The 57,671-nt window shown below is 64.5% G+C and carries 54 protein-coding genes and 1 tRNA gene (1 of these 55 running past the window's edge); 31 read left to right on the top strand and 24 right to left on the bottom strand.

All coding sequences use genetic code 11. The features are described 5' to 3' along the window. Nucleotides 1-500 carry the end of a glycerol kinase GlpK gene (gene glpK / locus R3P93_RS19670; RefSeq protein ID WP_317533822.1) on the top strand. Its footprint begins 1,018 nt before the window's first position, so 500 of the gene's 1,518 nt are visible here — the last part of the coding sequence; its start codon lies beyond the left edge, outside the window; its stop codon occupies nt 498-500. Then, nucleotides 497-2,203 (top strand): glycerol-3-phosphate dehydrogenase/oxidase, encoded by a 1,707-nt coding sequence (locus tag R3P93_RS19665; protein WP_317533821.1) that lies wholly within the window; start codon nt 497-499, stop codon nt 2,201-2,203. Before glpK ends, R3P93_RS19665 begins: the two co-directional genes overlap by 4 nt. A gap of 45 nt (nt 2,204-2,248) precedes the next feature. Here the strand turns inward: R3P93_RS19665 and glgX are convergent, their stop codons facing one another. Continuing rightward, complete coding sequence (glgX, locus tag R3P93_RS19660; RefSeq protein WP_317533820.1) at nt 2,249-4,291, bottom strand: glycogen debranching protein GlgX; 2,043 nt, start codon at nt 4,289-4,291, stop codon at nt 2,249-2,251. 123 nt (nt 4,292-4,414) lie between these two features. Here glgX and R3P93_RS19655 point away from each other — a divergent pair, with 123 nt between their 5' ends. After that, nucleotides 4,415-6,796 carry an ATP-binding protein gene (locus R3P93_RS19655; protein ID WP_121871924.1) on the top strand — a complete coding sequence of 794 codons (2,382 nt, stop codon included), beginning with the start codon at nt 4,415-4,417 and terminating at the stop codon, nt 6,794-6,796. On the opposite strand, the gene R3P93_RS19650 is transcribed toward R3P93_RS19655, so the two are convergent. Together R3P93_RS19650 and R3P93_RS19645 are read right to left on the bottom strand one after the other, a co-directional pair. Next, the gene (locus tag R3P93_RS19650) at nt 6,790-7,170 is read right to left on the bottom strand and encodes a DUF5313 family protein (RefSeq protein WP_057477013.1); all 381 of its coding nucleotides are present in this window, start codon (nt 7,168-7,170) and stop codon (nt 6,790-6,792) included. The genes R3P93_RS19655 and R3P93_RS19650 overlap by 7 nt on opposite strands. After that, nucleotides 7,167-7,619, bottom strand: a complete 453-nt coding sequence (locus tag R3P93_RS19645; protein WP_121871925.1) for a MarR family winged helix-turn-helix transcriptional regulator — start codon at nt 7,617-7,619, stop codon at nt 7,167-7,169. Before R3P93_RS19645 ends, R3P93_RS19650 begins: the two co-directional genes overlap by 4 nt. A gap of 245 nt (nt 7,620-7,864) precedes the next feature. Here R3P93_RS19645 and R3P93_RS19640 point away from each other — a divergent pair, with 245 nt between their 5' ends. Further along, nucleotides 7,865-8,842 (top strand): alpha/beta hydrolase, encoded by a 978-nt coding sequence (locus tag R3P93_RS19640; RefSeq protein ID WP_121872891.1) that lies wholly within the window; start codon nt 7,865-7,867, stop codon nt 8,840-8,842. Between the two features lie 40 nt (nt 8,843-8,882). Here the strand turns inward: R3P93_RS19640 and R3P93_RS19635 are convergent, their stop codons facing one another. Continuing rightward, the gene (locus R3P93_RS19635) at nt 8,883-9,671 is read right to left on the bottom strand and encodes a hypothetical protein (RefSeq protein WP_259468116.1); all 789 of its coding nucleotides are present in this window, start codon (nt 9,669-9,671) and stop codon (nt 8,883-8,885) included. A gap of 150 nt (nt 9,672-9,821) precedes the next feature. Here R3P93_RS19635 and R3P93_RS19630 point away from each other — a divergent pair, with 150 nt between their 5' ends. Next, nucleotides 9,822-10,031, top strand: a complete 210-nt coding sequence (locus R3P93_RS19630) for a hypothetical protein (RefSeq protein WP_121871926.1) — start codon at nt 9,822-9,824, stop codon at nt 10,029-10,031. Here R3P93_RS19630 and R3P93_RS19625 read toward each other — a convergent pair. After that, a complete protein-coding gene (locus R3P93_RS19625) occupies nt 10,003-10,404 on the bottom strand; it encodes a GAF domain-containing protein (protein ID WP_121872893.1) in 402 nt (133 codons plus the stop codon). The genes R3P93_RS19630 and R3P93_RS19625 overlap by 29 nt on opposite strands. Nucleotides 10,405-10,793: 389 nt before the next feature. Here R3P93_RS19625 and R3P93_RS19620 point away from each other — a divergent pair, with 389 nt between their 5' ends. From R3P93_RS19620 to R3P93_RS19605, 4 genes are all read left to right on the top strand, one after another. Next, nucleotides 10,794-11,675: a dioxygenase family protein gene (locus R3P93_RS19620; protein ID WP_317533819.1), complete on the top strand. Its 882-nt coding sequence runs from the start codon at nt 10,794-10,796 to the stop codon at nt 11,673-11,675. Between the two features lie 247 nt (nt 11,676-11,922). Further along, nucleotides 11,923-13,290: a lipase family protein gene (locus tag R3P93_RS19615; protein ID WP_121871928.1), complete on the top strand. Its 1,368-nt coding sequence runs from the start codon at nt 11,923-11,925 to the stop codon at nt 13,288-13,290. A gap of 54 nt (nt 13,291-13,344) precedes the next feature. Continuing rightward, entirely contained in the window at nt 13,345-13,986 is a 642-nt protein-coding gene (locus R3P93_RS19610; protein WP_057477075.1) for a TetR/AcrR family transcriptional regulator, read from the top strand. Between the two features lie 31 nt (nt 13,987-14,017). Beyond that, a complete protein-coding gene (locus R3P93_RS19605; protein WP_317533818.1) occupies nt 14,018-15,127 on the top strand; it encodes a CaiB/BaiF CoA transferase family protein in 1,110 nt (369 codons plus the stop codon). A 100-nt stretch (nt 15,128-15,227) separates the two neighbouring features. Here the strand turns inward: R3P93_RS19605 and R3P93_RS19600 are convergent, their stop codons facing one another. Both R3P93_RS19600 and R3P93_RS19595 read right to left on the bottom strand, forming a co-directional pair. Beyond that, complete coding sequence (locus R3P93_RS19600) at nt 15,228-15,956, bottom strand: SIMPL domain-containing protein (protein WP_317533817.1); 729 nt, start codon at nt 15,954-15,956, stop codon at nt 15,228-15,230. A gap of 38 nt (nt 15,957-15,994) precedes the next feature. Further along, nucleotides 15,995-16,546, bottom strand: coding sequence for a YceI family protein (locus tag R3P93_RS19595; RefSeq protein ID WP_317533816.1), 552 nt, complete (start codon nt 16,544-16,546; stop codon nt 15,995-15,997). Between the two features lie 65 nt (nt 16,547-16,611). On the opposite strand from R3P93_RS19595, the gene R3P93_RS19590 reads away from it, so the two are divergent. Next, nucleotides 16,612-18,258: a dihydroxyacetone kinase family protein gene (locus R3P93_RS19590; RefSeq protein ID WP_317533815.1), complete on the top strand. Its 1,647-nt coding sequence runs from the start codon at nt 16,612-16,614 to the stop codon at nt 18,256-18,258. Here the strand turns inward: R3P93_RS19590 and R3P93_RS19585 are convergent. The 5 genes from R3P93_RS19585 to R3P93_RS19565 form a co-directional block, all read right to left on the bottom strand. Further along, nucleotides 18,251-18,736 carry a GAF domain-containing protein gene (locus R3P93_RS19585; protein WP_121871932.1) on the bottom strand — a complete coding sequence of 162 codons (486 nt, stop codon included), beginning with the start codon at nt 18,734-18,736 and terminating at the stop codon, nt 18,251-18,253. The two genes, R3P93_RS19590 and R3P93_RS19585, sit on opposite strands and share 8 nt — an antisense overlap. Beyond that, entirely contained in the window at nt 18,697-19,401 is a 705-nt protein-coding gene (locus R3P93_RS19580) for a DUF998 domain-containing protein (protein WP_317533814.1), read from the bottom strand. Before R3P93_RS19580 ends, R3P93_RS19585 begins: the two co-directional genes overlap by 40 nt. A gap of 9 nt (nt 19,402-19,410) precedes the next feature. Continuing rightward, nucleotides 19,411-20,451 (bottom strand): hypothetical protein, encoded by a 1,041-nt coding sequence (locus tag R3P93_RS19575; protein ID WP_317533813.1) that lies wholly within the window; start codon nt 20,449-20,451, stop codon nt 19,411-19,413. A 62-nt stretch (nt 20,452-20,513) separates the two neighbouring features. Next, the gene (locus R3P93_RS19570; protein ID WP_317533812.1) at nt 20,514-20,930 is read right to left on the bottom strand and encodes a very short patch repair endonuclease; all 417 of its coding nucleotides are present in this window, start codon (nt 20,928-20,930) and stop codon (nt 20,514-20,516) included. Then, nucleotides 20,927-22,075, bottom strand: a complete 1,149-nt coding sequence (locus R3P93_RS19565; protein WP_317533882.1) for a DNA cytosine methyltransferase — start codon at nt 22,073-22,075, stop codon at nt 20,927-20,929. Before R3P93_RS19565 ends, R3P93_RS19570 begins: the two co-directional genes overlap by 4 nt. 188 nt (nt 22,076-22,263) lie before the next feature. Here R3P93_RS19565 and R3P93_RS19560 point away from each other — a divergent pair, with 188 nt between their 5' ends. Both R3P93_RS19560 and R3P93_RS19555 read left to right on the top strand, forming a co-directional pair. Continuing rightward, the gene (locus tag R3P93_RS19560; RefSeq protein ID WP_317533811.1) at nt 22,264-24,057 is read left to right on the top strand and encodes an ABC transporter ATP-binding protein; all 1,794 of its coding nucleotides are present in this window, start codon (nt 22,264-22,266) and stop codon (nt 24,055-24,057) included. Next, nucleotides 24,050-25,873 carry an ABC transporter ATP-binding protein gene (locus R3P93_RS19555; RefSeq protein WP_317533810.1) on the top strand — a complete coding sequence of 608 codons (1,824 nt, stop codon included), beginning with the start codon at nt 24,050-24,052 and terminating at the stop codon, nt 25,871-25,873. The genes R3P93_RS19560 and R3P93_RS19555 overlap by 8 nt, the downstream gene beginning before the upstream one ends. On the opposite strand, the gene R3P93_RS19550 is transcribed toward R3P93_RS19555, so the two are convergent. After that, nucleotides 25,870-26,211, bottom strand: coding sequence for a hypothetical protein (locus tag R3P93_RS19550; RefSeq protein ID WP_037188837.1), 342 nt, complete (start codon nt 26,209-26,211; stop codon nt 25,870-25,872). The two genes, R3P93_RS19555 and R3P93_RS19550, sit on opposite strands and share 4 nt — an antisense overlap. Nucleotides 26,212-26,399: 188 nt before the next feature. Here R3P93_RS19550 and R3P93_RS19545 point away from each other — a divergent pair, with 188 nt between their 5' ends. Then, entirely contained in the window at nt 26,400-26,915 is a 516-nt protein-coding gene (locus R3P93_RS19545) for a putative glycolipid-binding domain-containing protein (protein WP_068054710.1), read from the top strand. Here R3P93_RS19545 and R3P93_RS19540 read toward each other — a convergent pair. Beyond that, entirely contained in the window at nt 26,888-27,859 is a 972-nt protein-coding gene (locus R3P93_RS19540; protein WP_394855336.1) for a prephenate dehydrogenase, read from the bottom strand. The two genes, R3P93_RS19545 and R3P93_RS19540, sit on opposite strands and share 28 nt — an antisense overlap. Before the next feature lie 63 nt (nt 27,860-27,922). Between R3P93_RS19540 and R3P93_RS19535 the strand changes: the two genes are divergently transcribed. The 4 genes from R3P93_RS19535 (at nt 27,923) to R3P93_RS19520 (ending at nt 29,361) form a co-directional block, all read left to right on the top strand. Beyond that, complete coding sequence (locus tag R3P93_RS19535) at nt 27,923-28,462, top strand: tRNA adenosine deaminase-associated protein (RefSeq protein ID WP_068054716.1); 540 nt, start codon at nt 27,923-27,925, stop codon at nt 28,460-28,462. A gap of 3 nt (nt 28,463-28,465) precedes the next feature. Next, on the top strand, nt 28,466-28,921 hold the full coding sequence (locus tag R3P93_RS19530; RefSeq protein WP_317533808.1) for a nucleoside deaminase: 456 nt from the start codon (nt 28,466-28,468) through the stop codon (nt 28,919-28,921). 93 nt (nt 28,922-29,014) lie between these two features. Continuing rightward, nucleotides 29,015-29,212: a CsbD family protein gene (locus R3P93_RS19525; protein ID WP_032380656.1), complete on the top strand. Its 198-nt coding sequence runs from the start codon at nt 29,015-29,017 to the stop codon at nt 29,210-29,212. Between the two features lie 58 nt (nt 29,213-29,270). Further along, nucleotides 29,271-29,361: transfer RNA gene (locus R3P93_RS19520), tRNA-Ser, on the top strand. 244 nt (nt 29,362-29,605) lie between these two features. On the opposite strand, the gene R3P93_RS19515 is transcribed toward R3P93_RS19520, so the two are convergent. The 3 genes from R3P93_RS19515 to R3P93_RS19505 are packed head-to-tail and all read right to left on the bottom strand — an operon-like array spanning nt 29,606 to nt 32,012. Then, entirely contained in the window at nt 29,606-30,067 is a 462-nt protein-coding gene (locus R3P93_RS19515) for a hypothetical protein (protein ID WP_317533807.1), read from the bottom strand. A 23-nt stretch (nt 30,068-30,090) separates the two neighbouring features. After that, entirely contained in the window at nt 30,091-31,005 is a 915-nt protein-coding gene (locus R3P93_RS19510; RefSeq protein WP_317533806.1) for an alpha/beta hydrolase family protein, read from the bottom strand. Then, complete coding sequence (locus tag R3P93_RS19505) at nt 31,002-32,012, bottom strand: PHP domain-containing protein (RefSeq protein ID WP_317533805.1); 1,011 nt, start codon at nt 32,010-32,012, stop codon at nt 31,002-31,004. The genes R3P93_RS19510 and R3P93_RS19505 overlap by 4 nt, the downstream gene beginning before the upstream one ends. Before the next feature lie 120 nt (nt 32,013-32,132). Between R3P93_RS19505 and R3P93_RS19500 the strand changes: the two genes are divergently transcribed. Next, nucleotides 32,133-32,822, top strand: coding sequence for a YceI family protein (locus R3P93_RS19500; protein ID WP_317533804.1), 690 nt, complete (start codon nt 32,133-32,135; stop codon nt 32,820-32,822). Here the strand turns inward: R3P93_RS19500 and R3P93_RS19495 are convergent. Then, on the bottom strand, nt 32,803-33,708 hold the full coding sequence (locus tag R3P93_RS19495) for a sterol desaturase family protein (RefSeq protein ID WP_317533803.1): 906 nt from the start codon (nt 33,706-33,708) through the stop codon (nt 32,803-32,805). The two genes, R3P93_RS19500 and R3P93_RS19495, sit on opposite strands and share 20 nt — an antisense overlap. A gap of 111 nt (nt 33,709-33,819) precedes the next feature. On the opposite strand from R3P93_RS19495, the gene R3P93_RS19490 reads away from it, so the two are divergent. From R3P93_RS19490 to tgt, 7 genes are all read left to right on the top strand, one after another. Next, complete coding sequence (locus R3P93_RS19490) at nt 33,820-34,455, top strand: SOUL family heme-binding protein (protein ID WP_317533802.1); 636 nt, start codon at nt 33,820-33,822, stop codon at nt 34,453-34,455. A 60-nt stretch (nt 34,456-34,515) separates the two neighbouring features. Then, a complete protein-coding gene (locus tag R3P93_RS19485; protein ID WP_149407222.1) occupies nt 34,516-34,974 on the top strand; it encodes an RrF2 family transcriptional regulator in 459 nt (152 codons plus the stop codon). An 86-nt stretch (nt 34,975-35,060) separates the two neighbouring features. After that, a complete protein-coding gene (locus R3P93_RS19480) occupies nt 35,061-35,738 on the top strand; it encodes a TetR/AcrR family transcriptional regulator (protein ID WP_317533801.1) in 678 nt (225 codons plus the stop codon). A 2-nt stretch (nt 35,739-35,740) separates the two neighbouring features. After that, the gene (locus R3P93_RS19475) at nt 35,741-38,029 is read left to right on the top strand and encodes an MMPL family transporter (protein ID WP_317533800.1); all 2,289 of its coding nucleotides are present in this window, start codon (nt 35,741-35,743) and stop codon (nt 38,027-38,029) included. Between the two features lie 90 nt (nt 38,030-38,119). Beyond that, the gene (locus R3P93_RS19470) at nt 38,120-39,850 is read left to right on the top strand and encodes an ABC transporter ATP-binding protein (protein WP_317533799.1); all 1,731 of its coding nucleotides are present in this window, start codon (nt 38,120-38,122) and stop codon (nt 39,848-39,850) included. 8 nt (nt 39,851-39,858) lie between these two features. Continuing rightward, entirely contained in the window at nt 39,859-41,793 is a 1,935-nt protein-coding gene (locus R3P93_RS19465; protein ID WP_306438702.1) for an ABC transporter ATP-binding protein, read from the top strand. Between the two features lie 87 nt (nt 41,794-41,880). Further along, nucleotides 41,881-43,119, top strand: a complete 1,239-nt coding sequence (gene tgt / locus R3P93_RS19460) for a tRNA guanosine(34) transglycosylase Tgt (RefSeq protein WP_317533798.1) — start codon at nt 41,881-41,883, stop codon at nt 43,117-43,119. Here tgt and R3P93_RS19455 read toward each other — a convergent pair. After that, on the bottom strand, nt 43,073-43,759 hold the full coding sequence (locus tag R3P93_RS19455) for a pyridoxamine 5'-phosphate oxidase family protein (RefSeq protein WP_317533797.1): 687 nt from the start codon (nt 43,757-43,759) through the stop codon (nt 43,073-43,075). The genes tgt and R3P93_RS19455 overlap by 47 nt on opposite strands. A gap of 157 nt (nt 43,760-43,916) precedes the next feature. On the opposite strand from R3P93_RS19455, the gene R3P93_RS19450 reads away from it, so the two are divergent. The 3 genes from R3P93_RS19450 to R3P93_RS19440 are packed head-to-tail and all read left to right on the top strand — an operon-like array spanning nt 43,917 to nt 49,527. Further along, the gene (locus R3P93_RS19450) at nt 43,917-48,287 is read left to right on the top strand and encodes a non-ribosomal peptide synthetase (protein ID WP_317533796.1); all 4,371 of its coding nucleotides are present in this window, start codon (nt 43,917-43,919) and stop codon (nt 48,285-48,287) included. Between the two features lie 51 nt (nt 48,288-48,338). Then, nucleotides 48,339-48,815, top strand: a complete 477-nt coding sequence (locus tag R3P93_RS19445) for a DUF2231 domain-containing protein (RefSeq protein WP_317533795.1) — start codon at nt 48,339-48,341, stop codon at nt 48,813-48,815. Then, a complete protein-coding gene (locus R3P93_RS19440) occupies nt 48,808-49,527 on the top strand; it encodes a VIT1/CCC1 transporter family protein (protein ID WP_094669002.1) in 720 nt (239 codons plus the stop codon). The genes R3P93_RS19445 and R3P93_RS19440 overlap by 8 nt, the downstream gene beginning before the upstream one ends. Nucleotides 49,528-49,529: 2 nt before the next feature. Here R3P93_RS19440 and R3P93_RS19435 read toward each other — a convergent pair whose 3' ends face one another. Both R3P93_RS19435 and R3P93_RS19430 read right to left on the bottom strand, forming a co-directional pair. After that, the gene (locus tag R3P93_RS19435; protein ID WP_317533794.1) at nt 49,530-50,411 is read right to left on the bottom strand and encodes a M56 family metallopeptidase; all 882 of its coding nucleotides are present in this window, start codon (nt 50,409-50,411) and stop codon (nt 49,530-49,532) included. After that, the gene (locus R3P93_RS19430) at nt 50,408-50,785 is read right to left on the bottom strand and encodes a BlaI/MecI/CopY family transcriptional regulator (RefSeq protein WP_037187682.1); all 378 of its coding nucleotides are present in this window, start codon (nt 50,783-50,785) and stop codon (nt 50,408-50,410) included. Before R3P93_RS19430 ends, R3P93_RS19435 begins: the two co-directional genes overlap by 4 nt. A gap of 140 nt (nt 50,786-50,925) precedes the next feature. On the opposite strand from R3P93_RS19430, the gene R3P93_RS19425 reads away from it, so the two are divergent. The 3 genes from R3P93_RS19425 to R3P93_RS19415 are packed head-to-tail and all read left to right on the top strand — an operon-like array spanning nt 50,926 to nt 53,805. Next, nucleotides 50,926-51,780, top strand: a complete 855-nt coding sequence (locus tag R3P93_RS19425) for a tryptophan 2,3-dioxygenase (RefSeq protein WP_317533793.1) — start codon at nt 50,926-50,928, stop codon at nt 51,778-51,780. Further along, a complete protein-coding gene (gene kynU, locus R3P93_RS19420) occupies nt 51,780-52,988 on the top strand; it encodes a kynureninase (protein WP_317533881.1) in 1,209 nt (402 codons plus the stop codon). The genes R3P93_RS19425 and kynU overlap by 1 nt, the downstream gene beginning before the upstream one ends. Next, nucleotides 52,969-53,805, top strand: coding sequence for a PaaX family transcriptional regulator (locus tag R3P93_RS19415; protein ID WP_317533792.1), 837 nt, complete (start codon nt 52,969-52,971; stop codon nt 53,803-53,805). Before kynU ends, R3P93_RS19415 begins: the two co-directional genes overlap by 20 nt. Here R3P93_RS19415 and R3P93_RS19410 read toward each other — a convergent pair. From R3P93_RS19410 to gluQRS, 3 genes are all read right to left on the bottom strand, one after another. Further along, nucleotides 53,802-54,545: a queuosine precursor transporter gene (locus R3P93_RS19410; protein ID WP_068054742.1), complete on the bottom strand. Its 744-nt coding sequence runs from the start codon at nt 54,543-54,545 to the stop codon at nt 53,802-53,804. The genes R3P93_RS19415 and R3P93_RS19410 overlap by 4 nt on opposite strands. 78 nt (nt 54,546-54,623) lie before the next feature. Then, nucleotides 54,624-55,475 carry a hypothetical protein gene (locus R3P93_RS19405; protein ID WP_317533791.1) on the bottom strand — a complete coding sequence of 284 codons (852 nt, stop codon included), beginning with the start codon at nt 55,473-55,475 and terminating at the stop codon, nt 54,624-54,626. 103 nt (nt 55,476-55,578) lie between these two features. Beyond that, nucleotides 55,579-56,439, bottom strand: coding sequence for a tRNA glutamyl-Q(34) synthetase GluQRS (gene gluQRS, locus R3P93_RS19400; protein ID WP_317533790.1), 861 nt, complete (start codon nt 56,437-56,439; stop codon nt 55,579-55,581). Between the last annotated feature and the right edge of the window lie 1,232 nt (nt 56,440-57,671).

Below are 57,671 nucleotides of genomic sequence, written 5' to 3'. Positions count from 1 at the left end.
CGGTCGACGACAACGGCGGTGCCTACTTCGTGCCCGCGTTCTCGGGTCTGTTCGCTCCGCACTGGCGTGCCGATGCCCGTGGTGCCATCGTGGGATTGACACGATTCGTCAACAAGGGCCACCTGGCCCGCGCCGTACTCGAAGCCACTGCGTACCAGACGCGTGAGGTCATCGAGGCCATGAACGCCGACTCCGGGGTCGATCTCGAGGTGCTCAAGGTCGACGGCGGAATGGTGGTCAACGAACTGCTGATGCAGTTCCAGTCCGACATTCTCAATGTCGACGTCGTCCGGCCCGTCGTCGCCGAAACCACCGCTCTCGGAGCGGCATACGCGGCCGGCCTGGCCGTCGGGTACTGGGAGAGCGAGGACGACATCCGTCAGAACTGGGCCGAGGACAAGACATGGACACCGTCCATGGACGAAGACCAGCGGGCGAAGCTCTACGCCGGCTGGAAGAAGGCAGTAACACGTACTCTCGATTGGGTTGATGAAGAATGAGTTCCACCACAACGGCTTTGAGCCCGGAGTCCCGCGCAGACGGATTGGCGCGGATGGAAGCCGAAGAGCTCGACATCCTGGTGATCGGCGGCGGCGTCGTCGGAGCGGGCACCGCACTCGACGCCGTCACCCGCGGCCTGAAGGTCGGTCTGCTCGAAGCGCGTGACTACGCGGCCGGCACTTCCAGCCGCTCGAGCAAACTGTTCCACGGCGGTCTGCGCTACCTCGAGCAGTTCAACTTCGCGTTGGTGTTCGAGGCGCTCAAGGAGCGTTCGCTGGTACTGAACAAGCTGTGCCCGCACCTCGCGCGCCCGGTGCCGTTCATCTACCCGCTCGAGAAGGTGATCGACCGTCCGTACGTCGGTCTCGGCATCGGCGTGTACGACGTCATGGGTGCCGGACGCGGCGTCCCGAGCCATCACAAGCACCTCGGCAAGAAGAAGACGCTCGAGTCCTTCCCGTCCGGCAAGCGCTCGGCGATCCGCGGTGCGGTGAAGTTCTACGAGGGCCAGGTCGACGACGCCCGGCACACGATGATGCTCGCCCGTACCGCGGCGGCCTACGGTGCGTTGTGCGCCAACAGCACCCGCGTCACGGGCTTCCTGCGGGAGGACGACAAGGTCGTCGGCGTCGTGGCGAGCGACCTCGAAACGGGACGCTCCTTCGAGGTCCGGGCCAAGCAGGTCATCAACGCGGCCGGTGTCTGGACCGACGAGGTGCAGCAGATGGTCGGTGGGCGTGGACAATTCCAGGTCCGCGCCTCCAAGGGTGTGCACCTGGTGGTGCCGCGCAATCGCATCAACAGTGCCACCGGCATCATCACCCGAACCGAGAAGAGTCTGCTGTTCGTCATCCCGTGGGGCAGTCACTGGATCATCGGCACCACCGATACCGACTGGAAGCTCGACCTGGCTCATCCGGCCGCGAGCCAGAGCGACATCGACTACATCCTGGGCCACGTGAACAAGCTGCTCGCCGATCCGTTGGACCGCACCGACGTCGTCGGTGTGTACGCGGGACTGCGACCGCTGCTGTTCGGTGAATCCGATTCCACCAGCACGCTCTCGCGCGAGCATGCGGTGTCCAGCCCGGTACGAGGGCTGACGGTGATCGCCGGCGGCAAGTACACCACCTATCGCGTGATGGCCAAGGACGCAGTCGATTCCGCGGTGCACGGACTCGAACGTACGGTACCGAAATGCGTCACCGAGGACATTCCGCTCGTCGGTGCCGACGGCTACCTCGGGGCGTTCAACTCCCGCGCTCTGACGGCCGAACGCACCGGGATGCGCGTCTCACGCGTCGAGCATCTGCTCGGTCGGTACGGCACTCTGATGGGTGAGCTGCTGGATCTGATCGACGCCGATCCGGAGCTCGGCAATCCTCTCGCGAGTGCACCGGAGTACCTGAAGGCGGAGGTGGTCTATGCGACCAGTCACGAAGGCGCGCAACATCTCGACGACATCCTGACCCGTCGTACGCGCATCTCCATCGAGGTCCCCGACCGCGGAGAAGCGGCTGCAGAGGAAGTGGCGCATCTCGTCGCACCGATCCTCGGGTGGGACGCTCAGCACGTCGCCGAGGAAATCGAACACTACCGGCTTCGTGTTCTGGCAGAACGAGATTCGCAGGAACAACCGGACGACGACACCGCCGATGCGGCTCGCCTCGGAGCACCGGACGTGCGCCTCGGCGTGAGCTGAAAACGCTGACAGCAGCGGTCCTGGAACGCCAGGACCGCTGCTGGATCAGCCCTGCAGCAACGTGAACGAATGCTCTCGGATCAGGATGGACGGGCCACCGGCCTCGTACGCCTGGTCCGGGTCACTCGACGTCGACAGAGTCCACTTTCCCTTCGGCAGTGTGAAATCGACGGTCCCGGGTGAGGCATTGACCATCCACGCGAACGACGCATCGCCCTCACCGGCGCGCATCAGCACCAGGATGCTGTGGGCGTTGCCGTCCGACCAATCCTCGTCGGACAGCTTTTCGCCGTCGGCGCGGTAGAAATCGACGGTGTCCGGTCCGGCTCCCTCTTCCTCGGAATCGCTGTCGTGCCGGAACCACGTGGGACGCAGCGCCGGGTGCTCGTTGCGAAGCGCGATGAGGTGCGTGGTGAAGTCGATGAGGTCCTGATCGGCTGTGCTCCAGTCGAACCAGGAAACCTCGTTGTCCTGGCAGTAGGCATTGTTGTTGCCGTTCTGCGTCCGGCCGAGCTCGTCGCCGCCGAGGATCATCGGAACGCCGGCCGAGAGCAGCAGCGTCGCAAGGTGATTGCGTTGCTGGCGGGCCCGCAGCGCGTTGACGCCCTCGTCGTCGGTCGGGCCCTCGGCACCGCAACCCCAGGAGCGGTTGTCGGACTCGCCATCCTGGCTGTCCTCGCCGTTCTCCTCATTGTGCTTGTCGTCGTAGGAGTTCAAGTCGGCCAACGTGAAACCGTCGTGTGCGGTGATGAAGTTGACGCTGGCCAGCGTGGGTCTACGGGTGCTCTCGTAGACGTCGGGGCTGCCGGTGACGCGCTGAGCCAGCGCCGGCAGTGCGCCGCTCTCGCCGCGCCAGAAGTCGCGGACGTCGTCGCGGAACTTACCGTTCCACTCCGACCAGCGGGCCGGGAAGCCGCCCACCTGGTAGCCCTGGGTGTCCCACGGTTCGGCGATGAGCTTGACCGGGGCCAGCGTCGGATCCTGATGCACGATGCTCAGAAACGCACTGTGCACGTCGAGATCCGAGTCCTGACGAGTCAGGGTGCTGGCGAGGTCGAAGCGGAATCCGTCGACGTGCATCTCGGTCACCCAGTACCGCAGTGAGTCCAGAATGAGTGCCAGGGCCGCGGGGTGGCCGACGTTGAGGCTGTTGCCGGTGCCGGTGGTGTCGTAGTACGCGCTCCGGTCGTCGTCGACGAGTCGGTAGTGCGAGCCGTTGTCGATTCCCTTGAGCGAGAGCGTCGGTCCGAGGTGATTGCCCTCGGCGGTGTGGTTGTAGACGACGTCGAGAATGACCTCGATGCCGTTGTCGTGCATGGCTTTGACCAATGCCTTGAACTCGTCCACCTGGCCGCCGGTGTCGCCGCTGCTGCTGTACTCGTTGTGCGGGGCGAAGAAGCCGATGGAGTTGTATCCCCAGTAATTGCGTCGACCTTCTTCCAGCAGGTGTGAATCCTGGACGAATTGGTGGATCGGCAGTAGCTCGACTGCCGTGACTCCGATTCGCTTCAGATGCGCAATTGCGGCCGGGTGGGCCAGACCTGCATAAGTTCCTCGAATATCCTCGGGTACATCAGGATTGGTTGCAGTGAAACCCTTGACGTGTACCTCGTAGACCACCGTGCGATCCAACGGTGTGCGCGGCGACTCGTCCCCGGACCAATCGAAATTCGACTGCACCGCAACCGAATACGGCATGTGCGGAGCAGAGTCCTCGTCGTTGCGGGTCTCGGGCTCGGCGTGGAGGTGGCTGAACACCGATTCGTTCCAGTCGACCTGGCCGGTGATGGCGGTGGCGTACGGGTCGAGGAGCAGCTTGGCAGAATTGTGCCGCAGGCCCGAAGCAGGATCCCATGGGCCGTCGACCCGGAGTCCGTAGCGGGCACCCGGAGTGACATCGGGAACCAGGTCGTGGAACACGTGACCGGTGCGCAGCGTCAACGGTGTTGTACTGCGCTCTGTTCCGTCGTCGTTCAATACGACCACGGACACCGAGTCCGCCGTTTCGGAGTAGACGGCAAGGTTGGCACCGTCGTGGGACAGACGCGAGACGCCCAGGGGGTACGGGAGACTTGATGAGGAGGGCATGCTCGCCCCAGTACCCCCACGGAGGATGAGCGAAACGCCTGCGCACCGGGCGCTCGGCTACAATCGACGCCGAGATTGCGCCCGCCGACTACCAGCGGAACGCTGGTAGCGAAGGACGAGGCGATGGATTCCCCACAACTCGACGGCAGTTCGGCCCGGCTGGACGAGCTGTTTCCGGGTGAGAACTCCACCGACACTCGGTTTCGCGAGATCGAGTGGACCGCGACCCCACTCGGCCCGGTGGAGCAGTGGCCACAGGAGTTGGTGACGGCCATCCGCACGGTCATGCCGTCGACGATCCCGATGTTGATCTGGTGGGGACCCGACCTCGTACAGATCTTCAACCATACCTACACGGATTTTCTCGGCGACAAGTTTCCCGATGCTGCAGGTCAGCCGGCGCGCGAATGTTGGTCCGAAATGTGGGACTACGTCGGCGGCCTGTGCGCCCAGGTGATGGACGGCCGCGAGGCAGTGCACGGTGTTCGGCAGCTGTTTGTCATGGAGCGCTACGGATACCCGGAGGAGACGTACTGGACCTTCTCGTACAGCCCGATCTTCGGGCCTGGTCGCACGGTGCTGGGTGTATTCGTTGCCACGACCGAGGTGACGATGCAGGTGCTCGGTGAGCGCCGTATGCGTGCGCTCCTTGCCCTGGGCTCGCTGACCGGCGACGACACCGGTGGTCCGGTCGGTATCTGCCGCGCGGCGGTCGAGGCGCTCGGCTTGGAGCCGAGCGAGTTCCCGCTGGTGGCGGCCTATCTGCGACGCGATCTCGCCGACGACGGAGAAGTCGATCACATCGCGACAGCGGGTGCAGTCGGCTTCGAGGCGGCTACCTGGGATTCTGCAGCCGTCGTCGAGGTCTCGGACGGACGCGTGCCCCGCGCCTGCGTCGAGGTGGACGGAATTGTCGCGAATGCGGTGATCGTTCCACTGACGCTGGCCGGACGCGTTCGACCCATCGGAGCCTTGTTGGTCGGAGTCGACGCACTTCGGGCCGGCGACGACTCCGCCACCTCGTTCTTCGTTGCGGTGGCCGAGCGAATGTCCACGGCGCTGACTGCCTCGCACGCTTTCGAGATGGAACGACGTCGGGTCGCGGCGCTGGCCGAGGCAGACGAGGCCAAGACTCGACTGCTGGAGAACGTAGGGCACGAGTTTCGAACTCCCCTCACCCTGCTGGCCGGCCCGTTGGAGTGCGTGCGCGAGAGCACCACGTCGAACCTGACCGACTCGGACAGGGACTCCCTCGACGTCGTGCATCGCGCGTCGGCTCGGCTTCGGCGTCTCGTGGACGATCTGCTCGACGTCGTCAGTGCCGATGCCGGTCAGCTGCGGGCTCGGCTCGAGCCCACCGACCTGGCCGCGGTGACACGGGACTGCGCGTCGATGTTCGCGGCCGTCGCATCGGATCAGGGGTTGGAGCTCGTCATCGACGCGGCCGAGAACGGCGTGGTTCTCACCGACGGCGAGATGTGGGCGAAGGTCGTCTTCAATCTGGTCGCGAACGCCGTCAAGTACACCCCGGCAGGTCGCGTCTCCGTGCGGCTCGTCACAGACGCGGACGCGATTCGGTTGGTCGTCGCGGACACCGGTCTGGGCATCCCCGAAGACGATCTGGCTCGGATATTCGATCGGTTCCACCGAGTCGAGCGGTCCGGTGCGCACAGCATCGAGGGGTCCGGAATCGGCCTTGCGCTCGTATCCGATCTGATAACGGCCCTGGGGGGACGGATCGACGTCGAGAGTGAGGTCGGTGTCGGCAGTACCTTCACCGTGGTCGTGCCCCGACAGCCCGTCGAGTCGGCCGCGGCCGTGGACCTACCGGTCGCCGCTGCCGACTCGGTGTCGGCGATCTTCGCCCCGCACGACACGGCATCGGTCACCGTCGATCGCGCGGACATCCTGCTCGTCGAAGACAACATCGACATGCGCAACTACCTCGTCCGGCTCATGACTGACGAGGGCTGGACCATCACGACGGCGGGTGACGTGGAGTCTGCACTCGAGCACGCGCGCTCGACGGCACCGGGGCTGGTGCTGACCGACGTCTTGCTTCCCGGCCGCAGCGGCCTGGAACTGGTGGACGACATTCGACGCGACGCCGCACTGCAGCGAGTTCCGGTGATCCTGCTGACCGCGCGAGCGGGTACCGACTTCGTGCTCGACGGCTTGAGCCGCGGTGCCGACGACTACATCGTCAAACCGTTCCACGATCGTGAGTTGGTGGCCCGCGTTCGAGTACACCTCGAGCTCTCCCGCATGCGCGAACAACTGATCGAGGAAAGCGACAACCAAACGGCGACGCTGCGCAACGCTCTCGATACCCGCGCCGCCATCGGCCGAGCCGTCGGAATCCTGATGTCGGTCTATCGCATCGACGCCGACGCGGCCTTCGCGCAGCTGACCGAGCTGTCGCAGAACACCAACCGCAAAGCTCGAGACCTGGCGGTGATGATCGCCGACGACTTCACCGCCGGACTCAGCAGCGACGGTCAGTGATTGCGACGGTAGTTCTCGCGCTCGCGTTCCATCTCGGCCGTCTTCTTGGCGCTCTTCAGATCGGCCGGTAATCCGTGGATCTCGAGGCGACGAGCGCGATTCTGGTCCATGTAGGCGGCGGTGTAGAACAGCGCAAGCAGCAGACTCAGCAGCACCATCGAGGCGCGTAGCCAGATCGCCCCGGGAAACAGGACGAAGAAACCGATGAAGATCGGCAGGAAGGGAATCATCGACCGCAGGATGTGACGCGGCGTCGCTCCCGGCCCGACGAGATCGCGTCGAACCCAGTCCTGTTGTGAATCCGGCAGTTTGCGGCCGAGGACGGCGTAGGCCAGCCATTGGCCGAAGGACGGACGGTTGCGGTCCTTTTTCATGACAGTGCTCCTGCTGCGATGGCTGCGTCGTTGACACGGGTGAGGACGCGGCGCAGCTCGTCCAGCTCGGACAGAGACGCGCCGAGCTTGTCCACGACGGCGGGCGGGATTTTTTCGGCCTTGCTTCTCAGTGCCGCCCCGGCCGGGGTGAGCGCGACGAGTAAGACGCGTTCGTCCTCGGCGCTGCGAGTGCGAGTGAGCAATCCCATCGATTCCAGACGCTTGAGCAGCGGTGAGAGCGTAGGGGAGTCGAGTTGCAACGTCGATCCGATGGCTTTGACCGACATCGGCGACTCGCCCCACAGTGCCAGCATCACCAGATACTGCGGATGCGTCAGCCCCATCGGCTCGAGTAGCGGCCGATACACCGACAGCACAGCACGGTTGGCGACGGCGAGTGCGAAGCAGACCTGCCGATCGAGTGCGAGCGGGTCCTCGGTGGTGGTCACCTGGACCAGGCTAGCAGATTTGGTTAGTGCCCTAATGATTCGTGCACTAACAATCTCGCCCGGTTCCAGGGTTGCGTCCGAAAGGTGTTGCGAAACAGGGGATTGGCTTCGAAGGTGGCGTGCAGGCAGAGTTCCGGTCGGTCCGATTCGGTGAACATCGCATTCGACGTTTCATCCCGTCCGAACGTGTGCGATGCTCCGTGTCGATTCGCTGTTTCCCACGGACACATCCCGAGAGGATCGCCATGCGTCGTCGACGCATCTTCACCCCGTTCGTCGTCGCCGCGGCGCTGTCGTTGACCTCCCTCGGTGTGGCTGCCGCCGATCCAGTCGAGTCTGCGGCTCGCATCGTCGACACCGCGATCGCGTCCGACACCCTGCGCACGCTGAGCGTGGACTCGCCTGCCATGGGCGGCGTCGTCAACGTACAGGTGTTGACCCCGGCCGTGAAGGCGGGATCTCGTCCGACGCTGTACATGCTCAGCGGTATCGGTGAAGAGGATCCGAACAACAGCATGTGGCTGCGCAAAGGTGGTGCAGCCGAGTTCTTCGCCGACAAGAACGTCAACGTCGTACTGCCGCTGGCCGGCCCCGGCAGCTTCTACACCGACTGGCAACGCGACGATCCGAAACTCGGCCGGTATCGGTGGGAGACGTTCCTGACCGAGGAACTGCCACCGCTGATCGACGCAGCCGTGGACGGCAATGGACGCAACGCGATCGCGGGCCTGTCGATGGGTGCTCAATCGGCCATGATGCTGGCCGCACGTAACCCGGATGTCTACTCCGGGGTGGCGTCGTACAGTGGGTGCTTCGCATCCTCGGAACCGTTGGGCCAGGCGAGTATTCGAGCCATCGTCGGAGCCTTCGGTGGGAATGCCGACAACATGTGGGGCGGACCTCTCGATCCTGCCTGGGCGGAGCACGATTCGGTCGTCAACGCCGAGAGTCTGCGCGGCACCGACGTCTATGTGTCGGTCGGAACCGGCGCTCCTGGACGGCACGAAAGCTTCGACAGCGCATCAGCATTGGATGTGGTGGTGGTCGGCGGTGCCATCGAGGTCGGCGCGAACTACTGCACCCACCGACTTGCGGACCGACTCGATCAGTTGAACATCCCGGCGACCTTCGACTTCACCGAGACCGGAACCCACTCGTGGCCGTACTGGGTGGACCAGCTGCCCAAGAGTTGGCCGACGCTGGCGGGTTCGCTGGGGATCTGACGTTCTCGGTTTCGGTCCGAGTTCCATTCGGCGCTGAATTTCACTGAGAAGGTGCGAGTCCGAGACGTACGAGTTCGTCCAGGGGTTCGCGGATGGAGCAGGTGCCGAACGATGCGAACGCACGCTGCCCCTCGATCCCGGCCACAAGCCCGGCGAGGACGTCCGCGTCGCGGATTGCCAGGATCTTCTCGAGCTCGCCGACGCGTGCGCCACTGTGCGCGGCCTGCGCCGCGAGTAGGACGTTGAGGAAGCCGTGCTGCTCTAACCCGTTGTCCAGGTTGGTGCTACGAGCTGCGCGGTGGACGCCGGCAGTGGTTTTGAAGTGAACCTCACGCTGCGCTGCCTCATAGATGGACGCGGCGAGTTCCTGCTCATTGGGGTGCAGGTCGGCGGTGGTGCCGCCTGTCCTGAATGTAGCGCGATACCCGAATTCGTCGACGGCGTCGAAGATGGCGTCCCGCCGGGAGTCTCGGGGTAATTCGACGTAGATCTCGATGTCTTGGGTGATGCTGCGCAGTGCATCGATATTCGTGCCGTCCGGTACTGAGACTTCGATTGCCACCACGGTGACCCCTGCCGTGCGGTCGGCCGCACGCAGACCTGCCTCCACACTGGCGGGGCCGGCGGGTGCGGTCAGCATCACCTCCATCCGTGCACCCAGGTCGAGTTCTGTCACTCGATTCATGGGAACGACCAGCGGTCCAACCAGATCTGCGAACGTACTGGCTCGGTATTCGAGATGCTGCTGCACAGCCACATCGAGAGGCGCGTTACCAGGTGGGAAGACTGCGGCGTCGTCGCAGAGGCGACGGAACAGAGGAGGGATCATCGGTTCGGCGTTCTCCCGTTGGCTGCTGGTCGACTCGTCGGACACGGGCGAGCATCGGGATCAACTCTAGTCAAGAACCTGGTGGTCGAATACCTGCGTCGAAGTCCACCACGCGGCTCGATCAATTTCGGTGTGGGCCATGATGGACCCATGAGCTCGAAGAACCTGTTCGGTGGCCCGCGCACCCTGTTGATCGTGGCAGCAGTGGTCATCGTGATCGCACTCGTCGCTGCCGCCGCGACGCTGATCGTTCGCGCCGTGCTCGGACCGCCCGAGGGTGAGAACAAGTTCGAGATTCAGGGCTACGCCGTGGTGCAGGTCGATCCCCAGGTCAACGACCTCGCGCTCGCCACACGTTAGCCGACTCCACGGCGACTCGAGGGTCGTGTGTCTGTTGAAAGTTTCGCCCGCCGCGGGCGAACGTCTGCAGTGTGGCGGCGGGTACCTCGTGGTCGGGAACGGGTTCGCCGGTCCACTCGCAGTCTCGGAAGAAGATCATGTTCGACGCCACCGCGTCGGCGCTGCGATCTTCGCGCATTGGGCCGGAAATTCGGCCGAGGAAGTACTCGCCACGTGCGGTGCGCGTCCAGACGAAGGACCCATCCGGAACCTGCTCGAAGCGCTCGACCCGTCGTAACGATCGTTCGTCGTCGGCCGCCATGCCGCAGAGTCCGTAGGTGAGGGCGCGCTCGACGCCGTCCGGCATCGGTGCGCGATAGACAGCATCGGGCATGCAGTCGAGCCTAGGGCCCGAGGGGTGTACATGCCGATTGGTCTGGTGCGCGATGTTCCCGAATAGCGCTTTCAGCACGGCGTCAGCTTCGGGTCGGCGGGTGGGATATCGACCGAGCCGATCACCCTCGCTACCGGTGTGTGACGGGTCGATTTCACGATCACGACGGACACTCCCGACCTGCCCGGTGGTGGCCGCGTCGACGCCGTACGGCACTGACGTGAGCGTCCACAATTCGCTCCCACAAACGGGAAAAGGTGTTTCAGCACCAATAGTGGACGCTGAGGTCACCCCAGTGGGGTTCGGTCCCGACCGGCTGGTCCGACGTTGTCGTCAATCGACTCGAGTGGTAAGTTGAAGGTTCAACCTAGGCACTCGAAGGACTCGCGATGACATCCGTGATCAACCCGCCGATCGCGGGAGCAGCGTTCGACGCGTTTCTTGCCGATACCGCGCCCGCGAGCCGGTCGCAGCAGATGTGGACCCCGAGCGACGGGCCGATGCCCGCCCTCTACATCAGCCACGGCGCACCCCCGGTTTTCGACGACGCACTCTGGATAGACCAGCTGTTCACGTGGTCGCAGTCGATGCCCAAGCCCAAGGCGATCCTCATCGTCAGCGCGCACTGGGAAGAGGCTCCGCTGAGCCTGTCCGCGTCGGCGGCCGCAACCCCGCTGGTCTACGACTTCGGCGGCTTCGCCCAGCGCTACTACTCGATGGAATACCGGACGCCCGACGCCGAGGCCTTGGCCGCTCGGATTGCCGCTGCCATCCCGGCGTCGGAAAATTTGCACCGCCACACCTCTCGCGGACTCGATCACGGTGCCTGGGTTCCGCTGAAGGTGATGTACCCGTACGCGGATGTTCCCGTTCTGCAATTGAGCCTGCCGACGCATGCTCCCGACCGGCTGATGGCCATCGGTGCTGCGCTGAAAGAGCTTCGCGCCGAGGGGGTCTTGGTCATCGGATCGGGATTCATGACGCACGGGTTGCCGTTCCTGTCCCGCGAGAACTTCACCACCAACACGGTCCCGACGTGGTCCGAGGATTTCGACCTCTGGGCGGCCGACGCGTTGGCGCGCGGTGACGTCGGAACGCTGGCGGACTTCCGCAGCGCGGCACCGGGAATGCCCTATGCCCACCCGACCGTCGAACACTTCACGCCACTGTTCGTCACGCTCGGTGCCGCCGAGAACCCGGAAGCCTCGGTGACCACGGCCATCACCGGCTTCCAATTCGGCTTGGCGAAGCGGTCTTTCTCAGTGGTGTAACCGGCAGGCGATGCTGGTTGTAGTTGGAATCGGCTCACTTCTGATTCTTTTTCGATTCGGGGATTGTTATCCACGCCACTTCGCTCTACAGTTCTGAGCACCATCTCGGACATCGGTGTCCAAGATGGACGGATGCGCTGTACGAACCGTCGCCGGGCGCGCGTCCTGTGGATCCCGTCCTCCGGCGCGAAGGAGTACACCCGTGTCTTCTGCCCGCTCTTGGACGCTGCGTACAGCGATCAGCGTGATGACCGCCGCTGCGGCTTTTGCTGCCATGACGACGCCCGCTGCTGCTGCACCCGATGCGAGCGAGGTGGACATTCAGCCGCCTCTGGCGCCGTTCACGTGGCCGAAGATTCCGGAGTTCGACACCGACTTCTACGTTCCGCCCGCCGACGTTGTGGCCGCAGCCGCGCCGGGCCAGATCATCGCTGCCCGGCCGGTCGAACTGGCCACTCTCAACGTCATTCCCACGCAGGTCGACGCGTGGCAGTTGTCGTTCCGGTCCAACAATGGTCGCGACGAGCCTGTCGCTGCGGTGACCACGGTCATCAAGCCACGTGGCGTCGCCGCGGCATCGCGGCCCTTGATATCCATTCAGTTGGCCGAGGATTCTCTCGCCGCCTACTGCGCGCCGTCATATGCGATGCGGGCGGGTGCGATTCCCTGGCCGGTCACAGGTGCGGTGACGTCGGGTGCGCAATTCCTCGAGGTGCAAGCAGCATTGGCGCAGGGCTGGGCGGTATCGGTACCTGATCATCAAGGTCCGAACAACTCGTTCGCCGCAGGGCCGGTCGCCGGTCGGATCACACTCGACGGCATCAGAGCGGCCGAGAACTTCGCGCCGATGCAGTTGGCCGGTGAGGCCACGAAGGTGGGAATGAGCGGCTACTCGGGAGGCGCGATAGCGACCGGACACGCAGCCGAACTGGCCGGAAGTTACGCTCCGGAACTCGACATCGTCGGAGTCACCGAGGGCGGAACCCCCGCGGAGCTCGGGGCGCTGGTGGACAACGCGAACAACACACTCGGCGCGGGCATCGTCGCTGCCGGGGTCATCGGTGCCAGTCGAGAAGATCCCGAGTTGGCCGACTTCATCGACGAACACATCGATCCACTCGGCCGGGCATTGTTCGCGGCGAAGGACAATCTCTGTGTCGGCTACAGCTCGGCGCTGCTGCCGTTCGTCAATCTGAAGGGCTTCCTCCACACCGAGGGCGACCCGATTCAACAACCAGTGGTGAAGAAGGCGCTGTCCGCGATGCAGCTCGGCGGCACCACACCGGACATGCCGCTCTACGTCTACCATTCCAACCCGGATTGGTTGGTGCCGATCGGGCCGGTCAATGCGATGGTCGATTCGTATTGCAGCCGTCCTGGTGCCGATGTCACGTACACCCGCGACCATTTCAGTGAGCACATCACCCTGGAGCTGATCGCCTTTCCGAGTGCAGTGTTGTGGATGCGCGATCGATTTGCCGGCGTTCCCGTGGAGCCGGGTTGCCGAACGAACGATGTCGGCTCGATGGCGCTCGACACGAGTGCGCACCCGCTCTTCGTCGATGCAGTAGGCGAGATAATCGCCGGACTGTTCGGTAAGCCGATCGGGTCGTGAGGGAACCGATCAGTGGACGGGAGCCGACGGTGTCGCCGGCGGTAGACTCCGGCGGTGACTGTCGCCGACGACCAGGGCCGCATCTACGCGGGACAATCGTCCGCCGCGAGGAAGGCCGATCGTCGCGCACGGTTCTTGCACGCCGGGATCGAGGTCATCGGGGTACGCGGGTACGCCGCCACTTCGGTGGCGGACATCTGCGCTGCAGCCGGTCTGGCCCGCAGTCAGTTCTACGGCGAGTTCGCCAACCGTGAGGCGCTGCTCGTGGACGTCTATGACCTGATCCAAGACGATGCGCTTTCTGCAGTCGTCGCCGCACTCGACGAACAGGTCGACCGTGACCGACGCTCGCTGGTCGTAGCTGCGATGACGGCTTTGGTCGGATCGATCGGCGGTGACCCACGACGAGCGCGGATTTCCTATCTCGAGATGCTGGGTGTCAGCGATGCCGTCGAACAGCACCGGACGCGCCGTCGTGCTCAGTGGGTGCAGTTCTTCGAGAACACCCTGCGCTCGGAGGTCGGTTCCGATTTCGTGCCGCCCGGTGGATACCGTTTGGCCGCAACGGCATTCCTCGGTGCTCTCACCGAGATCGTCTCCGACTGGTCCCGTACTGCTCCTCCTCGTCCACCCATCGAGCACATCGTGGACACGATGGTTGCCGTTCTGGGAGCCTTCGTTCCGGACCTGAACTGACCCGCAGCTCGTCGCGCAATACAGTGGACCGATGACACCTGCCACCGGTCCCCTCGCAGGCCTCGTGGTCGCGGACTTCTCCCGCGTGCTCGCCGGCCCGTACGCGACGATGATGCTCGGCGACATGGGTGCCGACGTGATCAAGATCGAACGACCCGGAACCGGTGACGACACCCGATCGTGGGGTCCCCCGTACGACTCCGCCGGTACGGCAACGTATTTCAACTCGGTCAATCGCAACAAGACGTCGAGGTTCATAGATCTGCAGTCCGAGAGCGGTGTAGCCGAGGCGCGCGAAATTGTTTCGGGTGCGGACATCGTGATCGAGAACTTCCGCGCCGGTACGATGGACCGTCTGGGTCTGGGCTATTCGGCTGTGTCGCAATCCAACCGGGGGCTGATCTACTGCTCGATCTCTGGTTTCGGCACCGGGGGAGGAGCTGCGCTCCCCGGGTACGACCTGGTAGTCCAAGCCGTCGGTGGGCTCATGAGCGTCACCGGCCCCGACGGCTCGACGCCGACGAAAGTGGGTGTGGCGATGGTCGACATCGTCACCGGGCTGCATGCGCTCAGCGGAATCCTTGCCGCACTGCATCATCGATCGAAGACCGGTGAGGGTCAGCAGGTGCACACCTCGCTCATGGCGTCGGTGCTGTCCGCACTGAGCAACCAGTCGGCGGCCTATCTCGGGGCCGGCGTCGTGCCCGTCCCGATGGGGAACAAGCATCCCTCGCTCGTGCCGTACGAGGTGTTCGAGACTGCCGACCGACCGTTGGCATTGGCCGTGGGCAACGACCGACAATTCTCGGAGCTGACGGACGTGCTGAAAATCCCGGAATTGGCTACGGACGAACGCTTCTCGTCCAACTCGGCGCGCGTCGAACACCGAGATCAGTTGGTCGACATCCTGAACTCGACGCTACAAACGCGGTCCGCCGACGAATGGTACCGAGAACTGATGGCCCGCAACGTTCCCGCGGGGCCGGTCAATTCCATGGACGAGGCGTTTGCCTTCGCGGAATCGCTCGGTCTCGAACCGCGAGTCCAGGTGCCGGGAGCGGTGGCCGAGGGCGTCCGAAATCCGGTGGATTTTTCGGCCACCCCGGTGAACTATCGGCTGCCGCCCCCTGTGCTCGGGTAGTGGGCCTGCAACTCCCGCTCCACTCCGGGCCGTAACTCGGCGATTCCCCGGTCTGCAGCACCGGAGTGGAGCAACCGTTGCAGCAGCAACTCACTCTGTCCTAGTTCAACGCCCACTTCACCGACACGGACACGCTGACGGTCTGCTGTCCCGGTTCGATAGGTACTGCTGTGTCGAACGAAGCGGACTCGCGTGAGGCCATCGGTTGCTCCTGGCCGGTGATCGACTCCGTGATCGACAGAACATCGCCGAGTTCTCCGCCTGCGAGCGTCGCATACTGCTCGGCCCGATCGCGGGCATCGGCGAACGCCCTGGACCGAGCATCGGTGATCAGCTCGGAATCGTCGTCGATCTTGAACGAGACCCCGGAGATTCGGGTCGCGTTGCCGCCGGCCGATGTGGCATCACCCAGAACTGCGGACGCCTTCGACAGGTCGCGAACCGTAACCTGCAAGGTGTTGGTGGCCTGATATCCGGAGATGGCCGAGGTGCCGCCCGGCAGTGCTCCGGAGTACTGCGGATCGATCGACACCTGTTGAGTCTGGATGTCCTCGCGAGCGACACCGGCTGCGATGACCGCGTCCGTCACCTCGGTGACCGCAGCATTCGCCTGTTCGATAGCGGCGGTGACGTCCTCGGCCGTGGCCTGAACGCCGATCTGGGTCGTCAAGGTGTCCGGTGCACCCTGGACTTCTCCGACGCCGTTGACGTTCACTCCGGGAGGTCCCTCGGCGGACGTGGTCGCGGGACTGCTGCAGCCCGCAGTCAGGGCTACGGCCAGCACCAGTGCCGATGCGCAGGATCCGACCATCCATCTGTTTCGACTCACCGCCGTAGTGTCCACCATTGCAGGTGAATTGGAAAGGCTCAGGGTTTGCGATACTCGGCGTCGAACGTCACGGTGACTTCGTCCACCACCTTCATGGCTCCGAACATCTGCGAATACGGGGTGATCTTGTAATCCGACTGACGCACAGTGGTTTCGGACCCGATCTTCCATCGATCGCCGAGGTCGGTGACGTCGACATCGACGGTGATCTCCCTCGTCACGCCGTGTATCTCGGCCATGCCTGACAGTCGAAATCCGGCGTCGACGGCGGTGACCTCCGTCGAACGGAATCGAATCGATGGATATCGGTCGGCGTCGAAGCTCTTGAGCGCGTTGGCTTTCGCCACGATCTTCTCCGGTCCGATCAAGGGTGTCAGTCCACCCTCGCCGTGGACCACATCGAGCGAACTCACCTCGGCGGTCAAGGTGACCGCGGTAGGTGCGTCCCCAGCCCACTCGACCGTCGCAGTCCAGGAGGTCACCGCAATCGTGAGGCGATGCCCCATCTTGGATGCCCTTCCTGCGACATCCGTCCGAACAGCCAACTGCCCGCCGTCCGATGCGTCGAGCGTCCAGGTCTCGGTACTCATGGCTCGACTGTATCCGTCCCGCAGAACCGACGAAGGGACGCGCCGCAGGTGGTTAGGGTGGAGGCATGTTCTCCAATTCCCCTCGAACATTCGTCGCCGACGCCCTCCGCGGCTTCGTCGCCGCCACCGACGACATCGCCTGGCATGCCGACCCCGGCTACCTGACGCGTCGCTATCGCATCTCCGACGGCCAGGTCGCCTTGCTCTCCGGTGGGGGATCCGGTCACGAGCCGCTGCACGCCGGCTTCATCGGCCGCGGCATGCTCACCGGCGCGTGCCCGGGCCTGGTGTTCACCTCACCCAACGCCCTCCAGGTGCACGAGGCATCCAAGGCGGTGGACTCCGGCGGCGGCGTGGTGCACATCGTGAAGAACTACACCGGTGACGTGATGAACTTCAAGATCGCCCGAGAGTTGTTGCAGGAGGACGGCATTGTCGCCGACGTCGTTCTCGTCGACGACGACGTGGCCAGCGAGAGCGAGGACGGCCCGGGTCGCCGCGGCACCGCAGCGACCATCGTCGTCGAAAAGGTTTGCGGCGCAGCGGCAGAACGTGGCGACAGCCTGCAGGCGGTGGTTGCGCTGGGGCGTCGAACCGCGGAGAACGCACGCAGCATGGCCGTCGCGATGAATCCGCCGACGCTTCCGGGCGCCGATGCTCCCTCGTTCGACCTCCCCTCGGAGGAAATCGAACTCGGCATCGGCATCCACGGAGAACGTGGCACCGACCGAGTGCCAGGGCTTCCCGCACAGGAGATCGTCGCGAAACTGACCGATCCCATCGTGGACTCGCTCGGCTTGAGCTCGGGCGAATCGGTGATCGCGGTGGTCAACGGGCTCGGGGCAACGCACCCGCTCGAGCTGCATCTGTTGTTCGGTGAACTCTCGGAATACCTGCACGGCAAAGGGATCGAGATCTCCCGCTCGCTCGTCGGCAGCTTCGTCACCGCGCTCAACATGGGCGGAGCCTCCATCACCCTCGTTCGCGCAGACGACGAATTGCTCGAACTCTGGGACGCACCCACCGACGCTCCCGGCTGGCCCAACGCCCACAGCCGTGGCGTGAAGCCGGTGGCCGAACGCGGCGGCTTCGGGCCCTCGTTCGAGCCCTCCGACACCGGAGAGGTGTCGGCGTTCGCATCGAAGTGGATCGGGACATGGGCGCAGCGGGTACTCGACGAAGAACCGGCCCTGACCGACCTGGACCGCAAGGCAGGCGACGGCGACTTCGGAACCAACATGGTGGCCGCACTCGAACAGCTCGATCTGGATGCCGTCAAGGAAACCTATTCGGCAGCAACGGTATTCGAGGCAGTGTCCGAGGCCTACCTCGGCCACGCGGGCGGTACCTCCGGCGCGCTGTTCGGTATCTGGTTCCGCCAGTTCTACCGGACGATGCTGGAATCCGAGCCGGATCTCGCGGCTATCGGACGGGCCGCGCGGGCAGGCCTCGACAGCATCACCGAACTCGGTGGCGCACGGGTGGGCGACAAGACGATGGTCGACGCCATCGCCCCTGCCGTCGATGCACTCGAGAAAGACGGCGGCACCCTGCAGCAGGCCGCCGACGCCGCGAAAACCGGAGCCGAATCGACGAAGGACATCACCGCCAACCGCGGCCGCGCCAGCTACGTCGGTGAGGCCGCGCGAGGCGTCGTCGATCCTGGCGCACTGGTCATGGCCTGGTTCTTCGAGGCGGCAGCTTCTAGCTGATCGAACCGAGAAAGACCTGCGCGATCGCTTCGAGGCCGGCCTGATCGTCGGCGTCGAAGCGGTCCGGTACAGGGCTGTCCAGATCGAACACACCGATCAGGGTCTCGCCCTGGTACAGCGGTACGACGACCTCGGAGCGAGTGTTGGCATCGCACGCGATGTGGCCCGGGAAGGCATGGACGTCGGCGACGCGTTGCGTCTCTCGGGTGGTCGCTGCGGCGCCGCAGACACCCTTGCTCAGAGCGATGCGCACGCAGGCGGGCTGACCCTGAAACGGCCCGACCACCAGTTCGGTGCCGTCGTACAGGTAGAATCCGACCCAATTGACCTCGGGCAGAGCGTGATACACCAGCGCAGACAGGTTGGCGGCGTTGGCGACGAGGTTCGATTCCTCGAACACCAGTCCACGTGCCTGCTCGGTGAGCTGCTGGTACTGCTCTACCTTGGAACCGTCGAGTTCGGTTGCGGTGAAGGACATACGCCGAGTCTAAGCGCACACCCCAGCACCACCAGATACGCCGACATGCCGCCCACTTGAATCCGTTGCGCGATGCCGAGACCGTACTCACCGGGTAGATTGTCGGCGATCAGCAGCCACGCGGTGGCCAATGTCGTGACGATCAGGACAGCCAGGCCCAGGGTGCGAAGCAGCGGGTACAGCCGGTAGCGGAACGCGGCCACCGTGAACGCGATCATGACGGTGAAGATCGCGAACACCGCGACGGTGCTGGTCAGGGCGTGGAGATGGTGGAGTTGGGGAAACAACCCGCTCGGCTCGATCGGGCAACTCGGATCGTCGGCCGCCACACACTCGAGGGGGAGTTTCGCGTCGGCGATGGTCGCGATACCGAAGATGCCCGACGCCACCCAACCGGTGACGACAAGCCGTCGACGCGGGGTTGCGAGGAAGCCGAGAATCGCGGCGAGAATCATCAGTGAACCCGTGACGACGTCTGCGGTGGAGAAGAATTCGCGGTACGGCTGATCGCGGGCGTCCAGTTCGCTGAGGAACGATGTGGTCGGGTCGAGACCGGTGTCGAGGAAGAATTCGGCCACCCACGCGGAGTACAGCAGTCCGGCGAGGATCAAGCAGATCGCCGCTACGACGCGTCGGATATCCACGCCTTCAGTTCTCGAACGCACCGACCAAGGCTAGCCAGTCAGGACATCGGCGGCTGCCACCGCCAGTGCTGTCGCGGACTCGCAATCGTCGGCCAGGACGGACAGTGTGGGAACCGTGCGGGCAAAGCGCGCGGCATATTCCTCGTTCTCGGGCATGCCGAGCACGGGGTTGCCCAACACGATGTCAGCGAAGCACGACGAATCCAGGGCGCGTGTGTCGACGGTGTAGCCGCCCTGCCGGACGGTCTCGCTGTCCGTCGAACGCAGATCGGCATCGACGTAGGTGAGCGTGACGTCGAGCATCACCAGGTTGTCCTCGAACGTCGACGAGGATGCCGTGAAGTGGCATCGGTACGGAGCGGCGGGAGGGTTCCACCGGCCCACCGTCCACGTCGCGGGCAGGTGTTCGAGGACGGCACACGGATCTTTCATGGCCAGCGGGAGGTTGTACTTGGAATCGGCCCGCAAAGGTGGGTCTTTCAGCAGGCCGAGTGCGGTTTCGGCGACGGTTGTCGCCGCAGCACACGCGTCCGCGTCGGCGCGGTAGACGTCGATCGTGGCAAAACTACGACCGGATTCGGTGAGGAAGCCGTCCATGGCCCCCGGGGTGGCACCGTCGAACTCGTCGCGAAGCGGAAAGCTGATGCGGCACGACCCTCGCGAGGAGTCTTCGAGGTACACCTGTTCGCCATCGATCGTGATCTGCTCGAAGCGGGGATCGTCCGGCGTCGGCTGATATCCGTTCAGATCGATGGAGACGGAGTCGGTGGCGCTCGATTTCGCGGGCTTCAGGCTTGCCGAGCACGTGCTCAATTCGCCGTCGGGCCGCAGCTGCACCACTGCGCCCAAGGGCGCGAGGTCGTCCTCGGTGAGAAAACCGCAGGGGTCGAGGCTGCGTACGAACGCTGCCGAGTCCGCGAGGTACCGGTCTGCGTCGGACATCTCGAACCCGTATCTGTTCTGTGGCGACGAACTGCCTGCGGGGAGCGCATTGCCCAGCAGGACCACCGCGCATCCGCTCGTCGATACCGACATCGCCGCCACCGCCGCGAGCAACCAATTTCTACGCACCGTTTCCCCCGAACTCGAATCAACCGATCATGGGGTTGGACGCGCGCGGAGTGGCGGAGGTTTCACTCTGCGGCAAGTTCGTCGACCACGCGGTCGGCTGCTACGGCGGGGTCCTCGTGTTCCCAGATGCGCACCACGCGCCAGCCCTCCGCGAGGAGCTTGGCGTCGGTGTCTCGATCGCGGGCGACGTTCGCGGCCAGCTTGTCGGCCCACCACTGCGCGTTGTTGCGGGGCTTGGTCGCGTGCACCGGGCAGCTGTGCCAGAAGCAGCCGTCGACATAGACCGCGACCTTGCGTTTGGGAAAGACCAGATCTGCTCGACGCCTCATGCCCTTCAACGGAGCACGATCGACGAAATAGCGCAGACCTCGACGGTGCAGCGCCTGCCGCAGCGCCACCTCGGGTTTGGTGTCGCGACGGCGCTGCTTGCTCAGCCGCGCACTGGTCTTGGCGTCGGTGACGGGCCGGTCTGCGCTCACACCGGAACCCGCTCGGCGTACCCGCCCATACGCTCGAGATGGGCGTCGAGGTCGTCGAGAAAGCCTGGTGCGAAGCGAAGATTGCCGGTTCGTGCCCGCTTGAGGAACCCGGCGGTGGCTCTCGCGGAGAGCAGCTTCGCGTCGTCCAGGAAATCGATCAGGTCCTCGTAGGGCTCGTGCACCGGCATGGTCGATACCGTCACCTTGAATGTCGTCCGATCGCGTCCCCACGCTGCAGTCGGCCAGGCCTGACCAGGTAGCAGAGCCAGATCCTTCGATGCGTCGTACGGCTTCGGGTCGTCGAGGGCGCTCGCCGCCCATGACGCCATCCGCACACTGACGGCATTGCCGACGAGCTTCCAGCGATGTCCGCTGCGGACGCCGGGCTGCTGGACGGCAGGCAGTGTCCACTCCGGATCGAATCCCTGCAGACGCTCGGCACCGATGATGCCGGGAGTGACGATCTCTCCGGACGGCAACCGAACCGCCGGGGGACTGGCGATGCCGAGGGAAGATCCGCCCTTGAGTGTCGGGACCGCGTTGACCGCCCAGCCCAGGCCGCGGATGCCCTCGGTCCAGTAGAAGCCGCACGGCTGCGTGGCGGGATCGCCGTCGGGCAGCGGGCCTACATCCTGCGAGAACAGCACCTCCCGCGGATCGTCGGTGCGCGAGGCCAGCATCACCACGCGCTGGCGACGCTGCGGCAGACCGAACGCCCGGGCGTCGACGACGCGGTAGGCCCACATGTACCCGAGGTCCTCGAGCGCGTCGGTGATGTGGCGCATGGCGGCCCCCCGTCCGAGCTGCAGCATGAACGGCACGTTCTCCATCAGCAGCCAGCGCGGACCGCGTCGACGCGAGACCAGCCGAAACACCTCGTCCACCAAACCGGAACGGGCACCGGTGATGCCCGCGGTGCGTCCGGCCTGAGACAGGTCCTGACACGGGAAGCCGGCTGCGACCAGTTCGGTGTCGGCGGGCAGGCTCCGGAGAGTGGTGACATCGGTGTGCAGGGGTGTCTCGGGCATGCGCGCTTTCAGCACGGCCCCGGCTCCGGGATCGATCTCGCACAGCAACTGCGTCGTCCAGCCCGCCTCGGCCAACCCCAGCTCGAGCCCGCCGATCCCCGCGAACAACCCGACCATCGACCGTGCGCTCACGTGTGCCCTTCTCTCGCCCGACGGCCCTACGTTACTCGAGAGTCGGTGACGGCTCGTGCACTTGACCTCGACCACGCTCGAGGTTTCACACTGGAATGCGAGGGCCGAAAAATCGGTTGGAAACTGAGCCTGTGCAATGAAATCATTCGAGCACAGCAATAAGGAGAAGAACTGTGTCTACGGGTGTGCTCGATCCCGAAACCCGAACCCTCGATCAGCCATACCCGGACACCGCGAAGCCGCCCAGCTCACTGCGCCGTTTCGCGCCGTTTCTGCTGCCGTACAAGTGGTTCTACATCGCCTCGATCGTGGTCTCGCTGATCGCCACCATGACCGGGCTGGTGATTCCGTTGGTGATGCAACGCGTCATCGACGGCCCCATCACCGATCGCAATTTCTCTGCTGTCTGGTGGCCTGCGGCATTCGTCCTGTTGCTCGGCACCATCGATGCACTCGGCATCTGGGTTCGCCGCTACCTGGTCTCCCGCCCGTCGAGTCAGTTCGAGATTTCAGCGCGCGCAACGGTATTCGATAAACTGCAGCGACTGTCGGTCTCGGCTCACGAGAGCTGGGAATCGGGTCAGCTGCTCTCGCGTGCCATCGCAGACCTCGGTTCGCTGCGGCGGTTCATGGCCTTCATCGGCCCGTTCATCATCATCAACGCCGTGACACTGGTCGTGGGCATCGGCGTATTGCTGGTGCAGTCCTGGCAATTGGGGCTGATCATGCTGGTGACGTCGGTACCGCTGGTGATCGCCTGCACCAAGTTCGAGACGCTCTATCGCGTCGTGGCCCGGGACGCTCAGGATCAGGCCGGCGACGTCACGACGACGGTCGAGGAATCCATCCAGGGCATCCGCGTCCTCAAGGCGTTCGGGCGAAGTGCTCACTTGGGCAAGCAGTTTCTGCGTCAGGCCCGCACATTGCGGGGCACCGAGCTGAAGAAGGTGCGCTACCTGGCGATCATCTGGGCGGTGATCGTCGGGCTGCAGCCGATCACCATCGGTGCGATCTTGGCGGTGGGTACGTACTCGATCGTGCAGGGCACCATGACGGTCGGCACGCTCGTCGCGGCCATCGCCATCGTCACCTTCCTGCTGTGGCCGATCGAATCCTTCGGGTATCTCCTGGCCGAGCTGAACAACGCGCGCACGGCAGCGGATCGGTACTGGGAGATCATGGATACTCCCGAAACCGTGACCGATCCGGACAATCCCGTCGAATTGCCCGAAAGAATCCGTGGCCGAGTGCAATTCGATCGCGTCGGATTCACCTTTCCCGACGCGTCCTCGCCCCTGCTCACCGACGTCAGCTTCGTCATCGAGCCAGGGGAGACCGTCGCGCTGGTCGGCAACACCGGTAGCGGAAAGACTGCGCTGACGAACCTCGTCCCTCGGCTGTTCGACGCCACCGAGGGTTCCATCACCATCGACGGTATCGACGTGGCCTCGATGCGGTTGGCCGATCTCCGGTCGATCGTCACCGTGGCGTTCGAGGATCCGGTGTTGTTCTCGGCCAGTGCGCGCGAGAACATCGCGCTCGGTTCGCCCGACGCGACCGATGCCGAGATTGCCGAGGCGTTGGAGATCGCGCACGCAACGGATTTCGTCGAGCAGTTGCCCTGGGGCCTGGCCACCCGTATCGGTGAGCAGGGCATGAGTCTGTCCGGTGGGCAGCGGCAGCGGCTCGCACTGGCGCGGGCGGTGCTGGGCAAACCGCGGGTGCTGGTGCTCGACGACCCGCTGTCTGCGCTCGACGTGGACACCGAAGCCAAAGTGCAGAAGGAATTGCGGCGCGTGTTGGCGCACTCGACGACAGTGCTGGTGGCACACCGGCCGTCGACCGCTGCGTTGGCCGACCGCGTGCTGTATCTCGAGAACGGAAGAATTGTGGAGCAGGGAACACACGAGGGACTGCTGGCGACGTCGCCGCGGTACCGCGAGGTGATGGGGTCGATTCATGGCTGAGCAAACTGCAGCGGCGGATTGGCGCGGCGTCGGCGGCGAGGAATCGGAGGTCGACGCAACCGGAAACTTGGTGTTGGCTGGGCGTTCTCGACGGTTGCTCGCCTCGTTGGTGCGGCCGTACAAGAAGCAGGCCCTGCTGTCGTTCCTGATCATTCTGGTCGACAACATCACCTACGTTGCCGGTCCTTTGTTCATCGCCTACGCGCTGGACAACGGTGTCGGCGCTGCAGCACAGGGTGATTGGGCTCCGTTGATGTGGGCGATCGGCGGCTACACCGGCTTCGGTCTGCTCGGGATGCTCACCACCTACGCCTTTCTCACCGTCTCCGGTCGGCTGAGTCAGAACATCCTCTACGACCTGCGCGGACGGGTGTTCGATCATGCCCAGAAGCTGAGCCTGTCGTTCCACGAGAAGTACACCTCGGGACGGTTGATCTCTCGACTGACCAGCGATGTCGAATCGCTGCAGACATTGCTCGAGAGCGCGCTCAACGATGCGCTGACGGCCATCCTGTCGATGGTGTCGATCGCGATCATCCTGGTGTACCTCGACGTTCCGATGGCGATGATCGTGCTGGCCGGATTCGTTCCGCTGGTCCTCGTCACCCGGTGGTCGCAGCGTCGACAACGTCAGGGATACCGTCGAACACGGGTGGCGATCGCGCGCGTCGTGGTCCACTTCGTCGAATCCATGGGCGGCATCCGCGCCGTGCAGGTGTTCCGGCGCGAGGGCCGCAACGACGCCATTCTCAGCACCGAGGATTCGGAGTATCGCGACGCCACCACCGCAGCGCTGCGCGGTATGGCGAGCTACACCGGCATCGTGCGCTGGATCGGCAACGTCACGCTCGCGATCATCCTGGTGTTCGGTAGCTGGCGAGTGATCAACGGCCACATGGAGATCGGTGTGCTCGCGGCCTACGTGCTGTATCTGCGCCGGTTCTACGGGCCGCTCGACGAGCTGGCGATGGTCTTCAACGCCTACCAGTCCGCCGCCGCTGCCCTGGAGAAGATCTCCGGTGTGCTCGAAGAGGAACCGTCGGTGACGGCACCGAAGAACCCGGTGGAGATCGGAACGGCCAAGGGCGACATCACGTTCGACGACGTGCACTTCTCCTACGGCCCCGAACGCGTCGTGCTGCCGGAATTCTCGCTGCACGTACCCGCCGGACAGGTGGTCGCGATGGTCGGAGCCACCGGAGCGGGCAAGTCGACACTGGCAAAGCTGTTGGCGCGCTTCTACGATCCGACGGCCGGAGCCGTCCGACTCGACGGCATCGACATGCGGCAGATCAGCGACGAGGACCTGCGTCGCAACGTCGTGATGGTGACACAGGAGTCGTTCCTGTTCTCCGGTTCGGTGGCAGACAACATCCGACTCGGCCGCCCCACCGCGACCGATGCGGAGGTAAGGGCAGCGGCCGACGCCGTCGGACTGACGGAGTTCATCGCGTCGCTACCGGAGGGAATCGACACGGACGTGCGCAAGCGTGGAGGTCGATTGTCCTCGGGCCAAAGGCAATTGGTGGCCTTTGCACGGGTGTTCCTCGCGGCGCCGTCGGTGATCGTGCTGGACGAGGCAACGTCGAGTCTGGACATTCCGAGCGAGCGGCTGGTGCAGCGCGCGCTCGAGACGATCCTGCAGGGGCGAACTGCGCTGATCATCGCGCACCGCCTGTCGACGGTGGCGATCGCCGATCGGGTACTCGTCATGGCCGACGGAAACATCGTCGAGGACGGAACCCCCGAGGACCTCATCGCGGGAGAGGGACGCTTCGCACACCTGCACGAGGCGTGGGAGGACTCGCTGGTCTAGGTCCAGGGAGTGATCGGCGGCTTGACCCACATGATCTTCTCGTCCGAGTGCTGGGGCGTCGCGCCGTCGTGGCCCGGGTGTTCGGCCGCCCATGCGGATTTACGGTCGAGCAATTCGGCCACGATGGTCCACGTCTCCATCGTGCTCGGTGGGTGTAGGTCGGCAGCGCGGGCCAGCTTTCGGCGGACGGCGTCGGTGAGGTCGAGGAGCTCGGCACCGGTGATGCCGCGATCCCACACGTAACGCGCGAGGGCTGTCGCCTTGTCCTGTCGACTCTTCGCGGCCTGTTCGGAATGCGCGAAATCGAACTGACCGCCGCCGGTGTTCTCTGTCGTCACGGGCACAACCTTAATGAACTGCGAGAAAAGGCACGTCCGCTTGATCTTCTGGGGGCCTCGTCGCCTACCGTAGGTGGGTGATCACTCAAGCATCGGGTGCCGAGCATGCCTCCGTCCCCGCGTCCGATTCCACCGACGCGAAAACCTGGCCCTCGATCCTGACGTGGCGAGCCCACGATGTTCCCCGCATGGAGTCCGTGCGAGTACAGCTCTCCGGCAATCGCATCAAGGCTGCCGGACGCATCATCGGCGCTGCGTGCAGCGATCACCCCGCCTTCAGCGCGTCCTACGACCTGGTGACCGACGAATACGGCGTCACCAAGCGGCTCTCGGTGCGCACCTCGCTCGCGTCCGGTGACCGGCAGGCGTCCGTCAGCCGCGACGACGAGGGCTACTGGATGGTGGAGAACAGCACCAGCCATCAGCGCTCGACCTACAGTGGCGCACTCGACGTCGACATGGTGCTCAGCCCCTTCTTCAACACTCTGCCGATCCGTCGATTCGGTCTGCACACTCAGGTCCAGGACCTCGAGGTGCCCACGGTCTACGTGAACGTGCTCGACCTCAGCATTCAAGAGGCCACGCTGACCTACAGCAGCGGTTCCGAGGGCATCCACGTCATCTCCCCGGTCTCCACCTCGTCCGTCACGGTCGACGCCGACGGATTCGTCCTCGATTACCCGGGACTGGCCGAACGGATCTGACGCACGACGCCACCGCGTCGACCCGCGTCCTGCAGCTTCTGTCGCCAACCCGGTTCGCCCGGGGTGATATCGGTGATCTCGAAGCGTTGATGCTGCTCGTATTGCAGGCGCGCGATGTTGCCGGCGTCGACCAGCGTTTTCGTCGAGCCCTCGTCCAGTTCCTCGCGCGCTGCGGTGAGCGCGGCCAGCGCCTCGTCGAGTGCGGTGCGCAGAGCGGCTGCGTTACCCTCGGTCATTGCGCGGACGAGATTCGGCGACGACGACGCCACCCGCGTGCCGTCTCGGAACGAGCCGGCGGCCAGGCCCAACGCCAGCGGTCCGCCTGCCGCCCCGACCATCGCCAGCGCCTCGGCCAGCAGGTGGGGTAGATGAGAGATTCTCGCGACGGCGCGGTCGTGCTCGACGCTCTCGGCCGGCACCACCACCGAACCGCAATCCAGCGCGAGCCGGGCCACCCTCGTCCACACGTCGGCGTCTACTCCCGGGTCGGTGGCCACCACCCACACCGCGTCGACGAACAACGTGGGATCGGTGGCCGACCAGCCGGACTGGTTGGTGCCGGCCATCGGATGCCCACCGACGTAGCGGGCCTGCAGTCCGCGAGCCGCTACTGCCGAGGCCACCTCGGCTTTGACGCTGACCACATCGGTGATCGGAGCAGCGGGCGCGTGCTCGGCGATTGCCGCCAGAACGGAGTCGACGGCAGGCATCGGAACCGCGATGACGATCAACGCGTCCTGTGCTGCGGCCCTGCTCAGAGCAGCTGTCAGGTCTGTGCCGACGTCGTAGCCATCGGCGATAGCACCGGCGATCGCGTCGGCCGATCGGTTCCATCCCCACACCGGACGACCCGCATCGTGAGCCGCGCGCAGGATCGACCCGCCGATCAATCCGAGACCCAGAACGCACACCGAGGAAGAAGTCACCGGATCAGATTGGCACAGGTGGGTGACGTCGACGGGAGGTGGACTTCGAGTACAGGCCCCTACCGGACTACCGTTGCGCGCATGGCCGCACAGCGCGCGAACAACAACCGCGCATCCGCACCGGAGTACGACGACCTCGAGGGATTCGGCGTTGCAGTTGTCCGAGAGGAAGGCAAGTGGACTGTCACGCCGCTGTCCGACGACGCATTGACCAGCCTGTCGGCGGCAGAGACCGAACTGCGTGAACTTCGCAGCTCGGGAGCTGTGTTCGGGCTGCTCGACGTCGACGAGGAATTCTTCGTCATCCTGCGTCCCGCACCGAACGGCACCCGACTCCTGCTGTCCGACGCGGTCGCCGCAGTGGACTACGAAATCGCCGCGGATGTTCTCGATGCGTTGAACATCGAGATCCCCGACGTCGACCCCGATGAACTCGACGACATCGAGCCCTACGAAGAGGGCGACCTCGCCCTACTGGCGGACCTCGGACTACCCGAGGCCGTGCTCGGCATCATCGTCGCCGAGACCGACGACTATCCGGACGAGCAACTGCAGTCCATTGCCGAACGACTGGGTTTCGAAAGCGAGTTCGCCGCAGCGGTGGACAAGCTGCGGCGGTAACCGATGCCGGTGTCCGACGCGGACATGATCCGAGCAGCCCTGTCGGCTGCGGCCGAGGCATCGGATGCCGACGTCCCCGTCGGAGCCGTCGTGTTCGACGCCACCGGACGTGAGATAGCCCGGGCCTGCAATGCTCGGGAGGCGTCGGGCGACCCCACCGGACATGCAGAAGTGATCGCGTTGCGTCGAGCAGCGGCCGTTCACGGTGACGGCTGGCGACTCGAAGGCTGCACTCTGGCTGTCACGTTGGAACCCTGCACGATGTGCGCCGGGGCGCTGGTCCTCGCCCGCGTCGGAGCGGTGGTGTTCGGAGCATGGGAGCCGAAGACCGGTGCTGTCGGTTCGCTCTGGGACGTCGTGCGCGATCGCCGACTCACCCATCGGCCACAGGTCCGCGGCGGTGTACTGGAAGCCGAATGCGCCGACGTGTTGACCCGATTCTTCGCCCGTCAGAGATAACGATCTCGTCACATGGTGGCCTGCATGTCCGATTTTGTGGAGGGTAGAGGGCAGAGCGCAACGCTGCGCTCCGAACTTGCGAAGGAGACACTCATGGGACTCGGCGACAAGATCTCGAACAAGACCGAAGACCTCGGCGGCAAGGCCAAGGAAGCCGCAGGTTCGGCCACCGGAGACAAGGACCTCGAAGCAGAGGGCAAGGGCGACCAGACCTCGGCCGCATTCAAAGACGGTGCCGAGAAAGTCAAGGACGCAGCCTCGAACATCAAGGACAAGCTCACCGGCAACTAGATCTGCGCGCTGAGCAGGCGATTTAGCCTCAGGCCGTCATTCCGGTACAGTCTTCTGCGGTGGCGTGTCCGAGCGGCCTAAGGAGCACGCCTCGAAAGCGTGTGACGGGTAATCCCCGTCCGAGGGTTCAAATCCCTCCGCCACCGCCAAGAACTCCCCACCCGATCCGTCGGGTGGGGAGTTTTTTGTGCGCCGGGGCGGGGTTCGTCGCAGATGCGCGCGCATTCGTCAGACGCGTTCGGATTCGCTATCGATTCGGGTCTATTTCGCGCGCACTTGGCGAACGCGCGCGCGTTTGCGGGATCACCGGGGCGGGGCGCGGGATCACCGAGGCGGGATCACCGAGGCAGGACGGGGATTGGGGCAGAACCGAACCCCGCGCGACTCAGACGCTCAGCATTGTCCAGCCCCGGCGGCGTCGAGTCCCCGCAGAATTTCGTTCTGATCGCCGGGCGGGACGTCATTCCAGCTGGGCGCGGTGGTCATTTCGGTGCGCAGACCCTCGACGGAGGCGGCGCGATCGGAGATTCCGGTCTGCTCCAGCGCATCGATGGACGGCAGAAACTGGGTACAGGTCTGCTGGTAGAGCGCTTCACCGGTGACGCCTGAGGTCGCGTCGGTCGGAGCTGCAGGCTCGACGGCAGGCGGTACCGCGGAAACAGGCGCAGGATCGGGCGCAGGCGCGGGTGCTTCGACCGTGGTGCTGGTCGGGACCGTGGTGGAGGCGACAGCAGAGGTCGTCGTTGCGGCAGCGGGTGTGCTCGACGCTTCCTCGCTCGACGTGTCGTTGCTACATCCGGCAACCGAGACGGCGACGATCAGCCCGAGCAATGCGGCAGCGATTTTTCCGTTCATCGCAACTGTGTACCACCTGCGGCTCACAGCAGCGTCTGCGCACGTCCGGTAATGGTGCTCAGTGCCGTCGACCAGGCGAGGTTCTTCGGGTCGAGGAACGCTCCGTGGCCGGCACCGGGCAGCACGACGAGCTCGGGGTCGGTGCTGCCTGCCTTCGTGGCGGCGTCGACGTAGACGCGGCTCTGGTTCACCGAGACGGTTTGGTCGGCGTCACCGTGCAGCGCGGTCAGTGGAACGTCGAGGGGGAGGTATTCGATGGGTGAGGCGATCTTGTAGCGTCCGGGCACCTCGTTCGGCATACCGCCGAGGAAGGCAGGCACGAACTTGTCGCCGCCGATGTCGGCTGCTCGTTTCATGTCGAAGACGCCGGCCATGATGGTGGCGCTGCGTGGTCGGATCTTCGGTTCTGCGCCCGGTGCGTCGACCGGCATGAGGTGTCGAGCCGCCACCCATGCGGCGAGTTGGCCGCCGGCGGAATGTCCGGCGACGTGCACGCGATCGAGATCGAGTCTCCCGTCCGCTGCACCCTGTACGACGGTTGCCAGTGCCTCGGTGGCGTCGTCGACGTCGGAGAGGGTGTTGGCCCAGTTGTTCGGGCCGCGCCGATATTCGACGTTCCACACGGCGATGCCCTCGTCGGCGATGGCCGTCGACATCTGCTGGAAGTACGACAGGTCGAGATCTTCCTGCCATCCGCCGCCGTGAATCATCACCACCACCGGGAGCGAGGTGGCGTTGTTGTCGGGGAGGTAGAGGTCGCCGATGTTGTCCGGTTCGTATCCGTACTTCAGTCGGATGGGATCCCCGGCCGGGCCCGATACCGGTTGCAGCGCAGCAGAATACGTCTCGGCGGTGCTCGGTGAGGAGTCGGTGTCGGCCGAACTGCAGCCGACCAACGCGACCGTCAGCAGACCGCCGAGGAAATGACGACGATTCACGCGCGCCGAGCCGTCCACTCGAGCAGTTCGGCGAGCGGCCAGGTGTTGATCACGCGCTCGGCCGGCACACCCTGCGCTTCGGCGCGGATGCAGCCGTAGCCCTGCCAGTCGAGCTGCCCGGGTGCATGTGCGTCGGTGTCGATGGAGAACAGGCAGTCGCGCTCGAGGGCGATGTCGATCAGTCGCTCGGGGGGATCCTGGCGCTCGGGTCTGGCATTGATCTCCACTGCGGTGCCGAACTGGCGGCAGCCCTCGAACACCACGGGGGCGTCGAACGTCGATTCGGGTCTGGTGCCGCGGCCACCCTCGACGAGCCGTCCGGTGCAGTGACCGAGGACGTCGACATGCGGGTTCGCGATGGCGGTGACCATCCGCTTGGTCATGGTCTTGGAATCGGCTCGCAGGTTGGAATGCACGCTCGCCACCACCACGTCCAGCTCGGCGAGCAGGCCTTCGTCCTGGTCGAGTGATCCGTCGTCGAGAATGTCCACTTCGATTCCGGTGAGGATGCGGAACGGTGCGAGCCGCTCGTTCAGCTCGGCGATGACGTCGAGCTGTGCGCGCAGGCGCTCGGCGGTGAGGCCGTTGGCGACCTTGAGGCGCGGGGAATGATCGGTGAGAGCGCAGTATTCGTGGCCGAGCCGCGCGGCGGTGCGCATCATTTCCTCGATGGGGCTGCCGCCGTCGGACCAGTTGGAGTGGGTGTGCAGATCGCCCTTCAATGCGCTGCGAAGTTCGTTGTCGCCGATCGGTTCTGCCGCATCTCGCTGCTCACGGAGATAGTCCGGGACGTTCTGGGTCAGTGCCTGGCGAATGATCAGCGAGGTCTTGGCTCCGATACCGGCGAGCGAGGACCAGCTGTCTGCCTTCTCGTGCTCGGATCGCTGTGTGGGCGTGAGGGATTCGACGACATCGGCGGCCCTACGGTAGGCCTTGACGCGGTGGGTGTCCGAGCGAGAGCGTTCGAGCCAGAAGCCGATCTCTCGAAGTGCGTCCACCGGGTCCATGCGGTCCATTGTGCCTGGCGGTACCGACACGCGTTCACGGGGTAAACGGACAAAACTCTCAGGGACTTACCGGGTCGCTCACTCCCCATAGGCTTGAAGCTGCAACTATCATCGGCAGTCATGACCAAGAAATGGTGGATCGTAGGAGTAGTTGTCGTCGCCGTGGTGGCGCTCGGGCTGTACTTCGGCCCCAAGATCTATGCATCGCTCCAAGAAGACGACGCCCCAGCAGCATCGGTGTCCACCTCGGGCGCGCAAGCCGCCAGCACCGAGAGCATCGATGGACGGTGGATCGTCACCCCAGGTGACGCTGCCAACGCGACCGCCGCGGGCTACACCGTCGACGAAGTGCTCAACGGGTCCGATGTCACTGTTGTCGGGTCGACGACCGAGGTCGCAGGCAACGTCGTCATCGCCGACGACACCCTCACCGAGGGGCAGGTGGTCGTCATGACCAACTCGATCACCACCGACAGTGATCGTCGCGACAGCCAGTTCCGCGGCAACATCTTCGACACCGCCACCTACCCGACGGCGACGTTCAACATCGACTCGCCGATCGATCTGTCCTCTCTGCCCAAGGACGGCACCACCGAAACCGTCACCGCCGAGGGCACACTGACGCTCAAGGATCAGACGCGTCCGGTCTCGGTGCAGATGGAGGTGCTGCAGTCCGGCGACACGCTCATCGCGTCGGGCGCAATTCCGACGACGTGGACCGACTACGGAATCGAACCGCCGTCGCTCGGCTTCGTCACCGTGGAGGGCTCGGGAACCGTCGACTTCCTGATCAATCTGAGTCAGCAGTAGCGCGTTCTCTCGCGGGCCCAGGCGTCCATCCCGGCGGTCCGACGAGATATCCGACGCGTTCCTTCCACGACCGCGATGCCGCAACATCCCGCGCGATGTTGCGGTATTCGTGTGTCTGGAGGGTCCAGATGTTGAACGTGTCGACGGGCTTGGTGAGTCCGTAGTTGGGGCGCGCGACTTCCTCGGCGTAGGTGCCGAACAGGCGGTCCCAGATGATGAGGATGCCGCCGTAGTTCTTGTCGAGATACTGAGGATCGCGGCCGTGATGGACGCGATGATGCGAGGGCGTGTTGAAGACGAACTCGAATGGACGCGGCAGCCGGTCGATGCGCTCGGTGTGTACCCAGAATTGGTAGACGAGGTTGATCGAGAAGCCGACGAACACCATCCACGGCGGCATACCCAGCAGGGGGAGCGGTAGCCACATGATGACCTCGCCGCTGTTGTTCCATTTCTGTCGCAGCGCCGCCGCGAAGTTGAAGTACTCGCTCGAATGATGTGCCTGATGCGTCGCCCAGATCAGTCGGGTTCGATGCGCGATGCGGTGATAGCCGTAGAACAGCAGGTCGACGCCCAGGATCAGGATCACCCACGTGTACCAGGCGTCGGCCGGGAGATGCCACGGCGCGACATAGACGTAGATCGCCGTGTAGCCGACGAGCGCGAGCGCCTTCCATGCCGTGGTGGTCGCGATCGACACCAGTCCCATGCTCAGGCTGGAGCGCGCATCCCTGGCGGAATAGCTACCGCGTTCACCGTCCTCGAGCTTCGCGGCCGCAATCCACTCGATCGCCAACAACAGCGCGAACGCGGGAATGGCCAGCGCCACGGGATCGCGCAGCGGCTCGGGCAGTGCATTCCACGCCGAACCGATCCAGTTCTCCATCGAACCTCCCGCGTGACAGTCAAAGGATGAGTGTAACGCTGTCTGTCCAGCTTTCCCAAGGCTCGTACCGTGGAAGGGGCGCACCTGTCGGCCGAGAGAGCGGAGTCGGACTTGTTGCAAAAGATCGCGTCCACGGTCGGGCAGGTGGTCGAGTCGGTGTTGGGTGTCGTCGGGATTCGAGTCGGTACCGAAGAACCGCCGCACACCAGCCGTCGACTCACCGATGCGGTGGAGATCCGTCGTTACCAACCGCGCATCGCGGCGCAGACCACCGTCGACGCCGATGAGGAAGAGGCGCGGCGGGAGGGTTTCCGTCGCCTGGCTCGATACATCTTCGGTGGAAACGGGGGCAAGAAACAGGTCGCGATGACCGCTCCCGTCAGTCAATCGTCCGCAGGCCCGCAGAAGATTGCGATGACTGCGCCTGTGTCGAGCACGCCCGGCAGTGACGGCTGGGTTGTCCGGTTCTTCATGCCTGCCGAGTGGACGATGGACACGCTGCCCAAGCCCGACGACGATCGCGTTACGTTGACGGAGGTTCCGGCGGAAACGGTTGCCGTGCTGCGTTTCAGCGGTGGCCGCGGCCGGGACAACGTCGAACCGAAGATGACGGCGTTGACCGAAGCGCTGCGCGCCCACGACATCGAGATGCTGGGTGAGCCGATGACCTGGTTCTACGATCCTCCATGGACCTTGGCGCCGTTCCGTCGCAACGAGGTGGTCGTGGCGGTGCCGGAAGGTTCCTGACACGTCGGGGTATTCCGGCAACTGCTCGCTAATTCCCTACCGCAGTGGTAGGAATTGAGCGTGCACATCACGGCCAAGGCGGACTACGCGGTTCGGACGCTTGTCGAACTCGCGGCGGTCGGTGGGCAGCGGCCCGCGAAGGCCGAGGCCCTGGCCATGGCGCAGGGCATTCCGCACAAGTTCCTCGAATCGGTGCTCTCCGATCTGCGTCGCGCAGATCTGGTGTGCAGTAGAAGGGGACCCGACGGCGGCTACTGGCTGGCGCGGGAGGCGTCGGACATTTCTGTTGCCGATGTGATGAGAGCCGTGGAAGGCCCGTTGGCGTCGGTGCGCGGTCAGCGGCCCGAGGATGCGGAGTATTCCGGTCCGGCCGAGCCGCTCACCCGGGTATGGCTGGCCGTACGGGTCAATCTGCGGGCGGTGCTCGAGGCGGTGTCGCTGGCGGACATCGTCGAGAACGACCTGCCGGACTTCGTCGGGGAACTCATCAGCGAGCCGACCGCGTGGGCACGTCGATGACCTGAGTCACATCCACTGCCAGCTGTGGCGCGATCGACAAAATTGCACATCACTGCAAACTTGCAGAACAGTGCAAGTTCCGTAGGTTGGTAAGCGTGACTTCTCCGACTGGCCTTCGTGATCTGAAGAAGGCCGCCACCCGCGACGCCCTCGGCATGGCCGCCGTGCGTCTGGGCAAGGAGCACGGCATCGACGCGGTCACCGCCGACGCCATCGCGCACGAAGCGGGAGTCTCCACCCGCACGTTCCACAACTACTTCTCCAACAAAGAAGAAGCAGTTCTCCATCACATCGAGGTGTCTGCCCTCGAATGGTTCGAGCTCCTGCGCGCCAGGCCGGCGACCGAACCGATCTGGGACTCGTTGCGGCACATCGCAATCGACCTCGTCGCGGACCCCGGCCGGGATCTGGACGACACGTTTGCGGCAGCGCGGCTGATCGAAGCCAACCCCGCCCTGATGGCCCGCAAGCTCGAGATGCACCAATCGCTGACCCGCAAACTCGGCGAAGCCATCGCCGAGCGAACCGGCACCGATATCGACACCGATCTCTACCCCAACCTGCTCCAGATGGCCGTCGGTGGTGCCGTCACTGCAGCACTGAACATCTGGGTCACCGACTCCGCAGGCGCATCGACGCCGAGGGCGCTCATCGAGGACGCCTTCGACCAACTCCGCGCGGGACTTCCCGAGCCCAAGGGTCGTTCCGCAGGCTCCACTCCCGAACCCCACCCCCACTCGTCCGAACACAACCGAGGAGCTTGACAGTGGCCACCTATCTCTACCGAATCGGAAGATTCGCGTACCGACGCAAGGGCATGGTCCTCGGACTGTGGCTGGCGATTCTGGTTCTCGCCGGGGTGGGCGCAGCGACGCTGTCCGGCCCGACGGTCAACTCGTTCTCCATCCCGGGTACGCCCGCCCAGGCCGCACTGGACCTGCAGGAGGAGCGCTTCGGGAACGCCGAGGATCCGCTCACCGCGGTCAGTGCCGAGTACGTGTTCCAGGCACCCGACGGGCAGACGCTGGACACCCCGCAGTACACCTCGGCCATCGATGCCAGCATCGCCGAAATCGAGAAGATCGACGCGGCCAAGCCTGCGGAAGGCGCTCCGGCACTGGCCAACCCGGTCGCGGCCAACCAGTCGATCATCGAGCGGTACACCGAAGCGGCAACGGAAGCAGGCACCCCGGCCGATCAGGTGGCCGCCGACGCCGCTGCCACGTCTCCGCTGAGCCCCAACGGCAACGTCGGCACGGTCACCGTGCCGATCAACGTCGAACTCGCCGACGTCACCGATGAGATCCGCACCCAGCTCGACGAGGCCGCGCAGCCCGCCCGTGACGCCGGCCTGACGGTTCTGCTCGGCGGTACCGTCGCGCAGGAGAACGTCTCGCCCGGTGGAACGTCCGAACTCGTCGGTCTCGCAGTCGCCGCCGTGGTGCTGCTTATCATGTTCGGCTCCGCCGCGGCCGCCAGCCTGCCGCTCATCACGGCCATCGTCGGCATCGGCATCTCGAGTCTGGCGATCACCACGGCGTCGGGTTTCGCCGACCTGTCGTCGTTCACACCGGTTCTCGCCATCATGATCGGCTTGGCCGTCGCCATCGACTATTCGCTGTTCATCCTCGCCCGCTATCGACACGAGTTGACGCTCACCGACGACCGCGAGGAAGCCGTCGGACGGTCCGTAGGAACCGCGGGCTCGGCCGTCGTGTTCGCCGGCGCGACCGTGCTCATCGCCCTCGTCGCGCTGCGCGTCGTCGGCATTCCGTTCCTGTCCCAGATGGGTGCGGCTGCCGGTTTCGCGGTGTTCATCGCGGTCCTGATCGCACTGACGTTCCTGCCGGCAATGCTCGGTCTCTACAAGGGCAAGGCCTTCGCGGGCAAGGTCAAGTTCGTCAACACCACCGATCCCGAGGACCCGAACGCCAAGGCCACCAACGGACTGCGTTGGGCGCGGTTCCTGGTCAAGAGGCCCGCGCTGGGTCTCATCGGCGGCATCGTTCTCCTCGGCGTCATCGCAGGCCCGACCACAGGACTGTCGTTGGCACTGCCGTCCACCGCCACCGCCGACCCGTCGACGCCCGCACGTCAGGCCTACGACATCGTCGACGAGGGCTTCGGGCCGGGACGCAACGGACCGTTGCTGGTCATCGCCGACGCATCCGGCGTTGCCGAGGCCGACCGGACTGCCTCGTTCGGCAAGGTCGTCGAGACCATCACCGGTCAGTCCGACGTCACCAACGCGCAGATCATCGCCGTCAACCCGGCCGGTGACACCGCTCAGATCCTCGTCACCCCGTCCTCCTCGCCCAACAGCGAGCAGACCAAGGACCTGGTGGCCAATATCCGCAACGCCGAACCGGGCGTGCAGGCCAGCGACGGCGTCTCGTACGGCGTCACCGGCCAGACGGCGCTCGAACTCGACGTCTCCGAACGACTGCAGGACGCCTTGATCCCGTACCTGGCAGTGGTGGTCGGCCTGGCGTTCGTGCTGCTGATGCTGGTGTTCCGCTCGATCCTGGTGCCGCTGACCGCGACACTCGGCTTCCTGCTCAGCGTGCTCGCGACGTTCGGTGCCACGGTGTTCATCTTCCAAGAGGGCGGGCTCGGCCTGATCTCCAACCCGCAGCCGATCGTCAGCTTCATGCCGATCTTCCTCATCGGTGTGGTGTTCGGCCTGGCGATGGACTACCAGGTGTTCCTCGTCTCGCGGATGCGTGAGGAGTTCGTCCACGGAGCCGCCGCCAAGGACGCCGTCGTCAACGGCTTCAAGTACGGCGCACGCGTGGTCACCTCGGCTGCAGTCATCATGATTTCGGTGTTCGCCGCCTTCATCGCCGAGCCGGACTCGTTCATCAAGTCCATCGGATTCGCGCTCGCCGCAGCCGTGTTCTTCGACGCCTTCGTCGTGCGCATGGTGCTGATCCCGTCGGTGATGGCGCTGATGGGCGACAAGGCCTGGTGGCTGCCGAAGTGGCTGGACAAGATCCTGCCCAACGTCGACATCGAAGGTGCCAAGCTGAAGACGGCCCCGGAGAAGCGCGCGTAGTACTCGCGTCGCAGCTGAGAGGCCGAAGATTACCCGTAATACTCGAACGGAGAGACTGTTATCCATGTGTACGAGTAATCTTCGGTCATCATGCTGATCCCCCTGCTGCGCACGTATCTGGCTCCGTACAAGATGCCGATCGTCGCGTTGATTCTGCTGCAACTCGTGGCCACGCTGGCCGCCCTGTTCCTGCCCAGTCTCAACGCCGACATCATCGACAAGGGCGTCACCACCGGCGACACCGGCTACATCCTCTCGGCCGGCGGAGTCATGTTGCTGGTCTCGGCAGTGCAGATCATCAGCTCGGTGGCCGCGGTGTTCATCGGTGCGCGCGCGGCCATGGGTGTCGGACGCGACCTGCGCGGTGCCATCCTGCATCGCGTCGGCACGTTCTCCGCCCGTGAGGTCGGCCAGTTCGGAGCGCCGTCGCTGATCACCCGCAACACCAACGACGTTCAGCAGGTGCAGCTGGTGATCGTCATGGGGTTCACCATCGTGGTGATGGCACCGATCATGTGCGTCGGTGGCATCGTGATGTCGCTGCGCGAGGATCTCGGGTTGTCGTGGATCCTCATGATCGCGGTGCCGGGGCTCGCGATCTCCATGGGCCTGATCATCGTCAAGATGGTCCCGGCGTTCCGCTCGATGCAGAAGCGTATCGACGCCGTCAATCGTGTCCTGCGCGAGCAGATCACCGGAATTCGCGTGGTGCGAGCCTTCGTTCGCGAGGATTTCGAGATCGACCGTTTCGGGTCGGCCAACGCCGCGCTCACCGATACCGCCCTGCGCGTCGGACGGCTCATGGCATTGATGTTCCCGACGGTCATGCTCATCAGCAACGTCACCAGCGTTGCCGTCATCTGGTTCGGCGGCCATGCGATCGACGACGGCACGATGCAGATCGGCTCTCTCACAGCACTTCTGAGCTACATCATGCTCATTCTCATGTCGGTGATGATGGCCTCCTTCATCGCGATGATGGTTCCCCGCGCGTCGGTGTGTGCCGACCGCATCAGCGAGGTACTGGCCACCGAATCCTCGGTCGTGTTGCCGGACAAGCCCAAGACTTTCGCGTCCTCGCCGGGAACGGTCGAGCTCGTGAACGCTGAATTCTCATTCCCCGGTGCCGAATATCCGGTGTTGTGCGGAGTGAACCTGCGTGCGGAGGCCGGCAAGGTCACCGCCATCATCGGCGGCACCGGCTCGGGAAAGTCCACCCTCGTCAACCTGATTCCGCGACTCATCGACGTCACCGGCGGTGAGGTACGCGTCGGCGGAGTCGACATCCGCGAGCTCGATCTGGATCTGCTGCGCTCCGAGATAGGCCTGATCCCGCAGAAGCCGTACCTGTTCTCGGGCACCATCGCGAGCAACCTGCGCTACGGCAAATCCGACGCCACCGACGAGGAACTGTGGGAGGCACTCGAGATCGCCCAGGGAGCCGACTTCGTTCGGGCCATGCCGGAGGGATTGGACACTCCCGTCGCGCAGGGCGGTACGACGGTATCCGGCGGTCAGCGGCAACGCCTCGCCATCGCCCGCGCGCTGGTGCGCAAACCCAGCATCTATCTGTTCGACGACTCGTTCTCCGCACTCGACCTCACCACCGACGCCAATCTGCGTGGGGCTCTGAAGGCAGTGACGAGAGATGCCTGCATGATCGTTGTCGCGCAGCGCGTCTCGACCATCATCGACGCCGATCAGATACTCGTACTCGACGACGGAAAGCCGGTAGGTGTGGGTACCCACGACCAATTGATGGCCGATTGCCCCACCTACGCCGAGATCGTCGACTCGCAGCACGCAGTGGGTGCACTGTGACCGCGCAGGTGGAGAAGACGGAAGAGGAAGAGATCGCCCCCGTCTCCAAGACTGTGAAGCCGGGAACCAAGGCCCGCAACTTCAAAGGTTCGTTCAAGCGTCTGGTGGGCCTGCTCGCTCCCGAGCGACTGCTCCTGTCGGTGATGCTGTTGTTCGGTATCGCCAGCACCGTGCTGACCGTCGCGGCACCCAGCGTCCTCGGACACGCGACGGACCTCATCTTCAACGGCGTCGTCGGCCGCGAGCTCGATCCGGGTCAGACCCGAGATCAGGCCATCGACCAGCTCCGGGCGGAGGGGAACGACTCCGTCGCAGATCTGGTGTCCGGGACGAACCTGACCCCCGGAGCCGGAATCGACTTCGGTGCAGTAGGAACCGTGCTGCTGTGGGTCCTGGTTCTGTATGTGCTCTCTGCGGTGCTGGCCTGGGCGCAGGGATACATCCTCAACATCGCGCTGCAGCGTCGAATCCTGTTGCTGCGCGGCAGCGTCGAAGCGAAGGTGCATCGACTGCCGCTCAAGTACTTCGACAACCATGCTCGCGGCGAGACACTGAGCCGCGTCACCAACGACATCGACAACGTCTCCACCAGCCTGCAGCAGACGCTCAGTCAGTTGATCACCGGCATTCTCACCGTGCTGGGCATCCTCGGCGTCATGATCTGGATCTCGCCGTTGCTGGCTCTCGTTGCGGTGCTGACCATTCCGGCGTCGTTCGCGGTCACCGCCGTGATCGCCAAGCGTTCACAACCGCACTTCGTCGCGCAGTGGAAGCACACCGGCAAATTGAACGCGCAGATCGAAGAGACGTACACGGGCCACGAGATCGTCAAGGCCTTCGGTCGTCAGGCCGAGGTGGAGCGCGAGTTCGGCGAGCGCAACGAGAAGTTGTTCCAGTCGAGCTTCCGGGCGCAGTTCATCTCCGGCATGATCATGCCCGTCATCATGTTCCTCGGGAACATCAACTACGTGGTCATCGCCGTGGTCGGCGGGCTGCGGGTCGCGTCGGGCACGCTCACGCTCGGTGAGGTGCAGGCGTTCATCCAGTACTCGCGTCAGTTCACGCAACCGCTCACGCAGGTGGGTTCGATGGTGAACCTGGTGCAGTCGGGTGTCGCGTCGGCCGAGCGCATCTTCGAGGTCCTCGACGCCGAGGAAGAAGACGCCGACCCGGCCGATGCGGTGCGTCCAACCGAGCGCCGAGGACGCGTCGAATTCGAGGACGTCTCGTTCGGCTACTCTCCCGACCGCCCGCTCATCGAGAACCTCTCGCTGGTGGCCGATCCCGGACATCTGGTCGCGATCGTCGGACCGACCGGCGCGGGCAAGACCACCCTGGTGAACCTCATCATGCGGTTCTACGAGATCGATTCCGGCCGAATCACCCTCGACGGCGTCGACACCCGCAAGATGACCCGTGAGGAACTGCGCGCTCGCACCGGAATGGTGCTGCAGGACACCTGGCTGTTCGGCGGAACCATTCGCGACAACATCGCCTACGGCGACCCGAGTGCCAGCGAGGAAGAAATCCTCGAGGCCGCGCGAGTGAGCTACGTGGACCGCTTCGTCCACTCGTTGCCCGACGGCTACGACACGATCATCGACGAGGAGGGCAACAACGTCAGCGCCGGTGAGAAGCAGCTCATCACCATCGCCCGCGCCTTCCTGGCCAAGCCGCTGATCCTCATCCTCGACGAGGCCACCAGCTCCGTCGACACCCGAACCGAGCTACTGGTGCAGAAGGCCACCGCGAAGCTGCGCACCGATCGCACCAGCTTCGTTATCGCGCACCGGCTTTCGACCATCCGCGACGCGGACACCATCGTGGTGATGGAGAACGGCAGTATCGTCGAACAGGGCAATCACGAGGAACTGCTCGCGGCCAAGGGTGCCTACTTCCGTTTGAATGCGGCTGGAGCGGCTCCGCCGCAGGTGCACGGCTGAGTCACCGGTCGTTCCGCAGGCTCCACTCCTGCCTCGTAGCCTGCTACGAGTTTCCGCTCACAAGCGGCGAAGCGGCATACTGACGCGGTGAGTTTCTCCAGTTTCGGCTTCGATATCGGCACCCGGCTCGACGGTGAGTTGGGCCGCACCGGCACCATCCACACCCCGCACGGTGACATCGCCACCCCTGCGTTCATCGCGGTGGGAACCAAGGCAACCGTCAAAGCGGTGCTGCCGGAGGCGATGAAGGAACTCGGCGCTCAGGCGGTGCTCGCCAACGCCTACCACCTGTATCTGCAGCCGGGCTCGGACATCGTCGACGAGGCAGGTGGGCTGGGCAAGTTCATGAACTGGGACGGGCCGACGTTCACCGACAGCGGCGGATTTCAGGTGATGTCGCTCGGCGTGGGGTTCAAAAAGGTCATCTCGATGGATGCCACGCGCGTGCAGTCCGACGACGTCATCGCCGAGGGCAAGGAACGTCTCGCACACGTCGACGACGACGGGGTGACGTTCAAGTCCCACCTCGACGGCTCCAAGCATCGGTTCACTCCCGAGGTGTCGATGCAGATTCAGCATCGCCTCGGAGCAGACATCATGTTCGCGTTCGACGAGCTGACCACGCTGATGAATACCCGCGGCTACCAGGAGAAGTCGGTCGATCGGACGCAGGCGTGGGCCGAGCGATGCGTCCTCGAGCACGAACGGCTGACGGTCGAGCGCGCCGACAAGCCGTATCAAGCGCTGTTCGGGGTGGTGCAGGGTGCCCAGTACGAGGATCTGCGACGCAAGGCCGCACACGATCTCGAGACCATCACCGGAGAGACGGGTCGCGGGTTCGACGGCTACGGAATCGGCGGGGCACTCGAGAAGCAGAACCTCGGCACCATCACCCGGTGGGTGAACGAGGAACTGCCCGAACACAAGCCGCGGCACATGCTCGGCATCAGCGAACCGGACGACTTCTTCACCGCCATCGAGAACGGTGCCGACACGTTCGACTGCGTCAATCCCTCACGCGTGGCTCGCAATGCGGCGATCTACGTGCCGACGGGACGCTTCAACATCAACACCGCCAAGCATCGTCGCGACTTCACCCCGATCGACGAGAACTGCGACTGCTACACCTGCGCGCACTACACCCGCGCGTACATCCATCACCTGTTCAAGGCCAAGGAGATGCTCGCCTCGACGCTGTGCACCATCCACAACGAGCGCTTCACCGTCAAGCTGGTCGACGACATTCGCGCCTCCATCGATCAGGGACGCTTCGCGGAATTCAAGACGGAGTTCCTGGGTCGCTTCTATGCGTCGAAGACTGCGTGAGCTGATCTTCGAGCTCCGAAATACGCTGTAGCAGTTCCTGTTCCCGCTCGCCGGCTTTGCGCTGGTAGACCTCGGACAGCTCCGCGAGGTAGGCCGCGTCGTAGCGGGGGATGATGCTGCGGGTGCAGTTCCAGTCGAATGCCTCGACGTCGATCACTACGCTTCGTTCGCACGTGGCGGCGACGGTCATGTCGCCGATCTTTTTCAGTCGGTCCAGCAGTTCGGGGTCGTCGGCCGCTTCGACGGTACGTGCCCGTCCGTAGAGCTTGAGCCGTTGGCGCAGAGGGTAGTTCACCAGAAGCAGTGCGACGCGATCGTCGTGATCGAGATTGGCCGCCGTCACGTACTGGTGGTTTCCGGCGAAATCGGCGAAACCCAACGTGTGATCGTCGAGAACCTGCAGAAAGCCTTTCGGGCCACTTCGGTACTGGATGTAGGGCCACCCGGTCTCGGCGACAGTGGCGATCTGGAACTGATCCAGCGCGCGAATCATGGCCTTCTCGCGAGTGTCGAGAGGCGTCGGGCCGTCGTCCGGTCGCTCGGTCTGTGAGCCGTAGGCGGTGTAACTACCGTCGACCTTCTGCCGCGCAATCGCAGCAGGGCCGAACATCAAGTGGTGATAGTGGTTGCTCTGCGGCACGGGTGTCACCTTAGGACAGGCCTGGTGTTTCCCGCGTTCAGGCCGCTGCCTGACGCGCTCGGCACCGTCACTTCGGATCGGGGCGTACGGTGGTACTACCGACTGTGTAGTAGCAGCACGCCCTGGGGGGACCACCATGTTCGACGACGCCTTACCTGTGAGTTCGTCCCAGGCCGATATCTGGATTGCTCAACAGTTCATGCCGGACGTGCCCTTCACCATTGCGTATTTCGTCGACATCATCGGCGCTGTGAACCTGGACTCGCTGGTCGAGTGCGGTAGCCGGGCGCATCGAGAGTTCTCGTCGTCGACGATGCGAATCATCGAGGTCGACGGCACCCCGATGCAGCGGTTCGAGCCTCGGGAGACCGACAGGGTGGAGATCCTCGATTTCCGCGAACACGACCGGCCGGCCGACGCGGCGACGCAGTGGATGGAAGACGATTGCCGCACGCCGTTCTCGATGGACGGCCAGCTCGTGCGGTTGTGTGTCCTTCGCGTCGGGGACGATCGCGTGTTCTGGTACACCCGAGCCCATCACATCGCGCTCGACGGTTATGCCTCCATGAAGGTGCTCGAGCGGGCGGCGGCCCTGTATGCCGCCGCGTCCGGTGGCGTCGAGCCTGTGGCTGTCGACCCGACGACGCCGGCCGCGCTTGTCGCCGAGGACGAGCGCTACCGCACCTCCGCCCGCGCACGACGCGATCGAGCGCACTGGCAGTCCGCAGACCTGGGTCACGCCGAGCCTCTCGGCCGAATTGTTCAACCTGCATCGGTGCCGATCGTCGTCGGCAAGGATCGATCGGTTTCTCCGACCGCTGCCGGTTATGCGACATCGACTGTGGTGATCGCTGCCTTCGCCGCGTACCTGGCGCGTATGAACGACACCGAGAACGTGGATCTGTCGTTGCCGGTCTCGGCGCGGCCGACGGCGATGTTGCGCCGGGCGGGTTCCTCGTTGTCGAACGTTGTGCCGCTGAGCCTGCCGGGCATCGGATCTGCGACGGTGAACAACGTGATCAAGTCCACCGAGGTGGCGATCGGTGCCGTGCTCCGCCATCAGCGCAGCAGACCTCAGTTCTCCGAGAGTGGTAATGCGCTGAGCGCAGGGCTTTTCGGGCAAACGATCAACGTGATGATGTTCGCGAACACCGTGGCCATCGGCGACTTCGACGGTGAGATCAACATTCTGACGACGGGCCCGGTGTCCGACCTCGCCGTCAACATCTACCCCGGTCGAGGTGGAGCGCGTCCTCGCATCGACTTCGAGGCCAACCCTGCCGCCTACACACCGAGCGACCTGGCGCGCCACCATGCTCGATTCCTGTACTTTCTCGACCGTTTCGCCGAATCCGGCTACGGCGATACCGCGATAGCAGACCTCGACCTGTTCTTGCCCGACGAGCGGTGTACGACGCCCGCCTCGGTGGGCGCGGCCGTGACCGAGCGTGGATCTCTGAACGACGTCTTTTCGATGGCAATCATTCGGCACGGCAATCGAATTGCGATCCAGGATGCGGAGGTGTCGGTCACCTACGCGGAGTTGGATGAGAGAGTCGCCGCACTCGCATCCGCCTTGAGTGCGCGAGGAATCGGTACCGAGGACCGGGTCGCTGTGCGTATCGGCCGATCCGCGGAGGGCGTCGTCGCGTTCTGGGCCATCGCACGAGTCGGTGCGGTGTACGTTCCGGTCGACCCGAATCACCCGCGCGAGAGAGCGCAGTTCGTGGTGCGAAACAGCGGAGCGGTGTTGGGCCTGTGCACCGGAGGTGCCGAGCTGGGTGTGGTGGAGTGGCTGAGCCTCGATGACGTTCTCGCGGAGGGAGGCCCGGGTGATGAACCCGCGCCGACGACACCACACCACGCGGCGTACGTCATCTACACCTCCGGCTCCACCGGCACTCCCAAAGGCGTCGTCGTCACCCACGGTGGCATCGCCGCTCTGGTGCAACAGATCAGGAGCAGCTACGACCTCGACGCCGAGTCGCGCGTCTGTCATCTCGCCTCTCCCGGGTTCGATACCGCTGTGGTCGAAGTGCTTGCCGCAGCAACCGCCGGCGCGGCAGTGGTGATCGCTCCGCCGGATAGCTACGGCGGCGCGGAACTGTCGGAACTGATTGCCCAGCAATCGATCACACATCTGCTGATCACGCCCTCGGCGCTGGCCACGCTGGATCCCGCAGCCCTGTCGCATGTCGGGACCATCATCATCGGCGGTGAATCGGCACCGCAGGACACCGTCGGTCGATGGTCGGTGGGTCGACGACTGCTCAACGCCTACGGGCCCACCGAGACGACCTGCAGTGTCACCATGACCGAGGCTCTGAACCCGGGCAGCGTGGACGGAATCGGTCGAGCCATGGTGGGGACGGTGATTCACCTTCTCGATCGGGCGTTGCGGCCGGTTCCCTCGGGTGCAGTCGGCGAAATCTACATCGAGACCCCCGGCGTTGCGCGCGGATATCTCGGGCGCACCGCAGAAACGGCAGCTCGCTTCGTTGCGAATCCGTTCGGCAGCACCGGTCTTCGGATGTTCCGCAGCGGAGATCGGGCGCGTCTACGCGGAGACGGGACGCTGGAGTTCCTCGGACGCACCGACGACCAGATCAAGATCCGCGGCAATCGCGTCGAACTCGGGGAGGTCGACGCTGCACTGCGATCGCATCCGGAGGTCGCTGCGGCGTCGTCGTCGTTGCACCGCAGCCGTTCCGGTGACCTCCGTATCGACGGGTACATCGTCCCGAAGCGGCCGGGGGAGCTCGTCGACACGACGCGAATCCGCAACGATCTCGTGGGGCGTCTGCCTGCCCACATGGTCCCGGCGACGATCTCGGTTCTCGACGAGATTCCGCTGACGATCAACCGGAAGATCGATCGCGGAGCGCTGCCGGCACCCGATCTCTCCTTGGTGTCGACCGGGGATCGAACTGCGCCGTCCGGTGTAACCGAGGAGATGGTGGCGGCAGCCTTCTCGCGTGTACTCGACACAGATGACATCGACTGCGCCACATCGTTCTTCGACCTCGGTGGTGACTCACTGGCCGCGACCAGGGTCGTCGCATCGATCCGGGCCGAGGCATCGGTGGACATCGGCGTACGAGACCTTGCGGTGGCTCCGTCCGTGCAGGCCTTCGCGGCACGAATCGATGAACGCCGTCTTCTTGGACTACAACACAATTCGCGACCTGAACAAGGCATGTCGCAGGGCGTGATTGCAATTCCGCTGGCGCCGCAACAGCGCCACATCGATCGAAGCGCAGCGCTACCGCTGTCCAATCTGCCGTTCACGGTCTCGATAACCGGGGAGTTCGATCCAGCGGCAGCCTCGCAGGCGTTGACCGATCTGATCGAGCGACACCGCACGTTGCGCACGCGCTATCCGGGTGTCGACGGGATTCCAGTTCAGGTGATCGAGCAGGATTCTGCTGGGGTGGCACCGAACCTCGACGTTCTGGACTTCGATGCACCATCAGTGACGGAGACCCTCGAGCAGCCCTTCGACGTGCGTACCGAATTCCCGATCCGAGCTCGACTGTTCGCGTTAGCACCCGATCACCACGTGCTGGCGTGCGCCGTTCACCACATCGCAGCGGACGGGTGGTCTCTCGGGCTGCTGGCGTCGGATTTCGTACTGGCTTATCAGGCCAGGATGGCCGGCAGTGCACCGTCGTGGCCTGAATTACCCTTGCAGTACGCCGATTACAGTGTCTGGGCCGCCGATCGGGATGTATCGGCCGACATCGAGTTCTGGCGCGCGGAACTCGCAGGTGTCCCCAGCGGCACAGAGTTGCCGTTGGACCGACCACGTCCGCAGGAGTGGGACTTCTCCGGTGCGCGCACATCGCTTCGCTTCGATGCACCCGCCACGGAGAAAATCACCGAACTGGCCCAGCATTGTGGGACAGGACGATTCAGCGTGCTGCGCGCAGCACTGCTGATTCTGCTCGCGGAGGTGACGGACTCCACCGATATCGTCGTCGGAACCCCGGTTGCCGGGCGCGACGATCCGAGGCTCGAGCAGCTGGTCGGTACCTTCACCAACACCGTCGCGATTCGGACGGACATCGCGTCCGCTACGACCGTCGAAGACGTGGTGCAGGCGGCCCGTGGGCGCGAGCTGCGCGCCTTCGACCATGCAGCGGTTCCGTTCGAGTATGTCGTCGCCGAACTCGCTCCTGACACGGCGGCCGGGCAGCACCCGATTCTCCAGGTCGCGCTCTCGTTGGACGTCTTCACCGCCGCAACCCTCGACCTGGGGGACACGCGTGTCGAGATCACGCCCCGACCGATCGACATCGCCAAGTGCGACCTGCATCTGCACGTCACCGAACGGCGGGACGACCAAGGGAAGGCTATCGGTATCGACGTCGACATCGTCTATCCCACAGCACTGTTCGACGCGAATACCGTTGTCGCGTTGGGACGGAGTCTCGAGCAGATCGTGCGTGCGATGGTCGCAGCACCCGACTCAGCGTGGCGATCCCTGGCGGCATTAGATCCATCCATGCAACTACTACACAACGTGTAGCATGTGCTGTGCGTGAGGTGCACGCGACTATCCAAGCCAGCGGGAGAACGCATGTCCACCTTCAACGGCCTACCGGCCCACATTCTTCTCGTTCACTTCATCGTGGTGCTGGCACCGCTGACCGCGCTGCTCGCCATCGCGGCCAGTATCTGGTCCGGTGTGCGCAGCCGTCTCGTGTGGCTCATCGCAGCCCTGGCGGTGTTCACGCTGGTGCTGACGCCGCTGACGACCGAGGCAGGCGAGTGGCTCGAGAAGCGCGTCCCCGAGACCGCTGCGGTCGAACAGCACGCCGAGATCGGCGACTGGATGATCTTCTTCTCCGTCGGTCTTGTGGTCGTCGCCGCGGCGCTCGTGTTCCTGCATCTGCGTGAGCGTCGGGGCACTACCCCCGTGCGATGGCAGTCGATCGCGGTGGTGGTGTTGGCAGTGGTGGTCGGAGCGACCACAATCGTCCAGGTGTACAGAATCGGTGAGTCCGGCGCGCGCGCCGCATGGGATGACGTATCGGTGACGGCCGTCGATGAGTGAGCCCGAGCCGAGCCTGCACGAGCACGAACCGCATGCGGATATGTCCGGTCGGCTGAATTGGCTGCGGGCAGGCGTGTTGGGCGCGAACGACGGCATCGTCTCCACTGCCGGCCTGGTGGTCGGAGTCGCAGCGGCCACCACCGACAGGGGGTCGCTGCTCACCGCAGGTGTTGCCGGCCTGGTCGCGGGAGCTGTGTCCATGGCACTCGGGGAGTACGTCTCGGTGAGCACGCAGCGTGACGCCGAGCGATCCCTGCTGATCAAGGAACGCAAAGAGCTGGACGAGCAGCCCGAGGAAGAATTGGCTGAGCTCGCGGCGCTGTACGAGGCCAAGGGGCTCTCGGCAGAGACTGCCCAGACCGTTGCGCGCGAACTCACCGAACACGATCCGTTTGCCGCGCACGTGGACGTCGAGTTGGGAATCGACCCCGACGCGTTGACCAATCCATGGCAAGCGGCCGCATCGTCGGCGGTGTCGTTCATCAGCGGTGCGCTTTTGCCGTTGCTCTCGATCCTGCTTCTGCCTGCTTCGCAACGTATTCCGGTCACCTTTGTCGTCGTGTTGCTGGCTCTGGCGTTGACCGGAACCATCAGTGCGCGCCTCGGCGGTGCGCCGAGTCGGCCGGCGGTGACTCGTATCGTGATCGGTGGCGCAATCGCGATGGCCGTCACCTATGCGATCGGCCAACTGGCGGGCGTCGCCGGTATCTGAGATCAGCGAAAGATCGAGGTGGCGACTTCTCCGGTTTCGGGGGCCACCACATCTTGAACGACATCGAACAGTGCCGTGGAAATGACGGTGAAGGCGAGGATCAGCACCAGCCCGGCCGCGAGAATCCCGCGATCACGACGGTGCCGTGGTGGTTCGCTGAGGGCCTGCACGCGGCGAACGACGTCGCCGCCGGTACTGGCGAGCGCGCGGTTTCCATGGTCGAGGTGTTTGCGCAGCAGGGCGGTTCTGGCGATGGCAGACAACGTGTCTCGACGACCGAGTGTCGCTGCGCTCTCGTCGGCCTGACGCTCGGCGGCGTGCCGGACCTTCGACGGCACCGGCCCAAGAATCGGATCCAGACGAGCCGCGATTTCGCACATCTGGATCCACACGCTGTGGCGATGCCGAAGGTGCGCACGCTCGTGTTCGACCACGGCGCGTAATTCGTTGTCCGACAGAGCCTCCGCAAGGCCGGTGGTGACCACGACGGCACCTCCGCCGGAGGGGACGGCAAAGGCGTCGGGAACGTCGGAGTCGACCACGACGATGCCGCCCGTCGCCCGCGCTTCGTCGCCGAATTCCGATGCGATCGACGCACCGACGGCGACGCGTCGAACATGGCGGGCGACCTCGACCACGCGCCAGAACATCCACGCGCAGATGATGATTCCCACCGACACCCAGGCGATCTCACCTGACGCCAGCAGTACCGCAGCGAGTGCGGCCATGGACGCTGCCACGGAGAATGCGGTCACCATGGACAGGATGGGCAACAGGACGACGGCGGTCGACGGATTGAGTCGACGGTCGAGCTGATCGGCTCCGAATCCCAGCAGCAGCGACAGCACCCACGGCAGCACGGCGACGACCAGGAGCAGGGTCATGGGTGTTGCTCGGCTGCGTCCGACTTGGCGAGCAGTTCGCGCAGCGTCGCCTCGTCCTCGGGGTCGAGTGCGGCCACGAAGCTGGCCAGTACGTCTGCGCGTTCGGCTCTGGCACCGAGTTCGGTGCGCATTCGCATCGCAGCCCGAAGAGCCGGGATCTCGTCGACCGGGGCGTTGAGGGTGTAAACGAAGGACCGCCCGCGCCGCTCGCGATCGACCAGGCCTTTGCCGTGCAGGCGCACCAGAGCGGTCATGACCGTGGTGTGGGCGAGATCCGAGCCAAGATGCTCGCGGGCCTGGGCCACCGAGAGTTCCGTGTGCTCGCCGAGCAACTCGAGGATCGACTCCTCCAACTGTCCGGACGCTCTACGCACTGCGATTCCTCACTCGACTCGATTACTTCGAGGATAGGCGACGGGTGGCATTCGCGAAACCGCGATATGTCGTCGATCTGGCGGGCGGCACGAATCTGTAATACGCTGGCCTCACCAGCCCATCACCTCGAGGACCAGCCATGAGCGTCGAAGGCAATACCCGCGCGCTAGAGAAGACCGTCGTCACCGACTTCAGCGACCGTATGAGTTACGGCGCGTACTTGGACCTCGACACGTTGCTCAGCGCCCAGAAGCCGGTGAGCACCCCCGAGCATCACGACGAACTGCTGTTCATCATTCAGCACCAGACCACCGAACTGTGGCTCAAGCTGGTGCTGCACGAGACCCTGGCCGCGCGAGCGGCTCTCGATGCCGACGACATCGGTACCGCGCTGAAATGTGTTGCCCGGGTCAAGCACATTCAGAAGACGCTGACCGAGCAGTGGTCCGTCCTGGCCACGCTCACCCCGACGGAGTACTCGCAGTTCCGCGACTTCCTCGGCAACTCCTCGGGCTTCCAGTCGTATCAGTACCGGGCCGTGGAGTTCGTCCTCGGCAACAAGAACGCGGGCATGCTGAAGGTCTTCGAGTCCGATCCGGCTGCTCACGAACAGCTTTCGACTCTGCTGCACCAACCGAGCCTGTACGACGCCTTCTGGCAATCGCTGGCGCGGCAGGGGTACGAGGTGCCGGCATCAGCGTTCGATCGCGATGTGACCGCGGCATACACGTTCAACGAGGACCTGATGCCGCTGATCAAGTTCGTCTACGAGAACCACACCGAACATTGGGCGGTGTACGAGGCCTTCGAAGAGTTCGTCGATCTCGAGGAGAACTTCCAGCTGTGGCGCTTCCGGCACATGCGCACGGTGCTCCGTACCATCGGAATGAAGAGCGGGACCGGAGGCTCGAGTGGCGTCGGATTTCTGCAGAAGGCACTCGAACTCACCTTCTTCCCCGAATTGCTCGCTGTGAGAACGGAAATCGGACGATGATGGAACGCGCACTCGAACTCGACGAGAAGGATCCACTCCGCAGCTACCGCGACAAATTCCTCGGCAGTGACGACCCGTCGATCAGTGCATATCTCGACGGCAACTCGCTGGGCCGGCCCACCAAGGCCAGTGTCGAACGGATCAACACCTTCATGACGCAGGCTTGGGGTGGACGCCTGATCCGTGGTTGGGACGAGCAGTGGTTCGACCTCCCCGTCACCATCGGCGACGCCCTGGCCGACGCCACCCTCGGGGCAGCGTCCGGTCAGACCACCATCGGCGATTCGACGACGGTACTGCTGTACAAACTGGCGCGGGCGGCGATCGCCATGCGGCCGGGCCGCACCGAGATCGTCATCGACCGCGACAACTTTCCGACCGACCGATACCTGCTCGAAGGTATTGCAGCAGAGCTGAATATGACCCTGCGGTGGATCGAGACGGACCGCCGCGGTGGTATCGAACCGGAGCAACTCGCCGAGGTGGTGGGGGAGAACACCGCCTTGGTGGTGATCACCCATGTCGCCTACCGTTCCGGCTTCCTCGTCGACGTGGCCGAGGCGACGCGCATCACGCACGCTGCCGGAGCTTTGATGCTGCTGGACGTGTGCCACTCCGTTGGATCGGTACCGCTCGAACTCGATTCCTGGGGAGTGGATCTGGCCGTCGGGTGCACCTACAAATACCTCAACGGAGGCCCGGGATCACCGGCCTTCGCGTACGTGCGCAGTGATCTTCAAGGCGATTTCGTCCAGCCGATCTGGGGCTGGATGGGTCGCGCCGATCCGTTCGAGATGGCGCAGGGTTACGTTCCGGCACAGGGTATTCGACGCGTCATCAGTGGCACACCGTCGGTGTTCGGCATGATCGCGATGCAGGACACCATCGAGATGATCGCTGAGGTGGGGATGGACGCGATACGCGCGAAGTCCGTCGCACTCACCGAATACGCCCTCGAACTGGTCCGCGAGATGCTGGTACCGCTCGGGGTGGAGATCGCCTCACCCGAGGACTCGAATCGACGCGGCGGGCACGTCACCATCGATCACCCCGAGTTCAAGGAGATCACCGCTCGCCTGTGGGAGAAGGGCGTCATCCCGGATTACCGCGCGCCGCAGGGTATTCGCCTGGGATTGAGCCCTCTCAGTACTTCCTACCGAGAGGTGTATCTGGGAATCGTGGCTATCCGTGACGAACTCCCCGCCTAGCACTGCCGGGGCGATCCTCGACGACTTCGACTCTCGTCCGGGAAGCGCCACCTCACTGGTGCGCACGGTGCTCGGGGCATACGTTCGCCCGCTAGGAGGGTGGTTCGCCATCGCCGACGTCGTCGTCTGGATGGACGCGCTCGGGGTGCCGCCGGAGAGCACGCGCATCGCGGTGGCCAGGTTGAAGAAGAAGGGCGTCGTCGAATCGAAAAATCGAGACGGCCGCACCGGCTATCGCATCACCGAGCAGGCCGACGCAATGTTCGCGCGAGGCGACGGTCGGATCTTCGGGTTCCGGCGGATGGCCGACGGCGATCCGTTTCGGCTCATCTCGTTCACCATCCCCGAGACCCAACGCGCCGCGCGCCACCAGCTGAGGCGTCGGCTCACCGGAATAGGATGCGGCACAGTCTCGCCCGGTCTGTGGATCGCACCCGACTACCTCGCGGACGAGGCCGGTGCCATCGTCGACGCGTTGGAGCTTTCGCCCTACGTGACGACGTTCGTCGCCTCGGAGGTCGCGCCGCCGACCACGTTGCGTGAGAGCGCAGCGCAATGGTGGGATCTGGCCGGCATCGCCGATCGGCATCGCGCATTCTTGGCCGCATACGACGGTGGGGTCCCGGCCGGTGACCCACGCGACGCGTTCGTCACGTTCGTGCCATTGCTCGACGAGTGGCGTGTCATTCCCTACGTCGACCCGGGCCTTCCGCCGTCCATGACGCCGGAGGACTGGCCGGGAACCCGGGCCGTCGCGACCTTCGAGGCAGCGCGAGGGCGCTACCTCGAGGTCAGTCGAGAATGGGTCGCGAGCTAACTGCTCTGGTACGACGGTTCGCGCTTCTTGATGTACGAGATGACGCGGTACGTGATGGGAAGGACGAGGACCTCGACGAGTGTCTTCCACAGGAATCCGACGACGACGTAGTTGATGAAGTCGGTCCACGTGCTGATGCCGATGACGCCGGCGGCGATGGCGCAGAAGATCAACGTGTCGAAGAATTCGCCGACGACGGTCGAGCCGATCAGGCGCGCCCACAGGTGCTTTTCCTTGGTGCGTTCCTTGATCTTGACCAGGACGTAGGAGTTGAGGAGCTGGCCGACGGCAAAGCCGGCGAGACCGGCGAGGACGAGTCGGGGAACGACACCGACGACGGTTTCGAGTGCCTCTTGGTTCTCGTAGAACGAGGCGGCGGGAAGTTCGATGGCGATCCAGAAGCACACCGAGGTGAGGATCAGGGAGCCGAAGCCGAGGTAGATCGCTCGGCGTGCGGCTTTGAAGCCGTAGACCTCGCTGAGGACGTCGCCGAGGATGTAGGCGAGGGGGAACAGGAAGAATGCGCCGTCGGTGTTGATCGGCAGGATCTGCAGTGGTCCGAGCATGACGTCGGACGAGGCGAAGAAGGCGACACCTTTGCTGGCGGCCACGTTCGAGATCAGCAGCGTCGCGACGAAGAGCGCGACGATGGTGGGGTAGTAGCCCCGGCTGATGTGAGCGAACGTGGCCTGCCCAGACTCGGTGCCGCCGTTGGCGGCGGTGTGTTCGGTAGTAGTCACTGCTCGATCCAAGCACCGAGACGACGATGGGCGCGAATCCCGGGTGAGGGATGCGCGCCCATCGAGGCGGATCTCAGGTCAGGCGACGCGTCCGCGCACCGTGACGCGGTAGGCGTAGGTTCCGGCGATGATCGTGATCGGAATGGTCACCAGCAGGCCGACAACGAGCAGGATCGCGCCGAGGACGTTGAGGCCGAACAGGGCGAGTGCGAGCACGAAGATCGTGCCACCGTTCGACGCGATCGCCTTGGCGCTGGCCTTGATGGCGGGGATCGGCTCGTCGCCGCGGTCGATGACGAACTGGAAGGTCCACCACGTGAAGAACGTGACGACGAGTCCGGGGATGACCAGCAGGATGTAGCCGATGCCGGTTGCGATGCCGACGAGGACGCCGGCGATGACGATGGCGAAGACATTGTTGAACTGGAAGAACGACCCGAACGCGGGCTTCATCCCGTCCACCTCGTGCAGAGCGCCGCGGACGAGTGCCGCCTGAATGAGGAGTGTGGCGACTCCGACGATGACACTGAAGATCAAGCTGAGGACGAAGTTGTCGGAGCTCAACACGTAGTTCAGAACGCCCTGGATGATCGCGGCGATCAGGACGATGCCGATCCAGACGAGGGCATTTTCCTTGAACTTGTTGAAGCCGTAGCCGATGGCCGTTCCCACGGACAGCTGCGTCGGCATCGGTGACTCACCGAAGGCCGGGGGCGGCGGATAGTTGCCCTGCGGGGGCGGTGGGTAGTTGCCCGGGGGTGGGTAGTTGCCCTGCGGGGGAGGCGGGTAGTTGCCGGGTGGTGGGTAGCCGCCCTGCTGAGGTGGTGGGTAGTTGCCCTGGGGCGGTGGTGGGTAGTTGCCCTGGGAAGGTGGCGGGTAGCCGCCGGGGTTCTGTGGATCCTTGTCGGGGTCGTAGCCGCCTGAGGTCATCGTGTCCTTCTCCCTCGGGAAGAGTTGTCGCGGCCACTGTACGTCCGATTCGCGTGCAGTTGGGCGCTGTCGCGTTGCAACGTGATCTCGATCGGTTCGTAGATCAGAGGTTCGCGGGGTCGAACACCCACGGTTCGCGCGGCACCTGCCTCGGCTTCCACTGTTCGAGCAATTCCTCGGCGTTCTTCGCACTCGGCATGCCGAGGGAGGCGGTGATGAGCGACCACGCGTCGGGCCGCTCGCGCAGGGTCACCGCGCCGTCTCGCTTGGCCAGACGCTTGCCCTCGATATTCAGTGCGAGGGGCACGTGGACGTAGGTGGCGGGGGTGAGGCCGAGGAGCTGAGCGAGATATCCCTGCCGCGGCGCGGAGGTGAGGAGGTCGTCTCCGCGCACGATCTGGTCGACGCCCTGCGCGCCATCGTCGACGACGACGGCGAGGTTGTAGGCGGGGACGCCGTCGGATCGGCGGAGGACGAAGTCGTCCACCTGGCCCCTGTAGAGGCCGTGCAGCTGGTCGACGATGGTGAATTCGGTTACCTGCGAACGTAATCGAATGGCGGGTGGGCGGTCCTTGGCTGCTTTCTGGTCCGCGGTGAGATTGCGGCAGGTGCCGGGATAGGCCCCGTCGGGAGCATGGGGTGCGGAGGCGGCCTGTTGGATTTCCCGACGCGTGCAGAAGCACTCGTACGTCAGCCCGGCTGCGGTGAGCGTGCGAATCGTGGCGTCGTAGATCTCCCGACGCTCGGATTGCCGCATGATGGGCCCGTCCCAATCGAGTCCGATGGCGGCGAGGTCGTCGAGTTGACGCTGCTCCGAGCCGGCCTTCACGCGATCGAGGTCTTCGACGCGCATGAGGAAGCGCCGTTCAGTGGAGCGGGCGAAGAGCCAGGCCAGTAGTGCGGTTCGGAGGTTGCCTAGATGCAAGTCGCCCGAAGGACTGGGAGCGAAGCGTCCGGCGGGCATGGGAGCAGCTTAGTTTCTGTGTGTTGGCGGTCGGGATGATGGTTGCGGTCCGAACGGTAGTTGCGTCGTCCGCGAAAACTTTCATCTGTTGTGGCCCAGGACAATCAGATACCGGAGTCAAAGTTGCTTCTTCCGCACCGTCCCGGTTGGAACACGAGCTGCGTGCAGCATAGCCTGAAGAGATGTCTGTGAACTGTGTCGAGCTGGCGTCGTGGACAGCGGCAAGGCTGAATACTTGCAGTGACCAGAGCCCCGGACATTCCCAAGGTGCGTAAATCGGTGGCTGTTAAGCCCGAGATCCCGCCCGCTGTCGCGAAGCAGATCGCGAGTGCCATGTAGTCCCCCCGTTCCGAGGGAAGGCGCAAGACATACGCGGCCGCGTGGCACCCGCTGCACCGTTGGTGTCAGGCAAATGGTCACGTGAAGATGCGGCGGACCCGATCATCGTCGCGACCTGCCTCGTCCACGCCGCGGATACCCGCACCGAAATAGGGGAAGCGGGCTTACGCCGTCGCCACCTTCAGCACCTTGGGTCGTGGCAGTCAACCGGCATTACCGGACAATGGATCACCTGTTCCCGACGGGGGACTAATTGGTCGCCGCCATCGTGTCCGAGATCCGACCGGAGTACGTCCGTGCGGGGACCGACCCCGTACACCGCGAGACCTGCTGCTGGTCGACGACATCTGAAGTTTGCTAGACCGCGGGAAAGCGATGCCACGGCTAGGCTGACGAGGTCTTCGAACACCGCGACTCGGCCATCTTGCTGCGCGGGTTTGACGGATCCTACGGATGCATCGAGTCGGCGGAGATGGTCAGTGGACCCGTCGCTGTGCATAAGCACGACAGCCTGCAAGTGCGGCTCGAAGACCGACCAAGAAGGCAGGGGAGCGGTCAAGGCTCTGCCGTAGAGCGAGTCTCACGAGACCTGCCCGCCCTGCGCATATCTTCGCAGGGCATAGGTCGTCTCCGTGTTCGACGCCGGCGGACGACCATCGGTCATCCGGACTACAGCGGAAGCCGGAACCGTTCGACGGTCACGTGTTCCGTAGGGGACTACCACGCACCAGGGCACGCGCACAGCTGCTGCATGTGTTCACAAAAGAACGGCAACCTCGGGGTCTCGCCGTTGTCCGGTGCCGCAATCCATCAGACTGATCTGCCGCGAGGATTTCGGACAATGGAGATGACTATTTTCAGGCCGCGATGGCGGGCTGTTGGTAACTGTAGTG

The organism is Rhodococcus cerastii (assembly GCF_033042195.1).
GTDB lineage: Bacteria > Actinomycetota > Actinomycetes > Mycobacteriales > Mycobacteriaceae > Rhodococcoides.
The sequence above is the reverse complement of the archived record's forward strand: the minus strand, read 5'-3'. Positions and strand labels throughout refer to the sequence as shown.

Excerpts from the sequence above, each read along its gene's own strand:
- R3P93_RS19470 (WP_317533799.1), top strand. The coding sequence starts at position 38,120 with ATGCTGATCCCCCTGCTGCGCACGTATCTGGCTCCGTACAAGATGCCG.
- R3P93_RS19525 (WP_032380656.1), top strand. The coding sequence starts at position 29,015 with ATGGGACTCGGCGACAAGATCTCGAACAAGACCGAAGACCTCGGCGGC.
- R3P93_RS19620 (WP_317533819.1), top strand. The coding sequence starts at position 10,794 with ATGACATCCGTGATCAACCCGCCGATCGCGGGAGCAGCGTTCGACGCG.
- kynU (WP_317533881.1), top strand. The coding sequence starts at position 51,780 with ATGGAACGCGCACTCGAACTCGACGAGAAGGATCCACTCCGCAGCTAC.
- R3P93_RS19655 (WP_121871924.1), top strand. The coding sequence starts at position 4,415 with ATGGATTCCCCACAACTCGACGGCAGTTCGGCCCGGCTGGACGAGCTG.
- R3P93_RS19625 (WP_121872893.1), bottom strand. The coding sequence starts at position 10,404 with ATGCCCGATGCTGTCTATCGCGCACCGATGCCGGACGGCGTCGAGCGC.
- R3P93_RS19630 (WP_121871926.1), top strand. The coding sequence starts at position 9,822 with ATGAGCTCGAAGAACCTGTTCGGTGGCCCGCGCACCCTGTTGATCGTG.
- R3P93_RS19445 (WP_317533795.1), top strand. The coding sequence starts at position 48,339 with ATGTCCACCTTCAACGGCCTACCGGCCCACATTCTTCTCGTTCACTTC.
- R3P93_RS19585 (WP_121871932.1), bottom strand. The coding sequence starts at position 18,736 with ATGTCCTTCACCGCAACCGAACTCGACGGTTCCAAGGTAGAGCAGTAC.
- glgX (WP_317533820.1), bottom strand. The coding sequence starts at position 4,291 with ATGCCCTCCTCATCAAGTCTCCCGTACCCCCTGGGCGTCTCGCGTCTG.
- R3P93_RS19440 (WP_094669002.1), top strand. The coding sequence starts at position 48,808 with ATGAGTGAGCCCGAGCCGAGCCTGCACGAGCACGAACCGCATGCGGAT.
- R3P93_RS19615 (WP_121871928.1), top strand. The coding sequence starts at position 11,923 with ATGACCGCCGCTGCGGCTTTTGCTGCCATGACGACGCCCGCTGCTGCT.
- R3P93_RS19495 (WP_317533803.1), bottom strand. The coding sequence starts at position 33,708 with ATGGAGAACTGGATCGGTTCGGCGTGGAATGCACTGCCCGAGCCGCTG.
- R3P93_RS19590 (WP_317533815.1), top strand. The coding sequence starts at position 16,612 with ATGTTCTCCAATTCCCCTCGAACATTCGTCGCCGACGCCCTCCGCGGC.
- R3P93_RS19425 (WP_317533793.1), top strand. The coding sequence starts at position 50,926 with ATGAGCGTCGAAGGCAATACCCGCGCGCTAGAGAAGACCGTCGTCACC.
- R3P93_RS19565 (WP_317533882.1), bottom strand. The coding sequence starts at position 22,075 with ATGGTCGGGTTGTTCGCGGGGATCGGCGGGCTCGAGCTGGGGTTGGCC.
- R3P93_RS19435 (WP_317533794.1), bottom strand. The coding sequence starts at position 50,411 with ATGACCCTGCTCCTGGTCGTCGCCGTGCTGCCGTGGGTGCTGTCGCTG.
- R3P93_RS19500 (WP_317533804.1), top strand. The coding sequence starts at position 32,133 with ATGACCAAGAAATGGTGGATCGTAGGAGTAGTTGTCGTCGCCGTGGTG.
- R3P93_RS19515 (WP_317533807.1), bottom strand. The coding sequence starts at position 30,067 with ATGAACGGAAAAATCGCTGCCGCATTGCTCGGGCTGATCGTCGCCGTC.
- R3P93_RS19665 (WP_317533821.1), top strand. The coding sequence starts at position 497 with ATGAGTTCCACCACAACGGCTTTGAGCCCGGAGTCCCGCGCAGACGGA.
- R3P93_RS19545 (WP_068054710.1), top strand. The coding sequence starts at position 26,400 with ATGGAGTCCGTGCGAGTACAGCTCTCCGGCAATCGCATCAAGGCTGCC.
- R3P93_RS19595 (WP_317533816.1), bottom strand. The coding sequence starts at position 16,546 with ATGAGTACCGAGACCTGGACGCTCGACGCATCGGACGGCGGGCAGTTG.
- R3P93_RS19535 (WP_068054716.1), top strand. The coding sequence starts at position 27,923 with ATGGCCGCACAGCGCGCGAACAACAACCGCGCATCCGCACCGGAGTAC.
- gluQRS (WP_317533790.1), bottom strand. The coding sequence starts at position 56,439 with ATGCCCGCCGGACGCTTCGCTCCCAGTCCTTCGGGCGACTTGCATCTA.
- R3P93_RS19605 (WP_317533818.1), top strand. The coding sequence starts at position 14,018 with ATGACACCTGCCACCGGTCCCCTCGCAGGCCTCGTGGTCGCGGACTTC.
- R3P93_RS19650 (WP_057477013.1), bottom strand. The coding sequence starts at position 7,170 with ATGAAAAAGGACCGCAACCGTCCGTCCTTCGGCCAATGGCTGGCCTAC.
- R3P93_RS19555 (WP_317533810.1), top strand. The coding sequence starts at position 24,050 with ATGGCTGAGCAAACTGCAGCGGCGGATTGGCGCGGCGTCGGCGGCGAG.
- R3P93_RS19505 (WP_317533805.1), bottom strand. The coding sequence starts at position 32,012 with ATGGACCCGGTGGACGCACTTCGAGAGATCGGCTTCTGGCTCGAACGC.
- R3P93_RS19530 (WP_317533808.1), top strand. The coding sequence starts at position 28,466 with ATGCCGGTGTCCGACGCGGACATGATCCGAGCAGCCCTGTCGGCTGCG.
- R3P93_RS19405 (WP_317533791.1), bottom strand. The coding sequence starts at position 55,475 with ATGACCTCAGGCGGCTACGACCCCGACAAGGATCCACAGAACCCCGGC.
- R3P93_RS19640 (WP_121872891.1), top strand. The coding sequence starts at position 7,865 with ATGCGTCGTCGACGCATCTTCACCCCGTTCGTCGTCGCCGCGGCGCTG.
- R3P93_RS19635 (WP_259468116.1), bottom strand. The coding sequence starts at position 9,671 with ATGATCCCTCCTCTGTTCCGTCGCCTCTGCGACGACGCCGCAGTCTTC.